44 protein-coding genes, 1 tRNA gene and 1 pseudogene (2 of these 46 cut by a window edge) are annotated in these 57,671 nt (G+C 66.7%); 31 read left to right on the top strand and 15 right to left on the bottom strand.

Going from position 1 to position 57,671, the window contains the following annotated elements; translation table 11 throughout:
• The 15 genes from C8D93_RS11120 to C8D93_RS11045 all read left to right on the top strand — a co-directional run.
• Window positions 1–254, top strand: partial view of a putative glycoside hydrolase gene (locus C8D93_RS11120; protein ID WP_110265269.1) — the final stretch only. The gene continues 1,432 nt to the left of window position 1, outside the view; 254 of the gene's 1,686 nt are visible here — the last part of the coding sequence; its start codon lies off the left edge, out of view; the stop codon is at window positions 252–254.
• Window positions 251–1,174 (top strand): sulfotransferase domain-containing protein, encoded by a 924-nt coding sequence (locus C8D93_RS11115; RefSeq protein WP_110265268.1) that lies wholly within the window; start codon window positions 251–253, stop codon window positions 1,172–1,174. The genes C8D93_RS11120 and C8D93_RS11115 overlap by 4 nt, the downstream gene beginning before the upstream one ends.
• Window positions 1,171–1,905: a hypothetical protein gene (locus tag C8D93_RS11110; RefSeq protein ID WP_146216573.1), complete on the top strand. Its 735-nt coding sequence runs from the start codon at window positions 1,171–1,173 to the stop codon at window positions 1,903–1,905. The genes C8D93_RS11115 and C8D93_RS11110 overlap by 4 nt, the downstream gene beginning before the upstream one ends.
• A 127-nt stretch (window positions 1,906–2,032) precedes the next feature.
• Window positions 2,033–3,439, top strand: a complete 1,407-nt coding sequence (locus C8D93_RS11105) for an O-antigen ligase family protein (RefSeq protein ID WP_170123997.1) — start codon at window positions 2,033–2,035, stop codon at window positions 3,437–3,439.
• Between the two features lie 145 nt (window positions 3,440–3,584).
• Window positions 3,585–4,538, top strand: coding sequence for an NAD-dependent epimerase/dehydratase family protein (locus C8D93_RS11100; RefSeq protein WP_110265265.1), 954 nt, complete (start codon window positions 3,585–3,587; stop codon window positions 4,536–4,538).
• Window positions 4,538–5,764: a glycosyltransferase gene (locus C8D93_RS11095; RefSeq protein WP_211307306.1), complete on the top strand. Its 1,227-nt coding sequence runs from the start codon at window positions 4,538–4,540 to the stop codon at window positions 5,762–5,764. The genes C8D93_RS11100 and C8D93_RS11095 overlap by 1 nt, the downstream gene beginning before the upstream one ends.
• 88 nt (window positions 5,765–5,852) lie before the next feature.
• Complete coding sequence (locus tag C8D93_RS11090) at window positions 5,853–6,509, top strand: FkbM family methyltransferase (protein ID WP_211307305.1); 657 nt, start codon at window positions 5,853–5,855, stop codon at window positions 6,507–6,509.
• 108 nt (window positions 6,510–6,617) lie between these two features.
• Complete coding sequence (locus tag C8D93_RS11085) at window positions 6,618–7,901, top strand: WcaI family glycosyltransferase (RefSeq protein ID WP_110265263.1); 1,284 nt, start codon at window positions 6,618–6,620, stop codon at window positions 7,899–7,901.
• 65 nt (window positions 7,902–7,966) lie between these two features.
• Window positions 7,967–9,079: a GDP-mannose 4,6-dehydratase gene (gene gmd / locus C8D93_RS11080; RefSeq protein ID WP_110265262.1), complete on the top strand. Its 1,113-nt coding sequence runs from the start codon at window positions 7,967–7,969 to the stop codon at window positions 9,077–9,079.
• A gap of 6 nt (window positions 9,080–9,085) precedes the next feature.
• Window positions 9,086–10,030 carry a GDP-L-fucose synthase gene (fcl, locus tag C8D93_RS11075; protein ID WP_110265261.1) on the top strand — a complete coding sequence of 315 codons (945 nt, stop codon included), beginning with the start codon at window positions 9,086–9,088 and terminating at the stop codon, window positions 10,028–10,030.
• Window positions 10,031–10,255: 225 nt separating this feature from the next.
• Window positions 10,256–11,437 (top strand): polysaccharide biosynthesis/export family protein, encoded by a 1,182-nt coding sequence (locus tag C8D93_RS11070; protein WP_110265260.1) that lies wholly within the window; start codon window positions 10,256–10,258, stop codon window positions 11,435–11,437.
• 72 nt (window positions 11,438–11,509) lie between these two features.
• The gene (locus tag C8D93_RS11065) at window positions 11,510–13,762 is read left to right on the top strand and encodes a polysaccharide biosynthesis tyrosine autokinase (protein ID WP_110265259.1); all 2,253 of its coding nucleotides are present in this window, start codon (window positions 11,510–11,512) and stop codon (window positions 13,760–13,762) included.
• 1,473 nt (window positions 13,763–15,235) lie between these two features.
• Complete coding sequence (locus tag C8D93_RS11055) at window positions 15,236–16,039, top strand: SLBB domain-containing protein (protein WP_110265257.1); 804 nt, start codon at window positions 15,236–15,238, stop codon at window positions 16,037–16,039.
• A 7-nt stretch (window positions 16,040–16,046) separates the two neighbouring features.
• Window positions 16,047–18,161, top strand: a complete 2,115-nt coding sequence (locus C8D93_RS11050) for a YjbH domain-containing protein (protein WP_110265256.1) — start codon at window positions 16,047–16,049, stop codon at window positions 18,159–18,161.
• On the top strand, window positions 18,151–18,882 hold the full coding sequence (locus C8D93_RS11045; protein WP_170123996.1) for a YjbF family lipoprotein: 732 nt from the start codon (window positions 18,151–18,153) through the stop codon (window positions 18,880–18,882). The genes C8D93_RS11050 and C8D93_RS11045 overlap by 11 nt, the downstream gene beginning before the upstream one ends.
• A 43-nt stretch (window positions 18,883–18,925) precedes the next feature.
• Here C8D93_RS11045 and C8D93_RS11040 read toward each other — a convergent pair whose 3' ends face one another.
• The 3 genes from C8D93_RS11040 to mltF all read right to left on the bottom strand — a co-directional run bounded on the left by C8D93_RS11040 (window position 18,926) and on the right by mltF (window position 23,141).
• Entirely contained in the window at window positions 18,926–19,378 is a 453-nt protein-coding gene (locus tag C8D93_RS11040; protein WP_110265254.1) for a hypothetical protein, read from the bottom strand.
• A gap of 92 nt (window positions 19,379–19,470) precedes the next feature.
• A complete protein-coding gene (locus C8D93_RS11035; RefSeq protein ID WP_170123995.1) occupies window positions 19,471–21,522 on the bottom strand; it encodes an NADPH-dependent 2,4-dienoyl-CoA reductase in 2,052 nt (683 codons plus the stop codon).
• Between the two features lie 125 nt (window positions 21,523–21,647).
• The gene (gene mltF / locus C8D93_RS11030) at window positions 21,648–23,141 is read right to left on the bottom strand and encodes a membrane-bound lytic murein transglycosylase MltF (protein ID WP_110265253.1); all 1,494 of its coding nucleotides are present in this window, start codon (window positions 23,139–23,141) and stop codon (window positions 21,648–21,650) included.
• A gap of 160 nt (window positions 23,142–23,301) precedes the next feature.
• On the opposite strand from mltF, the gene C8D93_RS11025 reads away from it, so the two are divergent.
• Window positions 23,302–23,391, top strand: a tRNA-Ser gene (locus tag C8D93_RS11025).
• Window positions 23,392–23,681: 290 nt separating this feature from the next.
• Here the strand turns inward: C8D93_RS11025 and C8D93_RS11020 are convergent.
• Together C8D93_RS11020 and C8D93_RS11015 are read right to left on the bottom strand one after the other, a co-directional pair.
• Window positions 23,682–24,122, bottom strand: coding sequence for a DUF2214 family protein (locus C8D93_RS11020; protein WP_110265252.1), 441 nt, complete (start codon window positions 24,120–24,122; stop codon window positions 23,682–23,684).
• A 95-nt stretch (window positions 24,123–24,217) separates the two neighbouring features.
• A complete protein-coding gene (locus C8D93_RS11015; protein WP_110265251.1) occupies window positions 24,218–27,145 on the bottom strand; it encodes a ribonucleoside-diphosphate reductase subunit alpha in 2,928 nt (975 codons plus the stop codon).
• Window positions 27,146–27,555: 410 nt separating this feature from the next.
• On the opposite strand from C8D93_RS11015, the gene C8D93_RS11010 reads away from it, so the two are divergent.
• Window positions 27,556–29,652 carry a site-specific recombinase gene (locus C8D93_RS11010; RefSeq protein WP_245903885.1) on the top strand — a complete coding sequence of 699 codons (2,097 nt, stop codon included), beginning with the start codon at window positions 27,556–27,558 and terminating at the stop codon, window positions 29,650–29,652.
• Between the two features lie 3 nt (window positions 29,653–29,655).
• Here the strand turns inward: C8D93_RS11010 and C8D93_RS11005 are convergent, their stop codons facing one another.
• From C8D93_RS11005 to C8D93_RS10985, 5 genes and pseudogenes are all read right to left on the bottom strand, one after another.
• Complete coding sequence (locus C8D93_RS11005) at window positions 29,656–30,603, bottom strand: 2-oxoadipate dioxygenase/decarboxylase family protein (RefSeq protein WP_110265249.1); 948 nt, start codon at window positions 30,601–30,603, stop codon at window positions 29,656–29,658.
• 12 nt (window positions 30,604–30,615) lie between these two features.
• On the bottom strand, window positions 30,616–31,806 hold the full coding sequence (locus C8D93_RS11000; RefSeq protein ID WP_110265248.1) for an ABC transporter permease: 1,191 nt from the start codon (window positions 31,804–31,806) through the stop codon (window positions 30,616–30,618).
• A gap of 10 nt (window positions 31,807–31,816) precedes the next feature.
• A complete protein-coding gene (locus tag C8D93_RS10995; protein WP_110265247.1) occupies window positions 31,817–32,977 on the bottom strand; it encodes an ABC transporter permease in 1,161 nt (386 codons plus the stop codon).
• A gap of 110 nt (window positions 32,978–33,087) precedes the next feature.
• A pseudogene (locus tag C8D93_RS10990) lies at window positions 33,088–33,765 on the bottom strand (ABC transporter ATP-binding protein); the annotation flags it as partial.
• A 91-nt stretch (window positions 33,766–33,856) separates the two neighbouring features.
• Window positions 33,857–35,086, bottom strand: a complete 1,230-nt coding sequence (locus tag C8D93_RS10985; protein ID WP_110265245.1) for an efflux RND transporter periplasmic adaptor subunit — start codon at window positions 35,084–35,086, stop codon at window positions 33,857–33,859.
• Window positions 35,087–35,291: 205 nt separating this feature from the next.
• Here C8D93_RS10985 and C8D93_RS10980 point away from each other — a divergent pair, with 205 nt between their 5' ends.
• The 5 genes from C8D93_RS10980 to C8D93_RS10960 all read left to right on the top strand — a co-directional run bounded on the left by C8D93_RS10980 (window position 35,292) and on the right by C8D93_RS10960 (window position 43,895).
• On the top strand, window positions 35,292–35,978 hold the full coding sequence (locus tag C8D93_RS10980) for an SDR family NAD(P)-dependent oxidoreductase (protein WP_110265244.1): 687 nt from the start codon (window positions 35,292–35,294) through the stop codon (window positions 35,976–35,978).
• An 85-nt stretch (window positions 35,979–36,063) separates the two neighbouring features.
• Window positions 36,064–37,605 carry a glycerol-3-phosphate dehydrogenase/oxidase gene (locus tag C8D93_RS10975; protein ID WP_110265243.1) on the top strand — a complete coding sequence of 514 codons (1,542 nt, stop codon included), beginning with the start codon at window positions 36,064–36,066 and terminating at the stop codon, window positions 37,603–37,605.
• Between the two features lie 190 nt (window positions 37,606–37,795).
• Entirely contained in the window at window positions 37,796–40,060 is a 2,265-nt protein-coding gene (locus C8D93_RS10970) for an alpha/beta hydrolase (protein ID WP_110265242.1), read from the top strand.
• A 17-nt stretch (window positions 40,061–40,077) separates the two neighbouring features.
• Complete coding sequence (locus C8D93_RS10965; protein ID WP_110265241.1) at window positions 40,078–41,904, top strand: DUF1302 domain-containing protein; 1,827 nt, start codon at window positions 40,078–40,080, stop codon at window positions 41,902–41,904.
• Window positions 41,905–42,032: 128 nt separating this feature from the next.
• The gene (locus C8D93_RS10960; protein WP_110265240.1) at window positions 42,033–43,895 is read left to right on the top strand and encodes a DUF885 domain-containing protein; all 1,863 of its coding nucleotides are present in this window, start codon (window positions 42,033–42,035) and stop codon (window positions 43,893–43,895) included.
• A gap of 15 nt (window positions 43,896–43,910) precedes the next feature.
• Here the strand turns inward: C8D93_RS10960 and C8D93_RS10955 are convergent, their stop codons facing one another.
• The gene (locus tag C8D93_RS10955) at window positions 43,911–45,038 is read right to left on the bottom strand and encodes a PQQ-dependent sugar dehydrogenase (protein ID WP_110265239.1); all 1,128 of its coding nucleotides are present in this window, start codon (window positions 45,036–45,038) and stop codon (window positions 43,911–43,913) included.
• A 75-nt stretch (window positions 45,039–45,113) separates the two neighbouring features.
• Here C8D93_RS10955 and C8D93_RS10950 point away from each other — a divergent pair, with 75 nt between their 5' ends.
• The 5 genes from C8D93_RS10950 to C8D93_RS10930 all read left to right on the top strand — a co-directional run bounded on the left by C8D93_RS10950 (window position 45,114) and on the right by C8D93_RS10930 (window position 49,182).
• Window positions 45,114–45,566, top strand: a complete 453-nt coding sequence (locus C8D93_RS10950; protein ID WP_110265238.1) for a hypothetical protein — start codon at window positions 45,114–45,116, stop codon at window positions 45,564–45,566.
• An 81-nt stretch (window positions 45,567–45,647) separates the two neighbouring features.
• A complete protein-coding gene (locus C8D93_RS20950) occupies window positions 45,648–47,117 on the top strand; it encodes an alkaline phosphatase PhoX (protein ID WP_211307303.1) in 1,470 nt (489 codons plus the stop codon).
• Between the two features lie 26 nt (window positions 47,118–47,143).
• Complete coding sequence (locus C8D93_RS10940; RefSeq protein ID WP_110265237.1) at window positions 47,144–47,518, top strand: hypothetical protein; 375 nt, start codon at window positions 47,144–47,146, stop codon at window positions 47,516–47,518.
• A gap of 85 nt (window positions 47,519–47,603) precedes the next feature.
• Entirely contained in the window at window positions 47,604–48,590 is a 987-nt protein-coding gene (locus C8D93_RS10935) for a glycerophosphodiester phosphodiesterase (protein WP_170123993.1), read from the top strand.
• Window positions 48,591–48,693: 103 nt separating this feature from the next.
• Window positions 48,694–49,182 (top strand): carboxypeptidase regulatory-like domain-containing protein, encoded by a 489-nt coding sequence (locus tag C8D93_RS10930; protein WP_146216571.1) that lies wholly within the window; start codon window positions 48,694–48,696, stop codon window positions 49,180–49,182.
• Between the two features lie 81 nt (window positions 49,183–49,263).
• Here the strand turns inward: C8D93_RS10930 and C8D93_RS10925 are convergent, their stop codons facing one another.
• The 3 genes from C8D93_RS10925 to C8D93_RS10915 are packed head-to-tail and all read right to left on the bottom strand — an operon-like array spanning window position 49,264 to window position 51,445.
• Complete coding sequence (locus C8D93_RS10925) at window positions 49,264–49,554, bottom strand: hypothetical protein (RefSeq protein WP_110265234.1); 291 nt, start codon at window positions 49,552–49,554, stop codon at window positions 49,264–49,266.
• Window positions 49,551–51,155: a PepSY-associated TM helix domain-containing protein gene (locus tag C8D93_RS10920; RefSeq protein WP_110265233.1), complete on the bottom strand. Its 1,605-nt coding sequence runs from the start codon at window positions 51,153–51,155 to the stop codon at window positions 49,551–49,553. Before C8D93_RS10920 ends, C8D93_RS10925 begins: the two co-directional genes overlap by 4 nt.
• On the bottom strand, window positions 51,152–51,445 hold the full coding sequence (locus tag C8D93_RS10915) for a hypothetical protein (protein WP_110265232.1): 294 nt from the start codon (window positions 51,443–51,445) through the stop codon (window positions 51,152–51,154). The genes C8D93_RS10920 and C8D93_RS10915 overlap by 4 nt, the downstream gene beginning before the upstream one ends.
• A gap of 176 nt (window positions 51,446–51,621) precedes the next feature.
• Here C8D93_RS10915 and C8D93_RS10910 point away from each other — a divergent pair, with 176 nt between their 5' ends.
• Both C8D93_RS10910 and C8D93_RS10905 read left to right on the top strand, forming a co-directional pair.
• Window positions 51,622–52,560 (top strand): diacylglycerol/lipid kinase family protein, encoded by a 939-nt coding sequence (locus tag C8D93_RS10910; RefSeq protein ID WP_110265231.1) that lies wholly within the window; start codon window positions 51,622–51,624, stop codon window positions 52,558–52,560.
• On the top strand, window positions 52,557–53,366 hold the full coding sequence (locus C8D93_RS10905) for a metallophosphoesterase family protein (RefSeq protein ID WP_110265230.1): 810 nt from the start codon (window positions 52,557–52,559) through the stop codon (window positions 53,364–53,366). Before C8D93_RS10910 ends, C8D93_RS10905 begins: the two co-directional genes overlap by 4 nt.
• Before the next feature lie 3 nt (window positions 53,367–53,369).
• Here the strand turns inward: C8D93_RS10905 and C8D93_RS10900 are convergent, their stop codons facing one another.
• A complete protein-coding gene (locus C8D93_RS10900; protein WP_110265229.1) occupies window positions 53,370–54,362 on the bottom strand; it encodes an Lnb N-terminal periplasmic domain-containing protein in 993 nt (330 codons plus the stop codon).
• Window positions 54,363–54,670: 308 nt separating this feature from the next.
• On the opposite strand from C8D93_RS10900, the gene C8D93_RS10895 reads away from it, so the two are divergent.
• Both C8D93_RS10895 and C8D93_RS10890 read left to right on the top strand, forming a co-directional pair.
• Complete coding sequence (locus C8D93_RS10895) at window positions 54,671–56,986, top strand: catecholate siderophore receptor Fiu (RefSeq protein ID WP_110265228.1); 2,316 nt, start codon at window positions 54,671–54,673, stop codon at window positions 56,984–56,986.
• A 78-nt stretch (window positions 56,987–57,064) separates the two neighbouring features.
• Window positions 57,065–57,671, top strand: partial view of a Fe2+-dependent dioxygenase gene (locus tag C8D93_RS10890; protein WP_110265227.1) — the 5' portion only. It continues 80 nt past the right edge of the window; only the first 607 of its 687 coding nucleotides appear in the window; it begins with the start codon at window positions 57,065–57,067; its stop codon lies off the right edge, out of view.

The following is a 57,671-nucleotide window of genomic DNA, read 5'->3' as shown; positions in this document are numbered from 1 at the left end:
TTGCCTGGGTCAAGGTGACAGAAGGCGGCGCGAGCATCATCGCTGCGCCGGCGCAGCCACGTTGGCCCGCACCGAGTTCGCAGAAAGTACAGCGGCAGGTGGGGGCTTCAGAGGTGGCGCTGGCTCCGGAGTGGGCGAGTCTGTCAGTTGATGGCCGGAGCGTCTTCTCTGATAGCAGCCTGTCGTTCAGAAGGTGGCACGGCATTCAGTTCGCAGGTCCGGTCGGTCTTCGCGAGATCAGGCTTGAGTCATGAGCGGGCGCCCCACAGTCAAAAACACGAGGCTTCCTGATTTTCTGATCATCGGGGCGCAGAAATCGGCATCGACTTTCGTTCAGACGGTACTCAGAGAGCACCCCGATGTGTACATGCCGAAAGACGAGACGCGGTTCTTCGAGGACCCTGAGTTCGGAGAAGGCGACAGCGATGCGTTGCGTGCGCTCTTTCGCGGATGTCACGAAAGGCGCCTCGGGATCAAGCGGCCGGATTACCTGGGGCGCCCCGAAGTGCCAGCGAGGATTCGCCGGATCATCCCCGACGCGCAGCTCGTCGTGGTGCTGCGCAATCCTATCGATCGCCTCCTTTCCGCCTACTACTTCTACGTCAAGCTGGGCTTTCTGCCGGTAGCGGACATCAACGTCGCCCTCGCGCGCCTGCTCGACGGCGAGGCATACGGCGGTCCCAAGGCGCGCGAGCTGCTGGAGTACGGAAACTATGCGACGCACCTGGAGCGGTACCGGGCCCTGTTTCCCGCCCATCAGATGCTGGTCCTGCTTCAGGAGGAAATCCAGGCTACCCCGAATGATGCGGTGCGCCGGCTGTGCAGCTTCCTGAGGCTGGAGCACTCATCCCTCGGCCCGCTTCCGGAGCTCGCCAATGCAGGCGTCTACTCGCTTTCGCGCCTGCGGCTTCTCACGCTCAGGAATCGATTCCTGTACGCCTACGATGCTGGCTCAGGCAAGCTCATCGAGAAGCGCCGGTATCCGCACCGTTGGCTGCCGGCTGCAGCGATCACGGCTCTGGACCGCTACGTCCTCAGGGGTCTTCTCGGAAACGACAAGCCAGAGCTCAGGGGCGACATCCGTGCACGTCTGGAGAGCTACTACGAGCAGGAGATTCAGCGTACCAGCGAGTTGATCGGCGTTGACCTTGGCAAGTGGCAGGTGTCCAGATGAACCTGCGTACGGCAGTGGTGCGCACCCGCTACTGGGTACGTACTTCGATCTCGCATATTCCCGCGCTGTACCTTCCGTTGATGCGCGCGAAGCAGCGTGACCCGGACGGCGCGACGATTGTCGGGCCACATACCGACCTGGTCATCGAAGCGTTTCCTAGAAGCGGCAATACGTTTGCCGTTGCAGCCCTCCGTCAGGTCGAGCCAAGGCGCTACGACATCGCCCACCACTGCCATGCGCCGGCACAGCTGATCCAGGCCGCTCGCTTGGGAAAGCCCATCGTTCTCATCGTTCGACGGCCACGCGACTCGGTGTTGTCGTTCATGATCCGGCACCCGGAAGTGGCGGTGCGGCAGGCACTGCAGTCATGGATTCATTTTCATGAGAAAGTCCTGCCACTGACAGGGCGATTCGTGATCGCCAGCTTCGAGCAGGTGACCGCGGACTTCGGTAGCGTGCTCGATCGAGTGAACGGACGTTTTGGCACGGACTTTCCCCGGTTCGAGCATACTTCCGGTAACGTGGACGCTTGCTTTGCCGCCATCGAGCGGCGCAATGCGCTGCGATTCGGTGATGGCGTGGTTCAGCAGACCAGTGTTGCGCGACCGTCAGCGGAGCGTCACCGGCGCAAGCTCGAGATCGAGCGTCACTGGGCGGGGCTGGAGGGGAGTCGTCTGGAGCGGCGGGCCGTTCACGTATACGAGCGGCTCATGCGCGAGGCCGAAAGATGATCGGACTCGTACGGATGTTGAGTGGTATCCGGGCGGCGCGGGCTGCAGTGTCGCTTGCTTCTGGAGGCACTTCTGCCGATGAGGTCCCGGCGAGGGGGCGCCGATGATACGCCGACAGAAGATTGCAGTGGTCGCCGTACTGGCCTTTGTATCGGCGCAGCCGTTGATCTGGTTCAGTCTGGTCCGGGGCGAGGGCTTCTCGGTCAAGCCAGTGCATCTGGCGTTCGCCGCAGTCCTCGGCGGCGCCCTGCTTGCATGGGGGCGGCAGGTTGTACGGTGGCCCAAGCGCGGACTGTCAGCAGCGTTCTTCGTACTCTTCGCCGCCTATCTCGTCTGGTGCTGGTCGACGCTGATCTGGAGTCCGTCGGTCGCTGGATTCGTTGCCATAGGCAAGGACACTGTCTACTTCGCCATGTTTCTCATCCTGTATGGCTCCTGGCGAAACATGCAGATGCAGGACAAGAACGTTGTTGGAGTCTGGGGCGCCGCTGCCGGTTGCCTGATGTTCCTGGCTGTGGCTGAACTCACATTCGCGCAACAGGGGCGCCACTTTCTCATCGAGTATGTTCAGGCGGCGGTGAGCCGCGACCTGGTCGCGCTGCAGTTCGGGTTCTATCCGAAGCTTTTCAATGCGGCTGCCGGTGGCGAGACGCTGACGCGCGACGACGCGAACTTCATCAGCACCTCGCTGCGGAACACACTGGTCGGTGCGTTCGTCCTCTACTTTTTCCTGACCAACGCGTATCGCCAGAATCGCCGCCGACGTGGCTCTCTCCGCTTGGCCGCTTCCTGGATATTCGGCGGCCTGTCGCTGATTCTCGTGGTGCTCAGCGTGAGCCGATCGAACTGGCTTGCTCTGGCATTGGGCATCGCTGCCGTTTCCATGTCGGCGTACTTCAAGAATCGGCGTCGAGGGGCCTCATCAGCGAGGCGCGGCATTCGTCTGTCGACGCTGCTGATCCTGATGTCGGCGATTGCTGCCTGTCTGCTACTGGCTGTGGTATCCGCAGAGGCGCTGGTGTCGGTCCTCGACGTAGTTGCGGCACGCGTTTCACAGATCGGCGACGACCCGCGACTGGCCATGATCCGGGAGTCGATGAAGGCCATCGGGGATCGTCCACTGACGGGTTACGGTATTGGAGCGACTCTGAGCGGGTCCATTGGCGTCGTTGCAGATGACATGCAGATTCACAACCTTTTTCTCGCTGCCTGGTATGAAGCGGGATATCCGGGATTCGTCATCGCAGTCGGCTTCTATGTCGTGCTCCTCGTGGTCTGGGCGAGGCACGTGATCTCGGGCGGAAGAGGCGACGAAGCGGTAGTGCGAGCGCAGATATGGGTCAGCGGCCTGCCGGCACTGCCGCTCGTGAGGATGATGGTAGGTGGTGGCGGAGGAGGGCTGTCCTTGATCGACATGACTTGTCTGGCCATATTCTTGGCGGAGTACGTCCGGGCAACTTCTGCTCCCGCGCCGGAGAGCTCTCCGACACGGGTGTCCACGATGCATATGCCGCTTGCGCGGGCTCGGGCCTAGGCGTGGGGTCATTGCCCGTAGGTCCCTTGGGAGTGCCGAGTGACAGGCAAGATCAGGGTCGCAGACCAACCCTCCATGCGCGTGCCAAGCGGCGTTGAGGATTTCGGTGTGCTGACGAACGGATGTCGAACGAAGAGGTAGGACGATGGGTACAACCTTGATAACGGGTGGACGAGGCTTCGTAGGTACGAATCTCGTCAAGCAGATGTCAGGAGAGCACCGCCTGCGCGTCTTCGATTCCCTCGAGCGATCGTCGCCAACCGGTTGGGAGCCGGATGCGGCCGAGATGGTTGTGGGCAATATTCTCGACGCCAAGGCGCTCGGAGACGCGATGGGCAGTATGGAGTCGGTCGTGCATCTGGCTGCCTACGGCTCAGTTGTCGAATCAGTGAGTGATCCCCTGACGAACTTCACCGCAAACGTTCAAGGAACGTTCAATGTGTTGAAAGCTGCGCTTGATGCGCAAGTCGGCCGAGTGATCTTTGCGTCGACGGGCGGCGCTCTCATAGGAGATGCCACGCCGCCAGTAAGCGAGGAATCGCTACCGAAGCCGATATCGCCGTACGGGGCCAGCAAGCTCTGTGGCGAAGCCTACGCGCACGCCTTCGCGAAGGCATCTGGACTGCACACCACTTGCCTGAGGTTCGGTAACGTCTACGGACCGCACAGCGCGCACAAGAAGGGGGCGGTGACGCTTTTCATCAAGGCCTTGATGCGCGATCAGCCGATCGTCATCTATGGAGATGGGTCTGCATCGAGGGACTACATCCACGTCGAGGACCTGTGCGCGGGCATCTCTGCAGCTCTTGGTGCAGAGTCTCCAGCAGGAGAGGTGTACCACCTGGCATCGCGCCGGGAGACAACCGTGCTTGAGCTCGCGCGCACGCTGAGGGACATTGCCGGAAAGCCGGCCCATCCCATCGAGTTCCGACCGGCCAGGGCCGGTGAGGTCGCACGCAACTTCGCGAGGTGCGACAAGGCGGAGTCCGCTTTCGGATTCCGCTCCCGCTGGACCTTGCAGGACGGCTTGGCGGCGACATGGGAGTGGTTTTCCGCTCTGGGCGACCAAGCGCTGCAGATCGAGACCTCGGACTCCTGATGCGCGTCCTCAGCATCATTCACTATCCGGTCTTTGGCGGCCCCCACAACCGCAATACGCGGCTGTCTCCCGTCATGGCGCGGCGCGGCGTTCAAACGACAGTGTTGCTTCCGGACGAGCCGGGGAACGCCGCCGACCGGATGCGCAGTGCCGGGGTAGATGTCGTTCAGCTTCCATTGCGCCGCCTTCGCGCATCGCGGAATCCGTTGACGCACTTCCGGTTCATGCGCGACTTTCGCTCCGACCTGAACGGAATAGAGGCGCTGATCCGACAGCGTGGCATTGATGTGGTCCAGATCAATGGCCTGGTCAACCCACACGGGGCGATCGCCGCGGACCGCGCCTGTGTTCCTGTGGTATGGCAGATCCTGGATACTTTCACGCCAGTTCCCCTGCGGCGGGTGCTGGCTCCCGTGGTGCGGCACTACGCGGATGCGGTCATGTGCACTGGTCGCGTGGTGGCGAAAGGACATCCGGGATGCGTACGCGCCGGCGGCGCGCTGATCAACTTTTTCCCCCCTGTAGACCTGCGTTTGTTTGCCCAGAGTGCAGCGGTTCGCCGTGAGGTTCGCCTCGAACTCGGGATCGACGATGCGTCACTGGTGGTCGGGACTGTCGGAAACGTCAATCCGCAGAAGGGCCACGACAGCTTCATTCGGGCAGCGGCAGAGTTGAGGCGGCGCGCGCCGGATTGTCGTTTCCTGATTTTGGGGGCGAGCTACGACGTTCATCGCGCGTATCGCGAGGGACTGCTCCGCCTGGCCACCGAGCTGGGCCTGGAAGTGGGCCGTGATCTTCTTCTTCTCGATCCCAAGGGGCAGGTTCATCGCTATGCGCAGGCCATGGATATCTTCTGGATGACGCCGCGCCCGCAGTCGGAAGGTATTCCAACCTCGATGGAGGAAGCGATGGCGTTGGGGCTGCCAGTCGTCAGTTTCGATGTCGGCTCCATCGGGGAGTTGATCCAGGAAGGTCGGTCCGGGTTCGTCATCGCAGAACAAGATCCGGTCGCTGTCGCCGACGTTACGGTCGCTCGACTCCTGGATGCAGGGGCGCGCACTGCAATGGGGCTCGCCGGCCGTGATTTCGTCGAGAGTCATGCTTCCTTGGAGCAATGTGCCGACCGCCACGTGGAAGCCTACGAGGCAGCGATCAGGGGACACTCGCGTCGAACCGGCAGCCCGTCACCGGATGCGTCCGCAGGGAGCGTGCGAGAACATGGCTAGAAGTGTCAGGCGGCTGGTTTCGCAGCTCTCCGTTCGGGCACGTAAGCTCGCCCGCATTGCCTCGAGCGGATCTATGAGGGCGGTGCTCATGAAGCACGGCGTGGCGGCCGGCGTGGAGCATGCACCGGTGCTCGGGAGCCTCGGGCATATGGCTACGGTGGTCGACATTGGAGCCAATCGTGGTCAGTTCGCCTTGGCGGCGAAGCACGCCTGGCCGGATGCATGCCTGATCGCATTCGAGCCACTGCGTGAACCAGCGGGCGTCTTTCGGACGATTTTCTCCGGCGCCGCAGATGTTCATCTGCACGAAGCTGCTGTCGGGCCGGCTCGCAGTCGGTCCGCCATGCACCTTTCCGCGCGTGATGACTCGTCATCCTTGTTGCCGATCACTGACAGGCAGAGCGAACTGTTCGATGGCACCGCGGAGACCGGCACGCTCGTGATCGAGGTAGGTCCGTTGGACACGTATGTCGACGCCACGCAGATCGCGGAGCCTGCGCTCCTCAAGATCGATGTCCAGGGATACGAACTGCAGGCGCTCGAGGGATGTGGTTCGCTGATCGGGTGTTTCAGTTGGGCATATGTCGAATGTTCCTTTGTGGAGCTGTATGCGGGGCAGGCCTTCGCGGACGAAGTGATCGCATGGTTGCGCGAACGTGGATTTTCGCTGCGGGGCGTCTACAACATGTCCTATGACGAACGAGGTGTAGCGATCCAGGCGGACTTCCTGTTCGGACGCGGCTGAGATGCATGCTCACGCTGCGTGAACTGTCCGTCAGTCGGTGCAGTAGATGCTTGCGTACAATGGATTCCTGCAGATTTCTGCATGGATAACGAGAAGGTTTGAGTCTTTGTGCGGCTACTGATCGTCAGCCTGAATTTCTCGCCAGAGCTCACCGCGACCGGGAAGTACACCGGGGAGATGGCGGGGTGGTTCGCAGCGCGAGGCCATGAAGTGGATGCCATCGCGGGCATGCCGCACTATCCGGAGTGGGTGATTGCGCGGGGGTATCGAGGTCGTGCCTGGCACGAGGAGCGGCTCGGCGGTGTGCGAGTTCTGCGTGCACCGCATTTCGTGCCCCGCCCCGGTCGGGTATCGGCGTTCGGTCGCATTCTGATGGAATGCAGCTTCACGCTGGCGTCCTTGCGCTGGTGGTTGCCCATCCTGCTGCAGCGTCGCCGCTACGATGCCGTGATCGCCGTGTGCCCGCCGATGCAGGATGCGCTGCTGCCGTGGTTCTACGGCCTGCTGCGCCGCGTGCCTTGGGTCTACCACATTCAGGACTTTCAGGTTGATGCGGCGGTGCGCCTGGGGATGTTGCGCATCGGCCGACTCGGGCGCCTGCTGTTTGCCCTGGAGAACTTCTTTGTGGCGAAAGCATCCCGAACGAGCACGATCACCCCTCCGATGCGAGACCGCGTCCTGAAAAAGGGTGGAGCGGCACATCGAAGCTGGCTCGTGCCCAACTGGGCGGATATCGCATCGGTGCGCCCGACAGTGCGCGACAACGCGTTCCGTCGCGAACGCGGCTGGACCGACGATCAGGTCATCGTGATGTATGCCGGCGCCATGGGGGCGAAGCAGGGGCTGGAGATCGTGGTCGATCTCGCGGTCCGGGTGCGGGAGCGCGACGACATCCGCTTCGTCATGGTCGGAGCTGGAGCCGAGCGGCTTCGCCTTGAGGGGGCTGCGCGCGACCTGCAGCTGAGGAATATGGCCTTCCTGCCGGTCCAGCCGCTGGAGCGGCTCAGCGAGATGCTGGGCGCGGCGGACATCCATCTGATCGTGCAGCGCGCAGAAGCGGCGGATTTGGTCATGCCGTCCAAGTTGACCAACATTCTTGCGGCTGGGCGTCCTTGCGTAGCAACGGCAGAGCCCGGGACGGGGCTTCACGAGGTCCTGTCCGCCCATAGGTGCGGTCTGGCAGTGACACCCGAAAGCGTTGACGCCCTCGTGGCAGCGGTCGTCAGCTTGAGCGACGATGCTGCTTCGCGGCAGCGCATGGGCATAAGAGCCAGACGGTATGCCGAAGAGAACCTGGATCGCGATGCGATCCTCGAGCGAATGGAGCGTGATCTCGAAGAGCTCTGTCCCCCGAAATCCCGGGAGTCAGCAGATGCGAGCGCGTCGAGCTAGTTCGCGCATCCCCCATGCAGCCCGCGGCAGCATCGAAACATTGACTGGGAGTGACGGCTTTTTTCATGAAACGTGCACTGATTACCGGCGTCACCGGACAGGATGGCGCCTATCTTGCGGAGTTTCTTCTCAGGAAGGGCTACGAGGTCCACGGGATCAAGCGGCGTGCTTCGCTGTTCAATACCGATCGCATCGATCACCTGTACCAGGACCCCCATATCGAGAACCGGAACTTCATCCTGCACTACGGTGACCTTACGGATGCGACCAACCTGATCCGGGTCGTGCAGCAGGTGCAGCCGGACGAGATCTACAACCTCGGTGCCCAGTCCCACGTCGCGGTGTCCTTCGAGAGTCCGGAGTACACGGCCAACAGCGACGCAGTAGGGACCTTGCGCCTGCTGGAGGCCATCCGCATCCTCGGTCTCGAGCAGAAGACCCGCTTCTACCAGGCGTCGACGTCGGAGCTGTTCGGCAAGGTGCAGGAGATTCCGCAGCGGGAATCCACGCCGTTCTATCCCCGCTCGCCCTACGCGGTGGCCAAGCTGTACGCGTACTGGATCACGGTGAACTACCGTGAGTCGTACGGCATGTATGCCTGCAACGGCATTCTTTTCAATCACGAGAGTCCGATCCGCGGCGAGACCTTCGTCACCCGCAAGATCACGCGCGCCATGGCGCGGATTGCGCTGGGTCTCCAGGATTGCCTGTACCTCGGCAACATGAACTCGCTGCGCGACTGGGGTCACGCGCGGGATTACGTGGAGATGCAGTGGCTGATGCTGCAGCAGGGCCAGCCGGAAGATTTCGTCATCGCGACCGGGGTGCAGTACTCCGTGCGCCAGTTCGTCGAGCGCGCTGCGGCAGAGCTCGGCATCGGCATCGAGTGGTCGGGGCAGGGGGTCGACGAGGTTGGCGTGGTCGGCTCCGTCGGCAATGCCGAGCTGCAGCTGCGTCTCGGGCAGAAGATCGTGGCGGTCGACCCGCGCTACTTCCGCCCGGCCGAGGTCGAGACCCTGCTCGGTGATCCGAGCAAGGCGCGCGAAAAGCTCGGCTGGACGCCGACCACGTCATTCGAGTCGCTCGTGCGGGAAATGGTCCTTGAGGACCTCAATGCCGCCAAGCGCGACAGCATGGTCAAGGAGGCCGGCTACAAGGCCTTCGACTACCACGAGTAATCAGGGATGTCGCCACAGTCCAAAATCTATGTCGCAGGCCACGGCGGTCTTGCCGGTGGTGCGATCGTTCGAGCACTGCGGAAGGCGGGCTTCGAGAACCTGTTGTTACGCACACACAGGGATCTGGATCTGAGCTGCCAAGCGGATGTCGAGGACTTCTTCTCGGTCGAGCGCCCGGATTATGTGTTCCTGGCTGCTGCCAGGGTCGGAGGCATTCACGCGAACAGTGCCTACCCCGCCGAATTCATCCGGGACAACCTCGCCATACAGACGAACGTCATTCATTCCGCCTGGCGGCACGGCGCAAAGAAATTGCTGTTCCTGGGGTCTTCCTGCATCTATCCAAAGCTGGCACCGCAGCCGATGCCGGAAGAGTGCCTGTTGACCGGGGCACTCGAACCCACGAACGAGTGGTATGCCGTTGCAAAGATCGCGGGTATCAAGATGTGCCAGGCGTATCGGCGGCAGTACGGATTTGACGCGATCAGCCTGATGCCGACGAATCTGTACGGACCAGGCGACAACTTCGACCTGCAGAACGCACACGTTCTGCCGGCCCTGATACGGCGGTTCCACGCAGCCAAGGTCGACGGCGCTTCCGAAGTGGTGATGTGGGGGACGGGCACGCCGCGCAGGGAGTTCCTGCATGTGGACGATCTGGGCGACGCCGCTGTGTTCCTGATGCGCCACTACTCCGGCGACGACATCGTCAACGTCGGTGTAGGTGAGGACGTGACCATTCGCGACCTCGCAGAAATCATCCGCTCCGTCGTGGGCTATGCGGGCCACATCACCCAGGACCTGACCAAGCCAGATGGCACGCCGCGCAAGTTGATGGACGTGACGCGGTTGCTGGCGATGGGCTGGCGGGCGCAGATCGGCTTGCGCGAGGGTATCGCGCAGACCTATGCGTGGTTCCTGGACAATGAAGGTCGTATTCGTGGGGCCTAGGGGACCCTCCGGGCTCAAGGCCTCCTTTGATGGGGAATTCAGCATGAGCGTCTCGTGCGGTATGGATCCGGGTTTTGATCGGAGACTGGGGATGCTTTACGCTGCTGCCGCGCACGCGGGCTGGCCTGCTCGAACACGGATGCCGCATCGGGCCAGCGGCTGGAAGCGATCGGTTGGCACGAGAATCGATATGGGTACACGACCGGAATCAGGGGCGCGCGCCACATGAATAAGAAGGGGACCACAATGAACTTGGCTCGGAGCGTGTGGACCGCGCTAGCTGCGGGACTGCTGTCGGCCTGCTCCATTCTTCCCGGCATGCACGTCACCGGCGTGGGCGGCATCGATGGCCGCAACAAGTCCAAGGTCGAGGATGGAGGGGTTACCGAATATCGCGCACAGCTCGATAACGGCGAGCTGATCGGCTATCGAGTCGTCCAGGTCTCAGGACAGTCGCTGTCCCAGATCCGGCAGGAAACAGACACGATATGGCCGCCACTCCCGCCGGACTTCCAGCAGATCACGCCTGATCAAGTCCCTCCGGAGTACCGTATCGGTCCTGGCGACATCATCCTGGTGGTCGTGTGGGACCACCCTGAGCTTTCGACCCCTCTGGGCGATCGCTCGGATGTAGCGAACGCCGGCCGGCTGGTCTCGGCGGAAGGGACCATGTTCTATCCCTACATCGGCGAATTCAAAGTCGCGGGGATGACAGTCGTGGAGCTGCGAGAATTCATCGCGCAGCGCATCTCGCGCGTCATTACGAGTCCACAGGTCGATGCGCGCGTGGTCGCCTTCCGTTCGCAGCGAGTGCAGGTCACCGGCGACGTCGAGTCTCCGGGCACCGTGACACTGGACGACACGCCGAAAGGGGTCCTCGAGGCGATCAATGAGCGGGGGGGGCTGGCGTCGGGCGCGAGCCGCCGTCGGGTACTTCTCACCCGGGGTGGCGTCAGCTATCCGCTCGATCTGGCCGGCATGCTTTCGGGAGACCGGCCGGTGTCCAATCCGCGCCTCATCGCCGGCGATATCGTTCATGTGCCCGACAGCTCGAACGACCTGGTCTTCGTGCTGGGCGAAACGACGCAGCAGCAACAGATCGTGTTGCAGCAGGGCAAGACCACTCTGACCGAGGCCCTCGCGCAGGCGGGCGGACTCGACAAGCTTCGCTCCAATGACTCGGGCGTACTGGTTTTTCGCCGTCCCTTTGCCCTAGGGCGCCTGCCGACGATCTACACGCTCGACCTCGACAACCCCCTGGGGCTGATGCTGGCGGGAGAGCTCGTGTTGCACCCGCGAGACGTGGTCTATGTGAAGGCGACGGGCTTTGCCAAGTACAACTCGGTCATCGGGCAGCTGCTGCCCACGATTTCGGCTGTCTTCCAGATCGACAGGCTCACCGAGTAAGGGGCTGGTCACGACACCAGCTGTGAGTTCCCCCGGCCAGTGGGCCTTGAGGCGCCGATAGATCTCATCACTATGAATGCAGTTTCGCCAAGGACAGGGCAGCAGGATGTGCCTGCAGTCGCGTTCGCACCGGCCGAGGATGAAATCGACCTGCAGGAGCTTCTCGGCGCGATCTCCGGAGGACGCTGGATTCTGCTGGCGGTCACCGCCGTGTTTCTTCTGTTTGGCGCCTTCTATGCATGGACCGCCACTCGCGTGTACGACGCGGACGCCTTGGTCCAGGTCGAGAAGGAGGAGTCCGGTTTCACCGCAGCTCTTGGAGAGATGGCGGAGTTCATGGGCAAGCCCTCGGCCGTAACGGCCGAGGTAGAGCTGCTCATGAGCCGCATGATCGTCGGCTCGGTGGTCGACTCGCTGCAGCTGGCGATCATCGCCCGTCCCAACTATTTCCCGCTGGTTGGGAGGGCGATGTCACGAGGCCATCGTGCCGAATCGGACAACCAGGAGGTTGCCCCGGCGTTCCTCGGCCTGCGCAGCTATGCCTGGGGTGGGGAGTTCGTTCGGGTGTCGACGTTCGACGTTCCGAATGCCTTGATCGGCAAGCCATTCGAGCTGGAGGTTACCGAGCAAGGTTTCGTGCTGCGCTTCGACGGGCGGGACGTGCTTGCCGGAGCCGTTGGCGCACGCGTCGAGGGACAGGTGCTCTCGGGCAGGAAGGTGGTGGTCTTCGTGCAGGACCTTGTGGCCGCGCCGGGAACCACATTCACATTGATGCGAGAGAACCGGACCGCCGCGATCGAGAGGATTCAGGCGGATCTCCGGGTATCGGAGCGCGGCAAGGACAGCGGGATTCTGCAGGTGGCCTACTCGTCATCCGATCCGGTACTCGCTCGAGAGATCGTTAACCGCCTGATGATCGCGTACCAACGTCAGAATATCGAGCGCAGGTCAGCCGAAGCGGCGCAGACCCTGTCATTTCTCGAGGCACAGCTGCCGGAAATTCGCGAGAAGCTCGAAGGCGCTGAGGCTACGTTCAACAGCTACCGCCTGCGTGAGGGGTCGGCCGATCTGACGAAGGAAACCGAGCTGATCCTTCAGCAGAGCGTGGAGCTTGAAACCGTTCGATTGCAACTTGAGCAGAAGCGCGCTGAAGCTCTCCAGCGGTTCACGCCCAGTCATCCCACGATGGTTGCGATCGACCGCCAGTTGCAGTCCGTGCGCAGCGAGCAGCAGACGATCGCCGAAAGAGTGAAGGGACTTCCGGAGACGCAGCAGGAAATCCTGCGGTTGGCGCGCGACGTGGAAGTCAACACAACGCTCTATACCAACCTGCTTAACAGCTATCAGGAGCTGCAGGTGGTCAAGGCGGGCACGATCGGCAACGTACGCATTGTCGACTACGCCGTGGATCCGCGCGAACCATCGAAGCCCAAGGTGCCGCTGATTCTCGCGCTGTCCGTGCTGCTGGGCCTGTTTGCCGGCATTGTGGCTATCTTCGTGCGGCGGGCGCTTCGTCCCGCCGTCGGCGATCCATCCGAGGTCGAGCGCACACTGGGCATACCGACCTACGCGACGGTGCCCTTTACTCCAGTACAGAGGCGCTTGCTCCGGCGTGGCCGTGACGGCGAAGGGCAGCTGCTGGCATTCGTCGAACCCCAGAACATCGCGGTGGAGGCATTGCGGAGTCTGCGCACCTCGCTGCATTTCGCGATGCTGGATTCGGCGAACAATGTCCTGATGTTGACGGGCCCCGGCCCGGGGCTCGGAAAGTCTTTCGTTTCAGTCAATCTCGGTGCTGTGCTGGCGCTGTCCGGCAAGCGCGTAGTCGTCGTCGACGGCGACCTGCGTCGCGGACATCTGAACGAGTATGTCAACTGCCAGCGCAGCCCAGGCCTATCCGACTACTGTGCAGGGCAGGCCGACATCAAGGACGTCCTGCGGCGGACGGTTGTCGACGGACTCTGGATCGTACCGACTGGCTTGATTCCTCCGAATCCCGCAGAACTGCTGCTCACGGACAACTTCTCCGAGCTGGTCAAGGCCCTTTCTCAGAACTTCGACTACGTCGTCATCGACACGCCGCCGATTCTCGCTGTGACAGATGCAGCGATCGTTGGTAAGGTGGCCGGAAGCACGTTGCTCGTGCTCAAGGCTGGGGAACATTCCATGCCGATGATTCAGGAAACCGCGGCGAGATTGCAGAACGCTGGCGTGAAAGTCAGTGGAACCATCTTCAACCAAGTGGGGCGTCCGGGAACGGGCTACGCAGGATACAGGTATGGATATTCCTATCAGTACAAGAGTTATCCGTCGAGCGCAGCCTGATCGCTTGTCACGGAAGATAGTGGCGAGCGGGCTCTTTCTTGCGTCTCAGTCAATTCTGGCACAGGAATTGCCGCAACAAATGATGCCGCCGGTGCGGGATCCGGCATTTGGACACTCTGCGGAGTACTACGGTATTTCACATCCGGCGCAGCAGGAGGCCAGCATCCGTTCTGTGCTGTCAAGCGTACAACTGGATCGGGCTTATCTGCCGAGTAGCCTGGCAGCCGAAACGGCATACTTCGTCGTGAGGTTGTTCGTCGGCGGTCAAGGGGCTCCGACGGATATCGCTGATCCGCGATCAGGGGCGGTGTTGTCAGAGCGTGAGTAAGGTCACGGTCATGTCAAGCGGTTATGTTAGAGTTTGCAGGATAGTGTGAAGGTTAGGCCGCTGGTTCACCGATCCGTGGCGTGGATGCCTTTTCAAACGACGGCTTTCAGAGCGGGGAAGGAAAAAATGGATAAGAAGTTGCTGATTGCAGCCACTGCGGCCATGCTTGTTGGCGGGCAGATCGCCGCAACGATGTACGCAGGGGAGGCTTCGGCCCAAGCTGTTGTGCGCGCCGAGCGCGAACTGACGCCGCCGGAAGCGGGGCAGGTGGCTCAGCGCATGAACCTCACCGTCGACGAAGCAGTCCGGCAGGGGCTCATGGAGCAGCTTGAGAACGGCAACTTTCTGGTAACGGAATCCGGGGCCGCACTACTCGCCGCAAATGGCGTGTCGCTGGGTGCATTCGCGGGGGCGACTCCGCTTCAGATCACCGGAATGGTCGCACTTGCTTTGGGACTGACGGTTATCGGCGAGAGTCTGGTCGACGATGATGTTCCGCTGACGGCCACGCCTACCCCGACGGCCACCGCAACGCCGACGGCGACCCCGACGGCCACCGCAACGCCTACCCCGACGGCCACTGCAACGCCGACGGCGACCCCGACGGCCACTGCAACGCCGACGGCGACCCCGACGGCCACTGCAACGCCGACGGCGACCCCGACGGCCACCGCAACGCCGACGGCTACAGCTACTCCGACCGCTACGGCAACGCCGACTCCCGTTGTGTGTCCTGATGGGCTTAGCCCAAAGCTAGACGGCGCATGCCCGACCCCGACTCCGACGGCAACCGCTAGTCCGACAGCGACACCTACGCCCACGGTGACGCCAGTTCCGACACCTACGCCCACGGCTACACCGGTGGTCCCTACGCCGACGGCCACGCCGCCGCCGACCCCCACGCCGCCGCCGCCAACGCCAACACCGACGGGGGGGACGACCGGAACTGGCACGGGAGGGACCGGAGGCACCGGCTCGGGCGGCACCGGCGGTACCGGAGGGCCCTGAGCGCGAGCGTCGCAGAACGGGCTGGCGAGGGTCGCCAGCCCGTTTGCGTTCTGCGCGGCGTCTCGCAGTTGATCGCTGGCGGACTTTTGTTTTCACCGGCTTCCGCCTTCGCCGCGACTCATCGCTACAATGCACGCATGTTCACCGAGCTGGCATCGGGACCCGGTACCGCAATGATTCCCCGACGACGCCGACCCCGGCTATTCCGGTTCTTGGCGCTGCTTGTCGCAGTGCTTGTGCCTCTGGGCAGTTCGGCCAATGTCTTCGTCCCCCAGCCACCAAGCCGAGGCATTGTCGAGATTCACGGCTCCGTATCGACGCCGGGAACGATCCTGTTGCGCCAAGCGCAGCTTGATCTGCCGGATGCGATCCGTCAGGCAGGTGGGCTGACAGACGACGCGTACTTGTTCGGGGCGGTCCTGCTGCGGAAGGCACGTAGCGCGATCGGCTATGCGGGGCCGCAGAATCGATTCTGTCTCGCGGGGGCCGAACAGCAGGCTTTGCAAGCAGTCCGTACGGCAGTCTCTTCGGCAAAGGCGGGCGAACTGGCCGAGGCAATCTACAGCCGTGAACTCGTGCGCGTACCTGTAAGACTATCGGCGCCGGATCTGCAGACCGGGGCCGGTCAAGCCGCGAAACTCATGGATGGCGACGTCCTGATCATTCCTCCAAGGCCCGCCTACACCTACGTAGGTGGACGCGTGTCGAGGGAGGGACCCGTGCTGTACGAGGCGGGTATGCAGGGAGACGACTATTACGAAGCGGCCGGTGGTAGCGGGCGCGGTTGGTTCAGTCGCGACCTGCTCGTTCTGCCGGACGGCGAGACGCAGATACTCAAGTTACGGTTCTGGAACTATCAGCCAACGGCGATTCCCCCTGGCTCGTTGCTGCTGTTCGGCGTCGCTGATCCGGCATGCCTGCCGGTGACCGTACGCCGGTAGTTTTCCGATGTTGCGTCCCGTCGTGCGGATCGTGCTGGCCGCTGGCCTGCTCGGATCGTTGCCTCCGATTGCCAGTGCGGGCGACGACTGGCTGAGCCAGGCGGGCTTCCCCGGCGCGCTGCAGACTCCCTCCGCTTTCATGGCGCCCGAAGGCTCCCTGGGCTTCGGTATCTCGTCCTTCGATCCGTACGACACGCTCTATCTGAATCTGCAGCCCTTCGACTGGCTCAATTTCAACGCGCGTTACACGGAGATCACGGATGTACCTGCAACTCCGGGGACGGGCTTCAGGGACAAGGCCTTTGACGTTGCAGTGCGCCTTTTCGACGGCCGAGGGCCACTGCCGGCGCTTAGCGTAGGGCTGGTTGACCTGGGCGGGACGGGGCGGCTGTCCGGTGAATACGTCGTGCTGTCCGAGCGTGTATTCGATTTCTACGCGTCGGTGGGCCTTGGCTGGGGGCGCCTCGGAAGGGCGGGAGACTTCGAGAACCCGCTGACGGCCGTCAGCGACCGCTTTCGCAACCGGCCCGGCTTTGGCGGCGGGTTCGAGAACACCGGTAGCTTGAGCTACGACTCGTGGTTCAGGGGCGAAGACGTGGCGGTGTTCGGCAGCCTGGTCTGGAGGCCGAGATTCGTTCAAGGCCTGTCGATCCTGGCGGAAGTGGAAGGTAACGACTACAGCGATGAACCGGCAGGTAATGCGATTGAGCCGAGAACGCGCCTGAACTTCGGTATCGGCTACACGCTGTCGGACTACGCATCCCTGGGTGCTTCATACTTGCGTGGCGATACGTTCGCTTTCAAAGTGGGCATTCACCCGCTGATCGGCGTCAATAGGAAACCTCGCGGCAAGGCGTATCTGCCCGTACTCGATGAAACGGCACACCCCAATTATCGGCGCCGCCTGCCTGCGGATGAGGAGCAGCGGCTGGAGCAGTTGTACGACACGCTGCGCTACAGCGGGTTCTTCGTGCATGCGATGGACCTCACGCCCGATGGCGAGACGTTCACGATCTGGCAGAGCAACGCGATCACCGACGACCCGCTCTATGTCCTGCAGTTCGTGGGGCGCCATGCCGCCAACTTTCTGCCTGCGCGTGTGCGTACGATCACCATCGTCAGCATGGCCGGCGGCGCCGAGGCAGCACGGATTCGGGCGTCGCGCTGGCTGATCGAGGCCGAGGGCAGCGGCCTTGCGACGCCGGATGAGCTGGTGGCTCGCAGCGAGTTCACCGCGGGTCAAGGCTGGGCGCTGGACCGTGCACGTTATTCCGGACTGCTGAACTATCCGACCTTCGCTTACGGCGTGTCACCGGCCATCCGCTCGAACATCGGCGGCCCGGCGGAGTTCTTCGTCGGACAACTGTTGCTCAAGCCCTACGTGACCGTGCAGCTCACTCGAAGCTTCAGCCTCACGTCCACGGTGGGCGTCAGTCTGCTCAATGATCTGGACAACGTGACGATCCCCGGACGTACCGGCAGCTTGCCGCCCGTACGTAGCGACCTGGAACTCTACCAGTCCGGCAGTGGCGACATGTACCTGGAGGAGCTTGAGGCCAACTGGCTGTTCCCGCTGGGATCGCAGTGGTACGGCCGCATCTCGGCCGGCATCTTCGAGGAGATGTTCGGCGGAGTGGGCTCGGAAGTCCTGTATCGCCCCTACAACGGACGCTGGGCGCTGTCACTCAACGCCAACTACGTCAAGCAACGCGACTACGACCAGGGATTCGAGTTCCGCGACTACGAGGTCGCGACCGGACATCTGACGTTCTACTACCGCGCACCGATCGAGGGCATCGTCGTGCAGGCCAGCGTCGGGCGTTATCTGGCGCGCGATGTGGGCGTTACCCTGGATGTCGCGCGAGAGTTCCGGAACGGCGCGCGCTTCGGCGTCTTTGCCAGCAAGACGGATGCCTCGTCGGCGGAGTTCGGCGAAGGGTCGTTCGACAAGGGATTCTATGTGTACTTTCCTCTGTCTCAGATCAACAAGGGGCTGAAGGGCAACGGGCTGTCGCTCAACTATCGCTTCCTGTCACGCGACGGCGGGCAGAAGGTCGATGACGGTCGCTCGCTGTACTCGGTCTATGGGCATCACAGCGCCGGGGCGATCCATGAACGCTGAGCGATCGGTGGGCGTCCAGAGCCACGGGTCGCGGGCCTGGCTGCTCGCGGTAACGCTGGTGGGCATCTTGCTCTCGGGTTGCAACGCCCTGGTTGGCACGTCGGGGCTTGTCGATGCGGCGCGCGACGTGTTCTCGGATGACATCTCGCCCGAGATCCGCGAGCAGTTGCGGGGTCTGCGAGACATCCCGTACGCGCAGCTCTATGTGCGCTTCGCCGGTACCGAGGAAGCGGTGTTCCTGCTTGCCGAGCAGAAGCTGCCGGGAGGGCAGGACCTGTGGATCGGCAGCGGCGGCGTCAAGCTGGCGATGCAGGGGCCGCACGTACGGTTCACCGACGGCATGGTCATCGACATCATCGAGTCGGAATCCGTTCGTGACGGCGCGGTGTGGGCGTTTCTCCAGGGCGAAACCGACGAGATTCAGCCGTACGATCCATCGGTTGTCTGGATCAAGACCTCCGAATCGCGCGAGTGGATCGAGCAGCGCGCGGTGGCCGAACAGGTCCAGGAAGTCATCTACCAGGGCTTCGCGTACACCGGTCCGGCGATCAAGATCAGCGAGCGCGTGCAGGTGACCGGCCAGCGCGGCGAGTTCCGGCGCCTGTACTGGATCGAGCCACGGACGCGCTCCCTGCTGCGCATGAGCACGCAGATCGGTACCGACAGCCGGCCGATCGTCCTTGAGTGGGTGCGGACGCCGGACCGTCGCGACAGTCGCTAGTCCTCACGTCAGCCGCAGACCGCCGGGGCCTGCCGAGGTGGTGTCAGATCAGGCGCTCGTCCTCGAGCCGATGCCCGGGACGGTCCGGACGCAACGCAAGGCTGAGCCATCCGAGAACCACTACCGGCGCCCAGATGCCCAGCAATTCGACGACGACATGGCGCGTCGGGTTGCCGAAGCTGAGGTACTCGTAGGCATGGTTGCCCGCGTGCAGCAGCGAGAACAGCAGCGCCATCGTCACCAGCGGGAAGGCGTCCTGCCGCCGCAGCGCCGCCCAGAGCAACGCCGTGCCGACGGTCAGGTAGGCCGCGCCGACATCGACGACGAAGTGCGGATTGAACAGGCTGGCGCGCTCGGGGGTGATCAGGCAGAGATACCACTGCTCGCTGAACAGGATCATCAGCACGCCGTTGCCCAGCGACATGGCCGCCATGAACAGCAGCAGCGACCAGTGAAGCGGCCGATGGTCCTGCGCCCGATCGTCTCTGTCCGGCATGACCTGCTCCTCGCTGCGCCGGCGCTCAGCCTACTGCGATCCTTGCGGTTGCGATACGACCTGAGAGGTCATTGACGCACCGGCCAGACGCCTCAGAGCGTCGCCGCGAGTCGCGAGGCCTGATTGATGGCGCGTTTGGCATCGAGTTCGGCGGCGACGTCGGCGCCGCCGATCAGATGGACTTTGACGCCGGCTGCCTCCAGCGGCCCCTGCAGCTCGCGCAGCGGCTCCTGGCCGGTGCACAGGACGATGGTATCGGCCTCGATCAGCGTCGGTTTCTCGCGCTTCTCGCCAAAGGTGACGAACAGGCCACGCTCGTCGATCGACTCGTAGTTGACGCCGCCGATCATCTCGACCTGCTTCATCTTCAGCTGCGCGCGATGAATCCAGCCGGTGGTCTTGCCCAGGCGCTTGCCGAGGCTTTCCGCCTTGCGCTGGAGCAGCGTGACCTTGCGCGCCGGCGGTGCGACCTCCGGTCGGGTCAGGCCGCCGCGCGAGCGCTGCGGATCGTCGACGCCCCACTCGCGGTTCCAGGCATCGAGATCCAGCGTCGGCGAATGGTCCTCGTGGACGAGGTACTCGGCGATGTCGAAGCCGATGCCGCCGGCGCCGATCACCGCCACGCGTTGCCCGACCGGCTTCTTGTGCAGGAGTACGTCGATGTAGCTGAGCACGCGCCCGGCCTTCTGCTGCGCGTTCTGGCCCGGGATCTTCGGATCGCGCGGGATCGCGCCGGTGGCCAGCAGTACCTCGTCGTAGCCTCCTGCCTTCAGGCGCGTCGCATCGACGTAGGTGTTCAGGTGCAGACCCACGCCGGTGAGTTCGAGCTTTCGGCGGAAGTAGCGCAGGGTTTCGTGGAACTCTTCCTTGCCCGGGATGCGCTTGGCCATGTTGAACTGACCGCCGATGTCGGCTGCCGCGTCGAACAGGTCGACGGCATGGCCGCGTTCGGCAAGCACCGTCGCTGCCGCCAGACCCGCCGGGCCGGCACCGACGACGGCGATGCGCTTGGCCTTCGCGGTCGGCGTGTAGTTCAGCTCGGTCTCGTGGCAGGCGCGCGGGTTGACCAGGCAGCTCGCGGTCTTGGCCTTGAAGGTGTGGTCGAGGCAGGCCTGATTGCAGGCGATGCAGGTGTTGATCTCGTCGGCACGCTGCTCGCGCGCCTTCTTCACGAAGTCGGCGTCGGCCAGCAGCGGTCGCGCCATCGACACCATGTCGGCCTGGCCGCTGGCGAGAATCTGTTCGGCCACCGCCGGATCGTTGATGCGGTTGGTCGTGCACACCGGAACGCGCACGTGATCCTTGAGCTTGTGCGTGACCCAGGCGAAGGCGGCGCGCGGCACCGAGGTGGCGATCGTCGGGATGCGCGCCTCGTGCCAGCCGATGCCGCTGTTGATGATCGTCGCGCCGGCCTTCTCGATCGCGATGGCGAGCTGCACCGTTTCGTCCCAGGTCTGGCCGTTGGGAATCAGGTCGAGAATCGACAGGCGGTAGACGATGATGAAGTCCGGTCCGACCGCTTCGCGCACGCGCGAGACGATCTCCACCGGCAGGCGCATGCGCTTTTCGAAGCTGCCGCCCCAGGCATCCGTGCGCTTGTTGACGTGCTCGACGAGGAACTGGTTGATGAAGTAGCCCTCGGAGCCCATCACCTCGACACCGTCGTAGCCGGCCTCGCGGGCGAGTGCTGCGCAACGTGCGAACGCGCGGATCTGGCGCTCGACGCCGCGGCTGGACAGTTCGCGCGGCGCGAACGGCGTGATCGGTGACTTCGTGCGCGAGGCCGAGACGGAAATGGGCGTGTAGCCGTAGCGCCCGGCATGCAGGATCTGCAGGGCGATCTTGCCGCCTTCGGCATGCACGGCATCGGTGATCTGCCGGTGTGCGCGCGCCTCGCCGTGCGTCGTCAGCTTCGATGCGAACGGGAACAGCCAGCCCTCGATGTTGGGGGCGAAGCCGCCGGTGACCATCAGGCCGACCTCGCCGCGTGCACGCTCGGCGAAATAGGCCGCGAGCCGGGGAAAGTTCTTCTGGCGATCCTCGAGACCGGTATGCATCGAGCCCATCAGCACGCGGTTGCGCAGCGTGGTGAAGCCGAGGTCGAGCGGTTGCAGCAGCTGCGAGTAGGGATGACGGCTGGTCAAGGGAGGCCCCTTTTCTGGACTGGCATCGGAAAGCGACGATGGTAACGCCCACGGCGGCGCGGGCCTTGGCAGTAACGCGGATTTTCGCCGGCTGCAGGGTCAGCCGTTGGCGTCGGGTGGCGTGCTCACAGAATCGGCGAGTCGATATCGAGCGGGTCCTTGTTGCGTCGCTCGGGCGCCGGTGTCGGCGCCGGCTCGGCCGCCGGCTCCGGCGGCACGGCGGGCACGCCCGTCATCCAGACGAGCATGTCGTAGTAGGTGCGCACGTTGCCGACGTAGGTCCGCGCCTCGTGGCCACGCGCGTAGCCGTACTTGGTCTTGCTGTGCCACTTGCTCTGCGTCAGCAGCAGCAGGCGTTCGCGTACGTCGAGCCAGCGCTTCGGATCGCCGCCCTGCTGCGCGGTGAGATCCTGGACGTCGAGCAGGTGGCCGTAGCCGATGTTGTAGGCGACCAGGGCCAGCCAGGTCCGGTCCGGTTCGGTGATGTCCGGCGGCAGCTTGTCCAGCAGCAGGCGGATGTAGCGGGAGCCGCCCATGATGCTCTGCGCCGGATCCTCACGGTTGGCAACTTCCATGCGCTTCGCCGTGGCGGTGGTCAGCTGCATGATGCCGCGCACACCCGTCGGACTGACGGCGGCGGGGTCCCAGTGCGACTCCTGGTAGCCGATCGCGGCGAGCAGGCGCCAGTCCAGCCCGGTGACCTCCGCAGCCTGCTCGAACAGCTTCCGGTACTTGGGCAGCCGGGTCTCGACGTGGGTAGCCAGGGTCAGCGCCCCGTAGGTGTCGACCTGTTCGACGTGCCCGAAGTAGCGGTCGCGCAGGCGCGAGAGCTCGGTTTCGCCGAGCTCCTCGAAGTAGTCCTCGGCGGCGCGCAGCAGGCTGCGGTCCCGCTGCGCCGAGAACGCCCAGGCCAGTGCCTGCGAGTCCGCGATCGGGAACGCCGTACGCAGGTCGGGGTAGTAGCGGCGGTTGATCGCGATCAGGTCGGAGTTGGCGATGGTGTAGTCGAGTTCCCCGTTGGCCACGGCCAGCAGCAGTTCCTCGGCTTCCACATCGGGAGCTTCCTCCCAGCGCAGCTCCGGGTACTGCTCGACACGCAGTGCCCGCAGGTGCTCGGCATGGACGCCGCCGGCGACGACCCGCAGCGTGCCGTCGAGCGCATCCAGGCTCTCCGGTTCGCGCGCGCCCTTGCGGTACACCAGCATCGGCACGACCGTCTGCAGGGGGCGCGCGAAGCGCAGCGCGCGCGCGCGCATCCGGGTCACGCCGATGCCGGCAGCAGCCAGGTGGACCCGGCCATCGCGGGTCATCTGCGCAGCCTCGGGGGGGTTCGAGGCCAGGGTCACCTCGAGCCTGACGCCAAGCGTCTGCGCGAAGCCGAGGGCGAGGTCGTACTCGAATCCCGCCGGTTCGCCGTTCGCATCGATGTAGTAGGTCGTCGGACTGTTGACGGTGGCCATCCTGAGCACGCCCAGCGACCGGACCTCTTCGAGCAGGCTCTGGCGCGGCGAGCAGGTCACCGCGAGCCCGACGAGGGCCAGCGCGCACAGCATCACCGCGAGCCGCCAGAGGCCGCCCGTGGAGAATCGCCGGGTGATAGGTTTTGTGTTCAGGTTCATTTAGAATACGCGGCCTGCTCGACGCGGCCGGACCGTGCAGCCCTTCCAAGGGTGCCCGCTCAGACCGCACGCTAGCACACCGGGTTTCCCGGACCCGCAAGCGAAAACAGGACCGGCGGTAGACTAGACCGCCCGCCAGGTCCGATGAGCACCCCGTCACGGAGAGGTGGCAGAGTGGTCGAATGTACCTGACTCGAAATCAGGCGTACGTGCAAGCGTACCGTGGGTTCGAATCCCACCCTCTCCGCCACACAAATACAAAAGCCCCTTGAATGGGGCTTTTGTATTTGTGTGAAGTGGAAGGCGAGGGTGGGATTGCGCGGCCCATCCTTGGGCCGCGCCTGCGGCTTCGCTGCGCTCACGTCAAGGCGTTCCCGACGCCTTGACCGAAGGGCAGGGCATGGATGGCCTGCTCCGGCGAGCGCGTCGAGGCCAGGATGGCCGAGCCGACGCGAGGTTCCCACCCTCGGCGAGACGTCGCGAGAAATCCCCTTGAACGGGGCTTTTCGTTTGCCCTCCATTCCACGTGCCGCACGCTGCCTACTGAAAACTCCCCACTGCTCGCGCCATCATCGGCATCGTCGCCGCCAACAGGACCATGATCAGCAGCCCGGCGTGCACGGACATCCGGGTTTTCCGCCAGTCCGCCTCGGCGGGAACACCGCGCCAGCGATTCAGGCGCACGGCCTGAGCGACCGAGATCGCAAACCCGACGGCGAACAATGTCAGCGCTGCGTGGAAAGCGCCGTTCTTCAAGTAGAACGCCAGCCCCTTGCCGCCATGCGCGAGCGGAACGCGCAGCAGACCGGTCGCCAGTACGGCGATGGCGGACGCACCGAAGATGCGATCGACACGCACCAGCAGGCGCACGGTGTCGGCGTCCGGCCGCAGCTTGAGCAGATACAGTTCGCTCATCAGGGTGCCGGCCATCATGATCACGGCGACGTAGTGCAGCCAGGGGAGCAGGACAGCAGTGAGCATGGCGCGACTCGATTCGGGGATTACCGCACTCTAAGCGAAGTCGCGCAACAAAAAGCCCCCGCACTCGGCGGGGGCCTGGGTACGACACTCGTCGACTACTGACAGGCCTCGCAGTCCGGATCGAGGATCGAGCACACCTTGGCGCTGCCGACGTCGGTCGCGGCCGCCGGCGCGGCGACGGCCGGGGCGGGCTTGGCAGTCACACTGCCGTTGCTGCCGCCGACCGCGTTCAGGCGGTTGTCGCTGATCGTCGTCTTCTCGGCGTGCGTCGCGCCCATCGTGCGCAGGTAGTACGTGGTCTTCAGTCCCGAGACCCAGGCGTGCTTGTACAACTCGTCGAGCTTCTTGCCGCTGGGCTCGCGCATGTACAGGTTCAGCGACTGCGCCTGGTCGATCCACTTCTGGCGGCGGCTGGCGGCATCGACCAGGCGCTTGGCGTCGATCTCGAAGGCGCACTTGTAGATGTCCTTGAGTTCGGGCGGGATGCGGTCGATGTTCTGCACGCTGCCGTCGAAGTACTTGAGGTCGTGTGCCATGACCTCGTCCCAGAGACCGAGCTTCTTGAGGTCGTTGACCAGGTACTCGTTGACCACCGTGAACTCGCCCGAGAGGTTCGATTTCACGTAGAGGTTCTGGTAGGTCGGCTCGATTGACTGCGACACGCCGGTGATGTTGGCGATGGTCGCGGTCGGGGCGATGGCCATGCAGTTGGAGTTGCGCATGCCCACGGTCTGGACGCGCTCGCGCAGCGTGTCCCAGTCGAAGTTGCCGGAGACGCTGGTGTCCTGCTGGATGTAGCCGCCGCGCTGCTCGGCGAGGATGCGGATCGAGTCGACCGGCAGGATGCCCTGGCTCCACAGCGAGCCCTCGAAGCTCGAGTAGCGCCCACGCTCGGCCGCCAGATCCGTGCTGGCCTTGATCGCGTAGTAGCTGATCGCTTCCATCGACACGTCGGCGAACCTGATCGCCTTGTCCGACTCGTAGGGCAGGCGCAGCTTGTACAGCGCGTCGTTGAAGCCCATCACGCCGAGGCCGACCGGCCGGTGGCGCAGGTTGGAATTGCGCGCCGTGGCCACCGAGTAGTAGTTGTACTCGATGACGTTGTCGAGCATACGCATCGCCGTGCTGATGGTCTTCTCGAGCTTGACCGTATCGAGCTTGCCATCCTCGGTCACGTGCGCCGGCAGGTTCACCGAGCCGAGATTGCAGACCGCGATCTCCTGGTTGGCCTTGGTGTTGAGCGTGATCTCGGTGCACAGGTTGGAGCTGTGCACGACGCCGACGTGCTGCTGCGGCGAGCGCAGGTTGCACGGGTCCTTGAACGTGACCCAGGGATGCCCGGTCTCGAACAGCATCGAGAGCATCTTGCGCCAGAGGTTGAGCGCCGGCATCCGCTTGAAGTTCTTGATCCGGCCTTCATCCGCGAGCTTCTCGTAGGCGACGTAGCGCTGCTCGAAGGCCTCGCCGACCAGATCGTGCAGGTCCGGGGTTTCCTCGGGCGAGAACAGCGTCCACTGGCCTTCTTCCATCACGCGCTTCATGAACAGGTCCGGCACCCAGTTGGCCGTGTTCATGTCGTGCGTGCGGCGGCGGTCGTCGCCGGTGTTCTTGCGCAGCTCGAGGAATTCCTCGATGTCGCGATGCCAGGTCTCCAGGTAGCCGCAGACCGCGCCCTTGCGCTTGCCGCCCTGGTTGACCGCCACCGCGGTATCGTTGGCCACCTTCATGAACGGCACGACGCCATTGGACTTGCCGTTGGTGCCCTTGATGTAGCCACCCATGCCGCGCACCGGCGTCCAGTCGTTGCCGAGGCCGCCGGCAAACTTCGACAGCATCGCGTTGTCGTGGATCGCACCGAAGATGCCGTGCAGGTCGTCCGGCACCTGGGTGAGATAGCAGCTCGACAGCTGCGGACGCAGCGTGCCGGAGTTGAACAGCGTCGGCGTGCTCGACATGAAGTCGAAGCTCGACAGCAGCTGGTAGAACTCGATCGCCTTGGCCTCGCGGTCGATCTCGTTGATCGCCAGACCCATCGCCACGCGCATGAAGAACGCCTGCGGCAGTTCGAAGCGCGTCTTGTTGCTGTGGATGAAATAGCGGTCGTACAACGTCTGCAGGCCGAGGTAGTCGAACTTGCCGTCGCGTTCTGCCAGCAGCGCCTTGCCGAGGCTGTCCAGATCGTAGAGCGCGAGCTTGGGGTCGAGCAGCTCCAGCGACACGGCCTTGTGGATGTACTCGCGGAAGTAGTCGGCGTACAGGCCCTTCATCTCCTCGAACGTCGGGCGCGTTTCGCTCATGCCGAGGAACTTCAGCGCCTCGTGGCGCAGCGCGTCGAGCAGCAGGCGCGCGGAGACGTAGGTGTAGTTCGGCTCCTTCTCGATGCGCGCGCGCGCGGCCAGCGTCAGCGCCTGCGCCAGCTCGGCTTCGGGCATGCCGTCGTACAGATCGCGCAGCGCGGCGCTGACGACCTCGTCGACGTTGACGCCCGCCAGCCCGTCGCAGGCCTCGGTGACGACGCGGCGCATGCGCGCCTCGTCGAGCGGCACGACCGACCCGTCGTCGCGGGTGATCGACAGCGACGGCCGCTCGGCGGCCGGCTGGGCGGCGGCCTCCGCCGCACGCTTGCGCTGCTGCTCGTCGCGGTAGAGCACATAGGCGCGCGCGACCTTGTGCTCGCCGGCGCGCATCAGCGCCAGCTCGACCTGGTCCTGGATGTCCTCGATGTGCAGGGTGCCGCCGCCGCTGATGTGGCGCGTGAGGCCTTGGACCACCTGCTGGGTCAGGGCTTCGACCTTCTGGCGCATCGCCGCCGACACGGCCGCGGCCGCGCCCTCGACGGCCAGAAAGGCCTTGGTCATCGCAATCTGGATCTTGGACGCGTCGAACGCCGTCACCTTGCCGTTGCGACGGATCACCTTCACCGCGCCGGGCGCGGTGGCGGCCAGCTCGGCAGTGCCGGCGGCAGGGATCGTCGGGGTCGGCCGGCGGGATTCGGACGGAGCAACCGTGGTATCGGTCTGCATGGAATTGAGCTCCCCGTGATAAAGCAAAAACGCTGGCAGAAAATCGTGGAGCCACGACGCCCGAATCGGGCCCCGCAGCTCGTTGAGTAACCATATCTTGTGGTTCGCGAGCCCGTCAACCGCAAACTGTTGTGTCCAAAACGGTGCGATTGCGGTGCGCATCCTGTGGATAAATGGCGCCCCGGAGCGCGGTATCCCGTCAATCCAAGGACTTGGGCGCGCCGATGCGGGACGACGCCGGCGGCGGGGGGAGCGGATGCGGTCGATGCCGCTTGCGCGGGCAACCGCGATCCCGACAATGGAGGCCCCCTCGCGCTGCTGCCGCTGATGCCCTCGATCCACCCGGTCCGTTCCCTTGCGTCGCCCGGCGCGTGCGCGCTGCGCTTGCTTCGTGCCTGCCGGAGCCGCCGGTGCTGAAGCGATGGTTCGGTGCCGAGCGGCAGGCGGCGCGCACGCGCAAGCAGCTCGATGCCGCGATCGAGCGGCTGCAGTCCGCCGACGCCGCGCAGCGGCTGCCGGCGCTGGCGGCACTGGTGCGCTGGCTGCGTCCGCGGCGTCTGCGTGACACGGCTGTCGCCCGCGAGCGCCTGCAGGTGCTGGTCGAATGCGTGCGCAGCGACGCCGCGGCCCGCGCCGCGATCCGCAATGCCCTGCTGTGGCTGGTCACCGACACCCAGCCGCTGCGCCTGCTCAGCGACTCCGGCATCCTCAGCGGGCAGGGTTTCGTCGGAGGCCTGTGGCGGCGCTTCGTCCATGGCCTGCTGCCCGACGAACTCGACCCCGCGCAGCTGCGCGACGCCGTGAACCTGCTGTTCGCGCGTCGCGATGACTACGTCTGGGTCGAGGCGATCGCCGACGCCGACTGGGTCGGCTTTCTCGACGCGCTGGATCTCGGCGCTGCCGGGCGCGAGCATGGCCGCCGCCTGCCGTTCCAGATTCTCGAGGCGCTGCAGGTGGTCTCCTACCGCATCGCCGCGCTCGGCCTCGAGCCCGAGCTGGTGCGCAACCATCCCGCCATCGAGCGTTACGAGTCGCCGTTCCTGACCCAGAACGTCGAGATGCGCCAGTTCATCGACGAGCACCAGACGGCCATCGCCGACAAACGCGATCCGGCCCTCGACGACAAGCACCTGCTGGTGCTGCTCGGTCAATGCGAGCAGATCATCGGCAAGGTGCGCAAGCAGGCGGCGCAGACCGGAGCCAGCGTCAGCCTCACCGTGCTGCTGGCGCGCCTCAACCAGAACATCGGCCGGCTGAAGCTGCTGCTGCAACTGCTGGAACGACGCCCGGTGCACGAACTCAACGAGCTGCGCGTGCGCTTCTTCAAGCAGGTCGTGCGCGCCGAGAACACGCGGCACAGCGTCAGCGAGCTGTGGCAGCAGAATGTCGAGCTGCTGGCGACCCGCATCACCGACAACGCCAGCAAGACCGGCGAGCACTACGTGACGACGACGCGCGCCGAGTACTGGGGCATGCTGCGCTCGGCCGCAGGGGCGGGCTGCATCGTGCCGGCGATGGCGATGATCAAGGTGGCGCTCTCGGCCGAGTCGCACTCGCCATTGGCCGGTGCCGTGCTGTACAGCCTCAACTACGGCCTGGGCTTCGTCCTGATCTACCTGCTGCACTTCACCATCGCCACCAAGCAGCCGGCGATGACCGCGTCATATCTCGCCTCGACGCTGTCGGCCGCACAGAACCGCAAGGAACGTATCGCCATCGGCGCCGATCTGGTCGTGCGCACCTTGCGCAGCCAGTTCATCGCCATCATCGGCAACGTGCTGCCGGCCTTCCTGCTGCCGGTGGCGATCGCCTACGCGATCCTGCTCAACACGGGGCGGCACTATCTCGAGCCGGAGACGGCGCGTTACCTGCTGGTCGAGCAGCACCCGCTGCAAAGCCTGGCGTGGCTGCATGCCGGCGTGGCGGGCGTGTGCCTGTTCCTCGCCGGCCTGATCTCGGGCTATTTCGACAACAAGGCGGTCTACAACCGCATCCCGCAGCGCATGCTGCAGCTGCGCTGGCTGCGGCGCCTGCTCGGCCAAGCGCGCGCCGAGCGTTTCGCGGTCTACGTCGAGAACAATCTCGGCGCGCTGGCCGGCAATTTCTTCTTCGGCTGCATGCTCGGCAGCGCCGGGACGATCGGCTTCATCCTCGGCCTGCCGCTGGATATCCGCCACATCACCTTCTCGACCTCGTACTTCGGTTACGCGATGGTGGCGCTGGACTGGCAGCTCGCACGGTCGATGGTCGCGATGGTGGCGATCGGAGTGGCCGGCATCGGCGTGATCAACCTGCTGGTCAGCTTCAGCCTCGCCCTGTTCGTGGCGCTGCGCGCGCAGCGCGTACCGGTCAGCGACCGCCGCGAGCTGATGCTGGAAGTCGCCCGGCGGGCGCTGCGGCGTCCGCAGGACCTGATGTGGCCGCCGCGTGACCCGGCGCCCGAGGAAGAGGAGAAGAGCGAATCGGCGGACGAGGCTGCCGGGGGAAAGACGCCGGCCGCGGGATGACGGTCAGTCGCGGACGCGCGTGGACGCCGCGTCGAAGATCTTCTCGGCGTTGGCGGCGAGAAAGTTGCGGAAGATCAGCGGCCGGCCGTCCTGTGTCCACAGCGGATGGCCGTCGACATCTACCGCCTGGTTGCGCTCGATGATCTCGACGAACTGCTTTTCGGTGGGCGCGCTGCCGGTCGAGCCGTCGGCTTCCAGCACCGGGGTCTGCATCGTTGCGGCCATAGTCGCAGTCTGGCGCAGCCTGGTTCCGGCGGCGCCCTGGATCTGCGGTAGCATGCGGAAGCCGGCGGCGCGCATCGCCGACGCCATCGCCTCGATGTCCTCGAAGCCGGCGGCACGGACGTCGATGGTGACGTGATTGAAGTCGGGGCCGAGCGCCAGCGCGCTCGCAGCCTCGCCGGACACCTGTGCCACGGCGGCGAGGGTGCTGCGCCGCAGCGGCGCGCCGCTGCGCGCCATCAGCCGTTCGACGAAGTGTTCGACGAAGGCTTCGGCGTCACCTGAGTCCAGGCTGCCGGCCTGCTCGAAGCGCTCGATCAGGCGCACGAAGGGGCCGTGATCCGCCGCGCGTGACTGTTCCGCACAGTCGTCGCGTATCAGTGCGGCGACTTCCTCGGGAAATGCGGGCAGGTCCACCTGCGAGACGAAGATCTTGAACTGCGTCGCGTCCTCGCCGATGACCTGCAGGTCGCAGGACACCAGCTTCTTGGCCGGGAAGCGGTAGTCCAGTTCGCGGCGCAGGCCGAGCACCTGGGCGGCGCGCAGGAACAGCGCGGTCACCGCCGGGTCGGCGGTGCGGATCGCGCCATGGTCGTTGCGAAAGCGGCCGCCGTTGTCGGCGACCAGCTTCTGCAGCGCAACGAAGTCCGGCACATTGCGCGCGAACTTCGCCGTCGCACGTTCGACGAACAGCGCGCGCAGGGTTCCGGCAGTCAGCGGGCTGGCCATCGCGACGACCGCTCAGCCTGCCCGCAGGGCGTCGACCACCGGCAGCCGCGCGGCGCGCACCGCCGGAAACAGGCCGCCGATCAGCCCCATGACCAGCGCCCAGACGATGCCCTGGCGGATCAGTTCGGGTGTCACCTGGAACGCGAAGGCGACCTGGCTGAAGGTCTGGAAGTTCAGCGTGTTGACGGTAAAGCCGTTGAAGAACAGATAGGCACCCAGGGCGCCGACGAGGCCGCCGGCCAGCGCCAGCAGCAGCGATTCGATCATCACGGAGATCACCACCGGCAGGCCGCCGAAGCCCAGCGCGCGCAGGGTCGCGATCTCCACGGTGCGGGTGGCGACGGCCGCGTACATGACGTTGAGCGCGCCGAAGACTGCGCCGATGCCCATGATCACGGCCACCGTATAACCGAGGATGCGGATCAGCATGTGCAGCTGCTCGGAGCGCGAGGCGTAGTAGTCAGTCTGGCGCTGCGGGTTGACGACCAGGCGCGGGTCGGTGGTCAGCGCATCCTTGAAGGTCTGGAAGGCGTCGGCGCTTTCGAGCTGCAGCGTCACCGAGTTGAAGGCGCTGCGGCGCGAGGCGGTTTCGAGTGCGCCGGCGTCGACCCACAGTTCGGATTCGTGCACGTCGCCGCCGGTTTCGAAGATGCCGACGATGTTCCACGCGCCGTCGCGCACGTCGACCGTGCCGCCGAGCTGCAGCGTCTCGAACTGTCGCGCGACGCCGGTGCCGATGATCACCTCGCGCACGCCGGACTCGAACATGCGGCCTTCGACGATGCCGAATTCGGGTCGCACGCGGGCGACATCGGATTGCGTGCCGCGGACGACGACGTTGTTCGGCGAGGTCGAGTCCGGCTTGGCCACGTCGGTCAGCAGGTAGAACTCGGCGACCATCACCGGCTTGCCGTCGGCATCGCGGGCGACACCCGGTGCGTCGCCGATGATCTGCGACTGTTCGCGCGTGATCACGCTCGACAGCTCGTCCACCGAGCCGCCACGCAGGACGATGGTGCGTTCCTCGGTGCCGGTGCCGCCGAGGGTTGCCGCGAAGCCGGCGCCCATCGACAGCAGGGCGACGAGCACGCCGACGACGCCGGCGATGCCGATCACGATCACCAGGGAAGTGCCGAGTCGCGACGGGATCGAGCGCACGTTGAGCGCAGTCACCGCGCCGATCTGGTTCAGGGTATTGGCCATCACCGTCTCCTCAGTGTGCCGCCAGCGCGTCGACGATCTTCAGGCGCATCGCCCGCAGGGCCGGCGGCAGGCCGACGATCAGCGCCAGCAGGACGGCGATGCCGAGTGCACCGGCGAAGGCTTCCGGCTTGAGGGCCAGCCCGGAGAATCCGGGCAGCTTCGCGGCAATCCCCGGCAGGAGCAGCCCGGCGAGGCCGATGCCGACCAGTGCCGCCAGCACGCACAGGGCCAGCGACTCGGCCAGCACGAGGCCGAGCACGCCGACGTCCGAGTAGCCGAGTGTCTTGAGCACGGCGAGTTCGGGAATGCGTTCGCGCACCGACTGCATCATCGTGTTGCCGGTCAGGAACAGCAGGGTGAAGAACACCGCGCCGATGATCGACGACATGATCAGGCCGATGTCGCCCATCTGCTTGACGAAGGACTGGTTGAACGCGCGCTCGGTCTCCGTACGGGTCTCGTTCGGCGAGTTGGCGAACAGGTCGTCCACCGCCTCGACGATCTCCTCGTTGCGATCCGGATCTTCTGTCTTGATCACGATCCAGCCGATCGTGCCCTTGCCGAACTGGCGGGCCTCGTCGAAGTACTCGTGGTGGAACAGCAGCATCTCGTACATCGAGCGCTCTTTCGGGTTCTTCGTGTCGAAGATGCCGACCAAGTCGAACTCCCAGTTGTTCGAGCCGTCCGCCAGCGGCCAGATGCCGGCGATGATCGGGATGCGGTCGCCGACCTTGAAGCCGTAGCGGTCGGCCAGCGTCTTGGCGACGATCGCGCCCGTCCGCGTGTTGAGCATCGCCTGCTTCTGCTCCTCCGGCAGCACGATCTCCGGATACATCTCGAGATAGGGCTCGATCTGCGTCGGGAACTGCGGGAAGAAGTTGCTCTCCTTCTGATAGTAGCCGCCGAACCACGACTGCCCGGCAACGCTGGCGACGCCGGGCACGCTGCGGACCTGCTGCAGGTGACCGAAGGGCAGCACCTGCGTCAGCGAGTAGCGTCCGGTCGTGATCAGGCGGTCGGCGCCGGCGATCTCGACGCCGGCGTTGAACGCGGCGTTGACGGCCGACAGCAGGGCGTACAGCAGGAAGGCGACGACGATCGACAGCATCGTGAAGATCGTCCGCGGCTTGCGCCGCCAGAGGGCGGCCCAGATCAGAGGGAGGTACTTCATCACGGCGCTCCCGTGGAGCCATCCCTGGCGCTGCGTCCTGCCCGGACATCCATGTCCGGGCGTTCGCTGGGATGAACGTCCACTGGACGTTCATCTTGTTCCAGCTCACCCGCTTCCACCAGGCGGCCCTTGTCGAGATGCAGCGTATGCGTCGCGAACTCGGCGGCCTTGGGATCGTGCGTGACCATGATGATGGTCTTGCCGTGTTCGCGGTTGAGGATCTGCAGCAGCCCGAGAATCTCGTCCGCGGTCTTGCGGTCGAGGTCGCCGGTGGGCTCGTCGCAGACCAGCAGTGTCGGGTCGGCGACGATGGCGCGGGCGATCGCGACGCGCTGTGCCTGTCCGCCGGACAGCTCGCCGGGCTTGTGCTTGGCCCGTTCGGCAAGGCCGACGACCCCGAGTGCGATGCGCACGCGCTTCATCCGCTCCGCGGCCGACAGCGAGGTCAGCAGCAGCGGCAGCTCGACGTTGCGTTCGGCCGAGAGCACCGGCAGCAGGTTGTAGAACTGGAACACGAAGCCGACGTGGTTGGCTCGCCACTTCGTCAACTGCGAGGACGACATCTGGTCCAGACGTGCGTCGCCGACGCGCAGTTCGCCGCCGCTGGGCGTATCGAGCCCGCCGATCAGGTTCAGCAGTGTCGTCTTGCCGGAGCCGGACGGTCCCATCAGGGCAAGGAAATCGCCGCTGGCGATATCGAGGTCCAGGCTCTGCAGGACCTCGACGCTCTGCTTGCCGCGGGTATAGCTCTTGGTGACGCCCTTGAGGCTGACGATGGCTTCAGTCATCTGGACACTCGCTTGCCCGCTGTGGCGGGCGGTTGTGAAGGCGGTTTTCGCACAGGGTGGGGACGGGCATGGCAGGCGCTCGCTGGTGGCCTCACGGCTCGATGGACACCGCCATGCCGTCGCTGAAGCCGGCCTGATCGCCGACGGCGAGTACGTCGCCGGCAGCGAGGCCGCTGGCCACGCGCACGCCGCTGGCCGTCTTGCCGGCCACGCGCACGGCGCGGCGTTCGAGCGTGTCGTCGCGCACGACGAAGACCACGCCCGTGTCGCCATTGACCTGGATCGCGTCGGCATCGACCAGTACGCCGGCGGGGCGCTGCTCGGCGGCCTGCGCCGGCTCGGACTCGCGGAACGCCACGCGCACGCCCATCTCGGGCAGGATGCGCGGGTCCTTCTGCAGGAAGCCGACGCGCACAGTGACGGTCGCCTTCGAGCGATCGGCCGTCGGGATCACGGCAACGACCTCGGCCGGAATCTCCCAGTCGGGATACGCATTGAGCCGTGCCGCGACCGGCTGGCCCGGCTGCACGCGGTTGATGAAGTTCTCGTTGACGTCGACCTCGATCTCCAGCGACTCCATGTCGACCAGCGTGCCGATGCCGGTACGCGTGCCGTCGCCGCCGGCCGACAGCGGCGAGATCATTTCGCCCGGCTGCGCGTTCTTCACGGTGATGACGCCCGCGAACGGCGCGCGCACGACGGTGTCCTCGAGGTTGCGTTGCTGGACCAGTACGCCGCGCTCGGCGACGACCACCTGCGACTCGGTGCTTGCCAGCCGCGCTTCGAGCGCGTCGACCTCGGCCTGGGCGGTATCGAGCGCGGCCTCGCTGACCAGTTTCCGCTCGGCGAGACTCCGACTGCGCTGCAGCTGGCGCCTCGCTTCGGCGAGCTGCACGCGCACTTCGGCGAGCTGCGCTCGTGCCGCGGCGAGCTGCGACTCGGCCAGTGCGAGCTGGGCGCGCGCGTTGATGTCGTCGATGCGGGCGAGGACCTGTCCGTCCTCGACGCGCATGCCTTCCTCGACCAGCACTTCGACGACCTTGCCGGTGAGCTTGGACGATACCGTGGCCTGTCGGCGCGCAACCACGTAGCCGGACGCGTCGAGTACCGACGCGGCCGCCGCCGCACCGGTCGGGGCGCTGCGCACGGTGGTGGTCCGGATGGTCGGTGCGCCATCGCGCAGGAACAGCAACCAGACGATTGCCGCGATCAGCAGCAGGCCGAGGCCCGCGAGCAGCCAGCGAGCGCCGCCCGGGCGTGCGGACTGGCGCGCCGTCTTGTCGATCTTCAACTGCCCCAACAGATTCGACGTGTCGTTCATGTGACGCGAGGCGCCTCCCCGGCCTCAAGGCGGGCGCAGTGTGCCGGCTTTTCCGGGACGCTGCCACAGAGGGATTTCCCGGGGCAGTGTCGGAAAGATCGCAGAGCGCGGCGCCGGCTGTGCGAACATGCGCATCGCCTGCCGACAGTTGCCTATCATCGGCACGCTTCCCGCCCATTCGTCCAACACGGAATAGCAGACACGCATGAGCCGCACACAGACGCCGCCGTCCGCACTCGGGTCCTGCCTGATCGTCGGCGCCGGTCCCGGGATCGGCCAGTCGGTGGCCGAAGCCTTCGCCCAGGAGGGCTACGACCTGGCACTGCTCGCGCGCCAGCCGCAGCGGCTGGCCGGGCTCTGCGGCGAGCTGAGCAAGAAGAGCGGACGCCGCATCTTCAGCTACGCCGCCGACGCCGCGGCGCAGGAATCGCTGTTGCAGGGTGTGGCCGCCGCGCGCGCCGATCTCGGCGATCCCGAGGTGCTCGTCTACAACGTCGCCCAGCACGCGCCGGGACGACCGATGAACGTGCCGCTCGACGAGCTGATCGCGAATTTCCGCACCAACGTCGTCGGTGCGCTGATCGCCGCGCGCGCCGTCGCTCCGGCGATGATCGCGCGCGGCCGCGGCAGCATCCTGTTCACCGGCGGCGGCTTCGCGACCGCGCCGGCAGCCGACTACTCGTCGCTGTCGATGGACAAGGCGGCGCTACGCTCGCTGACCTTCACGCTCGCCCAGGAGCTCGGCGCGCACGGCGTGCACGTGGCGACGGTGACCGTGCACGGCTTCGTGCAGACCGGTACGCAGTACGATCCGCAGCGCATCGCCCGCGCGTTCGTGCAGCTCCACCACCAGCCCAAGGGACATTTCGAGACGGAGGTGGTCTGCAAGTAGTTTCCAGTCGATCGTTTCCAGTTTCCAGAGATGAAGACGCCGCTGTGACTGGAAACCGGAAACCGGAAACCGGAAACTGCGCGGCGTGACTGCCTTCCCGCTCAAGCGCAACGTCGCCGCCCTTCGCGCCGGGCGCTTCGACGTCCTCGTCATCGGCGGCGGCATCTACGGCGCCTGGACCGCCTACGATGCGGCCAGCCGCGGCCTGTCGGTGGCGCTGGTCGAGAAGCGCGACTGGGGCGCAGGGACGTCCTCGGCATCGAGCAAGCTGATCCACGGCGGGCTGCGCTATCTGGAGCACTACGAGTTCGGCCTCGTACGCCATGCGCTCAAGGAACGGCGCACCCTGTATCGCATCGCGCCGCATCTGGTGCGCCCGCTGAATTTCGTGCTGCCGATGTGGAAGGGGCCGCGGGCAAGTCCGCTGATGGTGTCTGCCGGCCTGCACCTCTATGACCTGCTGGCGATCGGCGATCAGCCGGTGCCGCGACACAAGTTCCACCGTCCGCGCGATCTGCTGGCGCGCTATCCCTTCGTCGATCCGGAGCGGCTGCTCGGCGGATTCCGCTACGGCGACTGCCAGGAGGACGATGCGCGCATGACCCTGGTGGTGACGGCCGCGGCGCAGTCGTTCGGTGCGGTCTGCGCCAACCGCGTTCGTGCCGAGAACCTGATCGAGGAGCAGGGCAGGGTCTGCGGTGCGCACCTGGTCGACGAGCGCAGCGGCGAACGCTTCGCGCTGCGGGCCGGCGTCGTCGTCAACGCCGCGGGCCCGTGGGCGCGCGATCTGCTCGGCGCGGATGCGCCGGCCATCAAGCTGGTCAAGGGCACGCACCTGATCCTGCCGGCGATCCCCGGCTGCAACGAGGCCTTCCTGCTGACCGCCGCCGACGGTCGCGTGTTCTTCGTGATTCCGTGGTACGCCCGCACCCTGGTCGGCACCACCGAGTCCACCGTGCAGCACCCGTCCGAGGCGGTGCCGACGATCGAGGAGACCCGCTACCTGCTCGACGGCGTGCGCCGCGGCCTGCCGGGAATCGGCTGGACCGAAGCGGACGTCATCGGTGCGTTCTCCGGTGTGCGCATGCTCCAGGCCCAGGACAGCGCGTCGCTGGCCGCGGTCTCGCGCGAATTCGAGGTGCGCAGCCCGCGCCCCGGACTGGTGATGCACGTCGGCGGCAAGTACACGACCTCGCGCAGCGACAGCATCGAGATCGTCGATGCGGTGTTCCGGGCGCTCGACCGCAAGCCGCCGCCGGCGGTCACCCATCGCCATCCCTTGCCCGGTGCGCCCGAGGGGCCGTTCGAACACTGGCAGGCACAGGCGATCGCGCGTCTCGCGGCGGCCGGCGTCGACCTCGATGCCGCACGCTGGCTCACCCTGCGTCACGGTACGGGGATCGACGCGATGCTCGACCTGATCGCCGAACGCTCCGCGCTCGCCGGGCGCATCGACGAGCAGGCGCCGTTCATCCTCGCCGAAGCCGTACACGCCATCCGCAACGAGATGGCGTTCGAGGTCGACGACCTCGCGCGACGACGCACGCCACTGTCGCTGCTGGTGCATGACGACGCCTGGCAGCCGCGCCTGCAGGCACTGATCGAAAGCGAAACTGCCGCGGGCTGAACGCCGGCAGCGTGTTGCGCTGCCGCATTCCGACGAGCGGTGCAATCTGGCGGAAATATCCGACTCCCGACACGTCTCGGCCCAGACATACTGGGCGGGTCCATCGCGCTGACCGTGGCCGCGTGCCGCGGACAGACAGAACCAATAAAGGAAGGCGCCCGCTTTCCCGTGCGAGATGAGGAGAGACGCAATGAGGCTTCTCAAATGGCTGCCCGTGTGCCTGCTGGCGCTCGGGCTCGCGGCCTGCAGTTCCGACGACGAGGGTGACGGCGGACTGGCCGACAACCCGCGCAAGCTGATCTCCCTGTTCGATCCCGTCGCTGCCAGCGCGGTGATTCCGTTTCCGAACGACGGGCTGTTCGGCACGCCTGCCGACGGCACCCTGAACATCCCCAACGGCACGAACGCGCCGTTCGTCGCTGCCGCGAACCGCCTCGACGGTTTCTCGACGGTGGCCTCGGCCTTCACCGACCTGATCGGTGAAGTCGATCTGGCCAGCGCCAATGCGCCCGGCAGCATCGTCATCATCAACACCCGCACGCTGCAGCCGCTGGTGCCGGGCACGGACTACCGCGTGCAGTTCTCGACCGCGATCGACCCGGTGACCGGGCGTCCGCTCGACGCGCTGCGTTCGCGCCTGCTGATCGAACCGTTGCGACCGCTGGCGCCGTCGACGACCTATCTGGTCGTGGTCACGCGCGCCCTGCAGTCGGTCGAAGGCGTGCCGGCCGAACCGGCGGACCTGTTCCGCGTGCTGCTGTCGTCGCAGACGGTCGACGAGCAGCTCGTCGCCGGCAACGAGCCGGCGCTCACCCTGCTCAGCGAGGCCCAGCGCGCCAGCCTCGAAGGCATCCGCCAGCTCTACCAGATGCGCATCCTGCCGCCGCTGGCTTCGGCCGGGCTGCCGGCCGAAAGCCTCGTGATCGCCTGGCCGTTCACCACCCAGTCGATCGGCGCGACCCTGTCGCGGCTGCAGGCCGGCGTGCAGCCGCAGGCGCTGACGCTGGTGGCCACCGGTCTGACGACGCAGGACGTGATCGCGCAGCTGCCGCCCGTGGCCGACCTGTATGTCGGCAGCATCTCCCTGCCGTACTACCTCGCCGATGCGACCGCGACGGCCGACGATGCCGACGAGTCCTTCTTCGTCGGCGGCGCACCGGACAATCCGCTCAACAGTTTCTGGCGCGCCGATGCGGCGGTCCGCGGCGACGGCAATGCGCCGGTCGGCGTGCCCTGTGCAGTGCTGCAGCCCAGTGAAAGCACCACGGCCTGCTTCCCGCAGCCGCGCGCCCGCGCATCCCAACGGGTGCCGGTGCTGGCGACGATTCCGAACGCCAACAGCGGGCGCACCGCGCCCGAGAACGGCTGGCCGGTCGTGATCTTCCAGCACGGCATTACCGGCAACCGTTCGCAGATGCTGGCACTGGCCCCGGCGCTCGCCGCGGCGGGATTCGCTGTCGTCGCCATCGACCTGCCGTTGCACGGTCTGCCCCCCGGCGACGCCCTGCGGGCAGCGACCGAGCAGTTCCCGGAACCGCTGAGGCCGCGTGAGCGGACCTTCGATCTCGACCTCGTGACCAACGCCACCGGTGCACCGCCGGCCGACGGCACGCCCGATCCGTCGGGCACCCACTTCATCAACCTGTCGAGCCTGCTCACCAGTCGCGACAACCTGCGCCAGGCCGAGGCCGACCTGATCACCCTGTCGGCCTCGGTCGGCGGCAGCGTGATTCTCGGCGGCAACCTGCAGCCGGCGGGCATCGCCTTCGACGGCGACAGCGTGCGCTACGCCGGTCACTCGCTCGGTGGCATCGTCATGGGCACCTTCCTCGGCGTCGAGCCGGGCAATGCACCGGCGGTGCTGGCGATGCCCGGCGGCGGTATCGCCAAGCTGCTCGACGGCTCGGCGGCCTTCGGTCCCACGGTTGCGGCCGGCCTCGAGGCTGCCAGCGGCGGCAGCATCGTCGAGGGCAACGACACCTACGAGACCTTCCTGCGCTTCGCCCAGCAGGTGATCGACGATGGCGATCCGCTCAACTACGCCGCCGCGGCCACGGACAATCGTCCGCTGCTGATGTTCGTCGTGCGCGGCGATGCCGTGGTGCCGAACTGCACCGTGGCCGGCGACGAGGGCTGCCCCGCCACGGACACGATTCCGATCTCGTCCTTCCTCGGCGGCAGCGATCCGCTGGCGCGTGCCCTGGGCCTGTCCTTCGTGCCCGGGCCGGCGCAAGGGGATGGCTTCGACGTGCCGATCGCACCGAATCTCTACTTCAGCGGTCCGCCCGAGATCGGCCTGCGCACGGTCGTGCGCTTCAACCAGGGCGATCACGGTTCGATCCTGAGCCCTGCCGCGAATGCGCAGGTGACCTGCGAGATGCAGACCCAGGCGGCAACCTTTCTCGCATCCGCAGGGCGGCAGCTGCCGGTGGGCAACTGCACCGGCGGACAGTGAACGAGGAGGACACGACAATGAAAAGAACCCTGATCGCGCTCGCCGCCACCGCACTCGTCTCGGCCGGCGGTACCGCCAGCGCCCTGAGCACCGAGCTCGCCGGTGTCGACGTGCGACTCGACAACAAGCTCTCGCTCGGTGCGGCATGGCGCGTCGAGTCCCGCAGCGACACCCTGGTCGGTCGTGGCAACGGCGGCCAGGCCTTCTCGACCAACGGCGACGACGGCAATCTCGCGTTCGACTCCGGCGACGTCGTCGCCGCCGCCGCGAAGATCACCTCGGACCTGACCCTGAGCAAGGGCAACTTCGGCGTGTTCCTGCGCGGCACCTACCTGTTCGACCAGCGGCTGAACGACTACGACTTCTTCAACCCGGACAACTACTACACGCCGACACCGGGCGCGCCGGACGTCGGCGTCGGTCTGACGCCGACCGGCCGGCCGTCGGAAGTGCCGATCTCGGTGTTCAACCAGCGCACCGATGCCTCGCGCGACTATCTGGGCAACAACGCCGACCTGCTCGACGCCTATGTCTTCGGCAGTCTCGAGCTGGGCTCGCGGTACATGGCCTTCAAGATCGGCCGCCAGGTGCTGAACTGGGGCGAGTCGACCTTCGTGCTGCACGGCATCAACAGCCTGCTGACCTTCGACCAGAACAAGCAGCGCGTGCCGGGCTTCGAGATCGAGGAACTGCTGCTGCCGACGGCGCTGGCCTGGGCATCGATCAGCGTCACCAGCGGCGTCTCCGTCGAGGCCTTCTACCAGCTCGACTGGGATCACACCGAGATCGACGCCGCCGGCTCCTTCTGGTCGACGAACGACTTCGCCGGCGTCGGCGGGCAGCGCGCGAACCTGACCTTCGGCCTGCCGCCGGAGAACTTCCCGAACACGACGATTCCGCGCGCGCCGGATCGCGAGCCCGGCAACAGCGGGCAGTTCGGCGGACGGCTGAGCATGCTGCTGCCGTACTTCAACGACATCGACCTGTCGCTGTACGCGATGAACTACCACAGCCGCCTGCCGCTGATCAGCGGCACCTCCAAGGCGAGCTTTGCGGCGCCGGCGTCCACCGGCAGCTACTTCGTCGAGTATCCCGAGGACATCCAGCTCTACGGCATCTCGTTCAATACCGTGGTCGGCGGCTGGTCGCTGCAGGGCGAGTACAGCTACAAGGTCGACCAGCCGCTGCAGCTCGAGGATGTCGAGGTGCTGCTGGCCGGTGTCGGCCTGCCGAGCCAGCTGACCGGCGACCCGGACTTCGGCGCCGCGCTCGGCGGGCAGTACCTGCGCGGCTATCGTCGCCACGACGTCAGTCAGGCCGACATCGGCGTGACCTACGCCTTCGGGCCGTCCGAGATGATGGGCTGGGACCAGGTGCTGTTCATCGGCGAGGTCGGCGGCGTCTACGTGCATGACCTGCCGCCCAAGGACGAGCTGCGTTACGAGGGGCCCGGCACCTACACACCCGGTGATGCCTATGTCGCCGCGCTGGTCTCGGCGTCGACGCTGCCGGCGCTCGGCTCGGCAGTACCGCAGCAGACCGAGGGCTGGGCGGACGCGATCTCCTGGGGCTACAAGATGGTCGCCCGTGCGCAGTACAACAACGTGCTCGGCCGCTTCCGCGTCGAGCCGACCCTGCGCTTCGACCACGACGTGCGTGGCGTGACGCCGACGCCGATCACGAACTTTGTCGAGGACCGCCGGCTGATCTCGGCGAGCGTGGCCGGGTTCTACCTGCAGTCTTGGTCGCTGGAGGCGGGCTACACCCGCTACTTCGGCGCGGGCCGCTTCAATCTGCTGCAGGACCGGGACTTCATGAGCCTGGTGGCGAAGTACGCGTTCTGAGGCCGAGCCTGGCAGCGGCGCTCGCCGCTGCCAGGCTCGGCGCTGCGGTCCAGTCCGGAGATTCCCCCATTTGGGCGGCGCCCGATTGCGCTAGGCTCCGGCCTTTACCGAATCCCCGGAGTCCGATCATGCGTTCCGTTCTCGTCGTCGGCAGTGCCGCGCTCATCGTCGCCGGTTGCGCGCTGGCACCATCGTCCTCCACGCCGGCGGCGCCGACCGCCGCACAGATCGAAGCCGAGACGCAGCGCATCGACGCCTGGTTCGAGGCGCGCTACGAGGAGCAGCTGCAGTTCAGCCCGATCCAGATGACCTTCCTCGGCCGCAAGGATCTGTACGACCAGCTCGACGACCTGTCGATCGCGGCCGAGGACGAACAGCTCGCCTGGCAGAAGGCCAGCGTCGAGCAGATGGAGGCGCAGTTCGACTACGCACTGCTGTCCGAGGAGGCGAAGCGCTCCTACGACATCTGGAAGCAGCAGTACGAGCGCGCCGCCGCCGGGGTGCCGTTCCGCGCCAACCGCTACGCCTTCCAGCAGATGAGCGGCACGCAGTCGTTCCTGCCGACCTTTCTGATCAACTTCCACCGTGTCGACGATGCCGCCGACATGCGCGCCTACATCGCCCGCATCGGCGAGGCCCAGCGCGCGATCGACCAGCTGCTGGTGCGGGCACAGGGTGCTGCGCGTCTGGGCATCCGCCCGCCGCGCTTTGCCTACGAGGGCGTGCTCGACCAGTCGCGCAAGGTGATTGGCGGCGCACCCTTCGAAGAAGGTAGCGACTCGGCGATCTGGGCCGACATGCAGGCCGAGATCGCTGCGCTCGAGGAGAAGGGTGCGATCGACGCCGATACCGCCGACGCCCTCGAGGCGGAGTCGCGCGCGGCGCTGCTCGAGCATTTCGGCCCGGCCTATCGCAAGCTGATCGCCTGGGTCGAGTCGGAGCTGCCGCAGACCGCAGTCAACCCGACGGGCGTCAGCACGCATCCGAACGGCGAGGCCTACTACGCCTACCGCCTCAAGCTCATGACCACCACCGATCTCACGGCCGAGCAGATCCACGAGATCGGCCTTGCCGAGGTGGCGCGCATCCGCGACGAGATGATCGCGCTCAAGCAGCGCGTGGGTTTCGACGGTGACCTGCAGGCCTTCTTCACCTTTATCGCCACCGATCCGCGCTTCAAGTTCCCGAACACCGACGAGGGGCGCCAGGCCTACATCAGTGCGGCGACGGCGGCGATCGACAACATCAAGAAGGAGCTGCCGAACTGGTTCGGTCTGCTGCCCAAGGCGGATCTGGTCGTCAAGCGTGTCGAGGCCTTCCGCGAGCAGGACGGCGCGGCGCAGCACTACTATCCGGGCACGCCGGACGGCTCGCGGCCCGGCGTGTACTACGCGCACCTGTCGGACATGAACGCGATGCCGATCCCGGAACTGGAAGTCATCGCCTATCACGAGGGGCTGCCCGGGCATCACATGCAGATTTCCATCGCGCAGGAGCTCGAAGGCGTGCCGCAGTTCCGCACCCAGGCCGACTTCACCGCATACACTGAGGGCTGGGGCCTGTACGCCGAGTGGCTCGCCAAGCAGATGCCCAACACCTACCAGGACCCGTACTCCGACTACGGCCGTCTGACCTCCGAGATGTGGCGCGCCGTGCGTCTGGTGGTCGACACGGGCCTGCATGCCAAGGGCTGGACCGAACAGCAGGCGATCGAGTACTTCGACGCCAACACCTCGATTCCGGCGGCGGCGGTGCAGTCCGAGGTACGGCGCTATCTCGTCATTCCGGGACAGGCGACGGCGTACAAGATCGGCATGATCAAGATCCAGGAGCTGCGTGCGCTGGCCGAGGCGCGGCTCGGCGAGGACTTCGACATCCGCGGCTTCCACGACGCGGTGCTCGGCGGCGGCGCCCTGCCGCTGGACATCCTCGAGCGGCGCGTCACGCAGTGGATCGAGACGCGCGAGCGAACCGCCGCGGGCACCTCCTGATCGCGGACCTCGCCGCTATGGCGTGACCCGCAGCAGGCGCCCCTCGGCGTTGTCGGTCAGCAGGTAGAGCGCGCCGTCGGGGCCTGCGCGCACGTCGCGGATGCGCTCGCCGAGTTCCCGGAACAGGATGTCCTGCTGCCCGGGCCGGCCGTTGCGCATCGGTACGCGGCGCACGCTCTTCTCGGCCAGCGCGGCGACGAACAGGCTGCCGCGCCATTGCGGGAACAGCGTGCCGTCGTACCAGCACATGCCCGAGGGCGCGATCGACGGCGTCCAGTGCGTCAGCGGCGGCGTCACGCCCGGCCATTCGCGGTAGGGGGTGATGCGCGCGCCGGTGTAGTCGACCCCGTGGGTCGTGATCGGCCAGCCGTAGTTGGCACCGGCTTCGATGCGGTTGAGTTCGTCGCCGCCGCGCGAACCGTGCTCGTGCGCGTACAGCGTGCGGTCGCGGCTCACGTAGACCAGACCTTGCGGATTGCGATGGCCGTAGCTGTAGATCTCCGGGCGTGCGCCCTCGCGGCCGACGAAGGGGTTGTCGTCGGGAACGCGGCCGTCGCGGTGGACGCGCAGCAGCTTGCCCAGGTGGGTATGCAGGCGCAGCGCATCGGTGCGTTCGAGATTGCCGTCGCCCATGCCGACGACCAGCGTGCCGTCGGCGAGCAGGGCCATGCGGCCACCCAGATGCTGCGTGTGCGACTTGGCCGGTAGCGTCGTCAGGATCGGCGTGACCTCGTGCAGCGCAGTCCCGTCGAAGCGCGCGCGCACGACGCGCAGATGATTGGCCTCGACGCTGCCATGCGCGAACGACAGATAGAGCAGGCCGTTGTCGGCGAAGTCCGGGTCGAGCATCACGTCGAACAGCCCGGCCTGACCGCTCGCGAGCACCGGCGGCAGCCCGGAGACTGGTTCCGCACGCAAGGTCGGTCGGCCATCGGCGCCGGGCTCGATCACGCGCAGGCGACCCGGACGCTCGGTCACGAGCATGCGGTCCCCCGGCAGGAAACCCAGCGCCCAGGGAAACTCGAGTCCATCGATGACCGTGTCGACGCGATAGTCCGCGGCCTGGGCCTGGGCCTGGGCCGTCAGCAGCAGTGCGAACGCCAGCGCACGCAGCGCGGTGATGGGGCGGGTGAAGCTCGGCATGGTCAAGAGGGTGGGCTCCCGTCGATGCCGCGGATGCGGCAATATCCACGACATCATGACGCAGGACACGACCCGATGACGACGCCCGCTTCCACGTGGACCCGACGTCTGATCGCCTTCGTTGCCGCGCTGCTGCTGGCTGGCGCCTGGGGATCGGTGGTGCAGACCCAGTTCAACCTGCAGGCACTGACGCCGTTCGTGGACGTGCCGCCGAGCGTGCGCCTGATGACGACACTGCAGGATCTGGCCGGCTTCGGATCGCTGTACGCCCTGATGCTGCTGGTCGCCTGGTTGCCGGCGTTCCTGGTGGCCATGCTGCTCGCGCGACGCTGGCCTGCCGCACGCACCGCCCTGTTCGCGCTGGCCGCCGGTGTCGCGGTGATCGTCGCGATCCGCGCGACGGATGCGGCCGTGCCGCCGCCGGTGCTGATCGACGCGACGCGCAGCCTTGCCGGGCTGCTGACGATGGCGCTCGGTTGTGTCGTCGCCGGCGCGCTGTTCGCGCACTGGACGCGGCGTCCGGCGTGATCGCGACCGGGGCGCCGCCGGGCCGTCATCGGGGTTTCATCGCCGCACGCTAGCCTGCCGCGCTTTGCTTTCGGGGCGGCGATGAAGCGACGACACTTCCTGCAGGCCGGCCTCGCGGTCGCCGGCACCTTCGGTCTGGGACCCGCCTTCTGGCAGCGCGCCTACGCCGCGCCGGCGCAGGCCGGGCCGAGTCCCTACGGCGAACTCATCGGGCCGGATGACAACGGTCTGTGGCTGCCGCCGGGCTTTCGTTCGCGGCGGATCGCCGAGGCGTATTCGCCGGTGCCGCTCGCCGCCGGCGGCGCCTCGCAGTACGTCTGGCATCGGGCGCCGGACGGCGGCGCCGTCTTTCCGCAGGATGACGGCGGCTGGATCTACGTCTCGAACTCCGAGGTGCCGATCATCGCCGACGAATGCCTCGATGCGCCGCTGTCGCGTTTTTGCCGGGACCAGGGCGGCGTCGGCGCGATCCGCTTCGACGCGGCGGGCAACGTCGTCGATGCCTATCCCGTGCTGCAGGGCACGAACAACAACTGTGCCGGCGGACCGACACCCTGGGGCACCTGGCTGTCCTGCGAGGAGAATTTCCTCGGCTTCGTCTACGAGTGCGATCCGACGCGTCTGAATCCGGCGCGCCGTCTGCTGGCGATGGGGCAGTTCAGCCACGAGGCCGCCGCCGTCGATCCGGTCGGCCGGCGTGTCTACATGACCGAGGACACCGGCGACGGCGCGTTCTACCGCTACACGCCGGACCACTATCCCGATCTGTCCAGCGGCACGCTCGAAGTGCTGGTGCTCGACGAGGGCGCGCCGGTCAAGCGCCGCAACTACCAGCCGGAGCTCGATGCCTGGCGCGCCGCGCATCCGCTGGCGGACCCGCACGACGTGCCGTGGAAGGCGCTGATGCCGGGTGTGCGGGAGACCGCGACCGGTCGCGTGCGCTGGGAGGTCGTGCGCAACCCGCTCGGGCTGCCGCTGCCCACGCGCTATCAGGTCGAGAATGCCGCGGTGTTCGACGGCGGCGAGGGCTGCTGGTACGACAGCGGCAAGGTCTACTTCACCACCAAGGGCAGCAACCGCGTCTGGGTCTACGACACCGAGGCCGAGTCCATCAACATCCTCTACGACGCGGCCGATGCCGGCGACGCCGCGGTGCTGACCGGCGTCGACAACCTCGTCGTGCACCCGTACAGCCGCGACCTGTTCGTCGCCGAGGATGGCGGCAACATGGAGCTGGTGATGATCACGCACGACTCGCGCACGGTCGCGCCGTTCCTGCGCTATCCCGTGCCGCACTCGGAACTCGCCGGCCCGGCGTTCTCGCCCGACGGCACGCGCCTGTACCTTGCCAGCCAGGGCAAGCGCCACACCGTCGACGAGTCCACCGGCCAAGAGATCCGCGGCGAGATCTTCGAGATCACGGGGCCGTTCCGGCAGCAGGGGGGTGGCGGGCCTGATCCCCTCGGCGGTGGCGGCGGCCTCGGTCTCGGCGCGCTCGCACTGGTCGGCGGCGCGGCGCTGGCTGCGCTGTTGCGAGGCGAGGCAGACTGAGCGTCCACAACCGGGAGGGTCATGTGATGAAGATGCGTGCGATGTTGATGGCCACCGCGGCCTTGCTGCTGGCTGCGTGCAGCGGAGACGGCAGCGATTGCGCCAGCGCGGAAGAGGAGCGGGCCACGGCGTTCCAGCAATGGACGGCCGCCGTCGAGGACGCGCGGGCGTGCGAAACCAATGACGACTGCGTGAGCTATGGCGGCCAGCCTCAGTGCTTCCTGGGCTGCGGCTACGCCGTCAATGCCGCGGAGGTCGCGCAGTTGCAAAGCCTAGCATCCGCCCTGCAGGGACGCATCGACCAATGCAATGCCGGACCCTGTCCGGTGCCGACCTGCGCGCCGCGCCCGTCGGGGGTGGCCTGCATCGAGCAGCGCTGCACCTTCGCCGACACGCGCTAGACGCTGCATGCGACTGCGCCCGCACGGGCGGGCCTCGCGGCCTGCCCGTGCGATCCTCACCCGCCTCCCAGCACCCGTCCTGTCCATGAGCGTCTTGCATCTGATCCGAGCGCAGCGTCTGTCCGTGCTTCTGCCTGCATTGCTGCTGAGCGGCTGTGGAAGCTCGGAAGCGCCGGGCGGCACCGCGCCGCCCCCGGCCTCCTTCGTCGCCGTGCCTTTCGTGTCCGCGCATCGCGGCGGTGCCGCCTACGCACCGGAGAACACGATGCTCGCCTACGAGAACGCCGCGCGCCTGGGCGTCGACGATTTCGAGGCGGACATGCTGGTGACGGCCGACGAGGTACTCGTGCTCATGCACGACGACACGCTCGACCGCACCACGGACTGCAGCGGCCGCGTCGCCGACCACAGCTACGCCGAGATTCTCGAATGCGATGCAGCCTACTGGTTCTCGCCCGGGCAGCCGACGACGAGTCCCGACGAGGCGCGGGCGCATCCGCTGCGCGGCACCGGCGTGCGCGTGCCGACGGCGGAGGAGCTGTTCGCGTTCGCCGCACAGTTCGAGGGCGACTACGCGCCGACGGTGACGATCGAGATCAAGATCAGTTTCGACGGCGTCGAGGGCCTGACCACGGCCGGGCTCCGCGCCGCGCAGCTGCTGGTCGGGCAGATCCAGGCCAGCGGCATCCAGGACCGCATCATCGTGCAGTCCTTCAATCCGCTGGCGATCGACGCGGTCAAGCTGCTCGACCCGACGATCAGGACGCTTTACCTGACACCGAGCGGTGCGCTGCTGAGCCTGAGCTACGCCACCCTGCGTGGGCACGAGTACGTCGCGCCGCAGTTCGCCTCGCCGGACCTGAACGCCGCGCTGGTCGACAGCGCCCATGCGCTCGGCAAGCAGGTCGTACCGTGGACCGCCGACAGTGAAGCCGACATCCGGCAACTGATCGACATGGGCGTCGACGGCATCATCACCAACTTCCCGGCATGCCTGCTGGCGATCCAGGGGCGTCTGCACACCGATCGTCTGACGCCGGCGGGCGGCGGCGACGCGCCGTCCTGCCGTTGAAGCGGCGCGTTTCAGCCTGACTTCAGGTGCGGTGCGGAAACTGGGCGTCGCGCGCCGGGTGTTCCATGCGCCCGGCGCCACCCATCCGCAACAGGAGGACGCCATGAACAGGATTCACCGCACACGCGCCGCGCACACTGCGCTGTCTGCAGCGCTCGCCGGCGTTTTCTCGTTCGCAGCGGCCGGTGCACTGGCCGCGACCGACGCGCCACCGGAGCAGCGCGCCGGCAGCATCGAATACCGCGTCGGCGGCATCGGCGCCGCCGAGGCCGAGACCATGCGCCGCCTCAGCAGCGAGTATCCGCTGACGCTGACCTTCGTCGAACGGGCGCCGGATGGTCGCAACATGTACACGGCTGGGGTCGGCGTGACGATCACCGACAGCAGCGGCAATGCCCAGCTGGAAACGAAGGCGCAGGGGCCGCTGCTGATGGCCGAGCTGCCGGACGGCCGCTATACGGTGTCGGCGACGCTGGGCGGCGATACCAAGACCCGCGAGGTCAAGGTGAGCAACGGTGAGCCGGAGCGTGTGGTCTTCGTCTGGCCGCAGCAGTCGCCCGATCCGCGACAGCTGAGCCGGCTCGACCCGTAAGCCTGGCGGCAACGACCGAATGACCCGACAGGGCCGGCGCGCAAGCTCCGGCCCTGTCGCGTGCGTCGCCGGATGACCGAATCAGGGTTCCGCGACGACGCGGCCCGACTCGCGCGAGAGCCACAGCACCAGCAGCCAGCCGGCGGCACTGACGCTGCCGAGCCAGATCAGGAATGCCGGCCACTGGCCGAGCGTCGCGAGTACGAGGCCCGGCACCAGCGCGAGCACTGCCAGCACGCGGCGTTCGCTGGCGGCAGCAGTCCGCTGCGCGCTGCGGCGGCTGCGCAGGCGCTTGGGATCGCGCAGCGCGAGCGTCAGCACGGGCAGCAGGCTGACGGCGATCGCGATCGCCGAATACAGGTCGGTGCTCATGTGCGCGCGGCTTCGTCCAGTTCGTCGTCGGCGGCGAGCGGCGCCGTCGCCGGCTGTGGTACGCGACGCAGCGTCCACAGGCAGAACAGGCCGCCGAGCACCACGACGATGTCGAAGGCGACCAGGGTCTGCAGCCCGGTGCCGAAGGCATCGGCCCAGCCGGGACCGCCGCTCGTCATCCGCAGGACCGGCAGGGCGATCAGCGCCAGCCCCGTGGCACCGAGCAGACCGCGCCGGGCAGTGGCCAGGGCTTCGACGCGCCACGCGACGGCGCAGGACGCCGCCAGCGTCATCAGAAACGTGCTCATCATCGCCGTGTTGACGTCGAAACCGAGCGCACGGCCGCCGAAGTAGGCCCAGGCAGCGAGCACCAGGCCCAGCGGCAGGCCGTAGCCGACGGCGTGGGTGGCCGCGGCGAGATGTCGCCAACCCCGCTGTGCCTGGCGGCGCGTGGTCCACAGCAGCAGCCCGGTGATGGAGACGTAGGCGCCGGCGAAGCCGAGCGCGAACCACACCGCCTTGGAGAACACGCCGGCGAAATTGCCGAAGTGCAGCGGCGACATCAGCGAGAACAGGGCGCTGCCGGTGGAATCGGTCAGCCCCAGCGACGGCTTGGTGTAGCGGAAACCGCCGTTGGCGCCACCGTAGACGTAGTTCGGGCCGAGCAGCTTGCCTTCGCGGTAGTCCATGAACATCGTCACCAGCGCGTCGGCACGGCCCCAGTGCTGTACCTGGACGAAACCGACCTGGGCGCCGGAGCGCTCGCGCGCGTCGGCGATCATCGCGTCGAGGTCGCCCATGACGGCAGGCGTCTCGTCGGTGGCCGGCGGATTGCCGATGACGGTCTCGATCATCCGCTCCTGGTCGCCGCCGAAGGCGACCATCGCCATCGCCGGAATGCCGAAGGCGCTGCCGAAGCTGAAGTAGCTGCCGGTGAAGGCGAGAACGAAGGCGAACGGCAGGTTCCAGGTGCCGGCGATGACGTGCGTATCGCGCGCCGTCAGCAGCCGGTCGCCGCGGCGACGCAGCGTGAACAGTTCGCGGATCAGGTGACGGTGCACGACGAAGCCGGTCACCGCGGCGACGAGCATGGCCAGTCCGAGCACGCCGGTCAGCAGCAGGCCCCAGGGGTGCGGCAGATGCAGGCGCACGTGCAGGTCGACCATGAAGTGGGCGAGCGCGTTGGCATCGTCCTGCGCCTCGATGTCGTCGCCGGTGCCCTCGACGCGCTTGATCATCGCGCCGCTGGACGGGTCGAACTCGGCGGCCACGCCGCGTTCGCGCGGCGTGCCGTCCTCGCCGGTCTCGTGCGCATGAAAGAAGGCGTACAGACGATTGCCGGCGCGCGGGAAGAAGAACAGCTCTTCGTGGAACGCCGGGTCGACCGTTTCGGCGAGTCCGCGGATCATGCCGTCGGTCCCCGGCGGGAAGGGGTCTTCGACCCGTGCCGGCAGCGGGCTCGACCAGTCGCCGATCTCGGTGGCGAACACCGATGCGACGCCGGTGAGGATCACCGCGTACAGCAGCAGGCCCAGGAACACGGCCGACCATCCGTGGATCGCGAGCAGGGTCTTGGCGCGTTCCTGGCTCAGGCGGATCATGCGAAGGCTCCCGGTTGCAGCAGGTGGGCGGCGATCAGCGCGGCGTGGGCAAGCGCGAGCGCGGAGACGACACCCCAGGCGCGGCCGAGCCGACGATCGAGACAGGCGTAGAAGAACAGCCCCGCCCAGATCGCCGGGAACAGCACGATCGGCAGGACCACGTTGTCGATCTGTGCGGGCCCCTTCGGCAGCCACAGCGCGCCGCCGCACATCACCAGCGCGGCACAGACGAAGACGACGGGCCCGGCGAGGGCGACGCGCGACCACAGGCGGCGGCGTTCGCTGCTCATGGGCGACTGGCGCTTCGACGCGACGGCGGACGGGGGAGGGGGCAGGACAGGAGCATCGCGGGATCGACGAGAGAGGCGGACGGCCGTCGGTCAGGAATGATAATGATTCCCAAGTGCTGCGGCAATCGCGGGGCAGCATTCACGCGGCAGTCGGCGGCAGCCGTTATCGTCTTCCCATGACCGACCGTGCGCCGCTGTTCGTCGTTATCAATACCCGCTCGGGTCGCACCGCCGGCGACGAGCGTTGCCGCCTGCTCGCGTCCGTGTTCCGCGAGGGCGGACGCGAGGTCGAGTTCCTGCCGGTGCGCACGCCGGCGAAGCTCGATGCCGTCGCCGCGCAGGCGGTGACGCGCGCCGCGGCCTGCCGCGGCGTGGTCGTCGCGGCCGGCGGCGACGGTACGCTCAGCGCGGTCGCCCACGCGACGCTGGGCAGCGACTGCGCGTTCGGCATCCTGCCGCAGGGCACCTTCAACTACTTCGGCCGCGAGCATGGCGTGGCGCAGGACATCGAGGGCGCCGCACGCAGTCTGCTGCGGGCGAAGCCGCAGCCGGTGCGCGTCGGCCTGGTCAACGGCCGGGCCTTCCTGGTCAATGCCAGTCTCGGCCTGTACCCGCGACTGCTCGAGGATCGCGAGGCCTACAAGCGGCAGCTCGGCCGGTATCGCTGGGTCGCCATCGTCTCCGGCCTGGCGACGCTGATGCGCGATCACCGGCAGCTGGACCTGGAGATCGAGAACGGCGGCCACAACCGGCACCTGCGCACGCCGACCCTGTTCATCGGCAACAACCGCCTGCAGTTCGAGCAGAGTGGCCTGTCGACGGCGGCCGACGCACTCGACGCCGGCCAGCTGGCGGCGATCGCGGTCGAGCCGACGCGCAGCCGGGCGCTGTTCGCGCTGGCCCTGCGGGGCGCGATCGGCCAGCTCGGCAGCACCGGCCGCGTCATCGAGTTTCCGTTCCGCCGCCTCACGGTGCACGTGCGCGGACAACGGCGCGTCAAGGTCGCCGCCGACGGCGAGATCCATCGCATGCGCAGCCCGCTGGTGTTCAGCGTCTCGCCGCAACCCTTGCGGCTGATGGTGCCGGCCGAAGACGACCGCCAGGAGCGCGCATGAGCGTCCTGCTGCAGATTTCCGATCCGCACTTCGGCACCGAGCAGGCGCCGGTGGTCGATGCGCTGCTGACGCTCGCGCATGCGCAGCGGCCGGATCTGGTGGTGCTCTCCGGTGACATCACGCAGCGCGCACGCCGGGCGCAGTTCGCCGCGGCGCGCCGGTTCGTGGAGCGCCTGGCACCGTCCGCGCTGCTGGCGATCCCCGGCAACCACGACATCCCGCTGTTCAATCCGGTCGCGCGCCTGCTGTGGCCCTATGCCGGCTACCGGCGCGCTTTCGGCGACGACCACGCGCCCGTCCATGAGGATGCGTCGATGCTGGTGCTCGGCGTCGACACCACGCGCCGATGGCGCCATGTCGACGGGGAGGTGTCGGCGGCGCAGGTCGAGGCCGTTGCCGCACGCCTGCGTCGCGCCGCGCCCGACCAGCTGCGCGTGGTCGTGACCCACCAGCCGCTGCACGTGCCGAGCGCCGGCGACGCGCACAACCTGCTGCACGGGCACGAGCGCGCGCTGCGCCGGTGGGCCGAGAGCGGCGCCGACATCGTCATGGGCGGACATATCCATCTGCCCTACGTGCGCACGCTCAACGCGTACGGCGGGGTGCAGGGACGCACGCTGTGGTGCGTGCAGGCGGGCACGGCGGTCTCGTCGCGGACGCGGCGCGAGGCGCCGAACTCGGTCAACCTGCTGCGCTACGACCCCCGGGGACGGTCCTGCCACGTCGAACGCTGGGACTACGCGGCGGGCAGCGGCTTCGGCCGTGTCGATACCGTCGCGATCGCGCCCGACCGTCGCGGCGCCTGAGCCTCAGCGCGGGTCGATGCCCGGCACGCCGCGGCGGATGCGTTGCGGGAAATCCGCGACGTGTCCGGCTTCGATGGCCCGCCGGGTGATGCGGCCGCGTTCGCGCAGTTCCTCGGGATCATGCGCCGGCGTCAGGCCGCCGAGACGGTGGATGTAGGTCGGCAGCAGGCCGGACAACAGCAGACGGACGTCGAGCGGCAATCCGCGCAGGATGCGGCTGAGCATGCGGTAGACGACGGTCGTGCAGTTGTTCGTCAGCGAGTTGTAGAAGCGCGGCCGTTCGGCCAGCCGGTTCGCTTCTTCCACGTAGGCGAGCAGCAGTGCGCGGCGCGCGTCCTCGCCGAGATGGATGCGGTACAGGTAGCAGTCCTCGCCGCGGACATTGGTGCGCAGGTAGACGATGTCGCGCTCGTCGGCGGCGATGATGCTGGCCTCGAACTGGCGGAAGAACCCGCCGATCTCGGAGTAGGCCTCTCCGCGCTGCTTGCGGATCTCGACCGAGAACACGAGTTGCCCGCCATCGGCGAAGCCGAACGACACCAGCGTGTGTGCGATGCCCGGTCGCCCCCAGTACGACAGGATCAGGTCGACCGACTGCAGATGGTTCAGGTCGTAGGACCGCTGTTCCCAGCGCACGTCGTAGTCGGTGGTCGTGCGCCAGGTGAAGTTGCGGACGTGATCGACGATCACGCGGTCGCCCTCGACGCGGCCGGTGGCGAGCCGCGCGACCTCGTCGGCCCAGTCGCGGTCGCGCGCCGGACGGATGCCGCGCCACCACGCCAGCAACAGCACCGCCGCGACGAGGTAGAGCGCCGCCGCGGCCAGGGGATACGCGCGCAAGGCGACGACGACCGCGAACGCGAACAGCAGCCAGACGGCGATCAGCAACTGTCGCCGGACGCGGTTCCGCGGGCCCTGGAAGTGCAGGGCGAGGGCGCCCCAGGCCGCGAACAAGCCGCAGGCCAGTCCGGATGCGATCCAGGCGGCGATGGTCATCGGCGGATGTCGGAGATCGCTTGGCAGCGGTGGCGGCGTGGGTCCTGCCCCGGAGTGTAGTGCGGGGGCGGAATACGGCGCCGGTGGATCTTCGCGCATCCCGCTCGCCGGCCTCGCATCTCAATGCGACTTGTAATGAGAAACACTCGCATTTAGGATAGTGCCGCTTCCAGGCAGTACCGGTCTCCGGTTCCCCCAAAGCGCCCATTGACCCTGCCGCATTCCGTCCGGGCCGGACGGTGCGCAAGGGTTGCGTCGTGTGCCCTTTCACCCGGGACGGGGTCCCGGATACTGCCCAGGGAGTTCTCATGAAGTTTCATCTGAGTCCGATCGCCGCGGCGGCGGTCGCGTTGTGCGCGCAGCCGGCAACCGCCGAACATCAGCAGGTGGTCGCAGCCTCACCGCTGACGCAGGTCACGGCACTGCCCGATGTGACCGTCGACGGCAGCACGGTGAGCCCGTACAAGGCCGATGCAGTGCAGTCGCCGAAGTTCACCCAGCCGCTGCGTGAAACGCCGCAGACGATCCAGATCATCACCAGTGAGGTGTTCACCCAGCAGGGCGCGACGACGCTGACCGAGGCGCTGCGCAACAGCCCGGGCGTCGGCACCTTCTATGCCGGCGAGAACGGCAACACGACCACCGGCGATGCGATCTACATGCGCGGCTTCGACACGTCGAACAGCATCTTCGTCGACGGCATCCGCGATCTGGGGTCGATCTCGCGCGATGTCTTCAACATCGAGCAGATCGAAGTGATCAAGGGGCCAGCGGGCACCGACTACGGACGCACCGCGCCGACCGGTTCGGTCAACCTCGCGACCAAGCAGGCCCACCTCGGCAACGCGGTGTCCGGCCTCGTCTCCGTGGGCAGCGATGGCCAGCGGCGCGCCCAGGCCGACCTGAACCAGACGCTCGGCAGCGTGCCGGGCGCGGCGCTGCGCCTGAACACGCTGTGGCAGGACAGCGACCTGCCGCACCGCGATCACGTGAACAACTCGCGCGTCGGTATCGCGCCCTCGCTCGGACTCGGGCTCGACGGCGCCACGCGCGCCTATGTGAATCTGCTCTACGTCCGCCAAGACAACGTGCCCGACGGCTTCGTGCCGACGATCGGTCTGCCGGGCTGGACGCCGCAGCCGGGGCTCGAAGCGCTGGCCGGCAACCCGGTCGATCCGCACAACTTCTACGGCACGCGCCATGACCACGACGACAGCGTCGCCAGGATGGCCACGGCACGGATCGAGCACGATCTTTCGGACACGCTGCGGCTGACCAACACGACGCGCTGGGGACAGACCGAACAGGATTACCTGCTGACCGCCTTCATGAGCACCGGCGGCGTCGACGACAACGGCGAGCCTTCCGGCAACATCGGCTGGACCGATCCCGACGATCTGTCGACCTACACGCTCAACCGCAGCCTCCCGACGATCAAGGACCAGGTCAACGAGATCCTGACCAACCAGCTCAACCTGCGCGCCGACCTCGGCAGCGGAGCGATCCGCCACACGCTGAGCACCGGGCTCGAGGTCATTCGCGAGGAACAGACCGCCTATGGCAACACCGCGACCGGCACCGTGCCGCCGGCCAGCCTGTACGCCCCGGACTGGAACGCGCCCGGCACGCTGTCGATCTCACGCAACGGTGGCGCCGGCGTCGGTCGCACCGACACGGTTGCGGTCTATGTCTTCGATACCGTCAGGTTCGGCGAGCGGTTCATCGTCACCGGCGGGCTGCGCGCGGACCGCTACCAGACCGAGTACCGCAACACCACGCCCTGCGGCGGCACCGGCCGCGGTGCGGTCGACTGCGGCGATCTGCCGCAGGGAACGCTGGTCGAGACGATCAACGCCGAGGACGACGACACGCTGTTCAACTGGAAGCTCGGCGCACTGTACAAGCCGGTCGAAACGGCGAGCGTCTACATCAACTACGCGATCTCGCAACAGCCGCCGGGCGGTTCGAACTTCCAGTTCAGCACCTCGACGAACAGCCTCGACCGGCCGAACCTCGATCCGCAGAAGGCGGCGACCTACGAGCTGGGCACCAAGTGGGACGTGCTCGACGAGATGCTGTCGTTGAACCTGGCGCTGTTCCGCACCGAGGTGACCAACGAGATCAACGCGGACGACACCGACGAGAACGGCGTGCCGCGGCAGACCGGCGAGAAGCGTGTCGAGGGCATCGAGATCTTTGCGGTCGGCAATCTCACCCGCAACTGGTCGGTGTCGGCCGGCTACTCGCACCTGAGCACCAGTGTCGAGGCCGGGCGCACGGTGACCGCCGATGGCTCCGAGAACCTGACCTACACCCCGGACGCCAGCCTCACCGGCTGGACCGCGTACCGCTTCCCGTTCGGCCTGCTGGTCGGCGGCGGCGTGCGCCATACCGACGGCCTGCGCCGGGGCACGGACGGTGCGGTCGGCACGCCGACGTACACCGAGTCGTACACGGTGGTCGACGCGGTCGTCGCCTACGCCTTCAGCCCGCAACTGGCGCTGCGCGTCAACGGCTACAACCTCGCGGACGAGGACTATGTCGCGTCGATCAACAAGAGCGGCTACCGCTACATGCCGGGTGCGTCGCGCACGTTCCTGTTCAGTGCCGACTTCCGCTTCTGAGTCGGGCGCGACCGCGCGCAGGCCGGGCCCGGGTGCCCGGCCTGCGCTCCTGCGCGCGCCGCGCACGAGGGACGTCTGATGCTGCTGCGTATCGCCGAAGTACTGACGGCCGACGAACTGGCCCGCATCCGCTCCGGTCTGGCCGCGGCTGACTGGACCGACGGGCGCGAGACCGTCGGCGTACAGGGCGCGCAGGTCAAGCGCAACGAGCAGTTGCCGGATGCCTCGCCGGCGAAGGCCGAACTCGGGCGGATCGTCCTCGCCGCGCTCGAACGCAGCGCGCTGTTCTTCGCCGCGGCGCTGCCGCAGCGGACGGTGCCGCCGCGCTTCAACCGCTATCGCGGCGGCGGCAACTACGGGTATCACATCGACGGTTCGGTGATGCGTCTCGGCGGTGCGGACCAGCGCCTGCATGTCCGCTCCGACATCTCGTGCACGCTGTTCCTGTGCGATCCCGCCGACTACGACGGCGGCGAGCTGGTGATCAGCGACACCTACGGCGAGCATCGCGTGAAGCTGCCGGCGGGCGATCTGGTGATCTATCCGTCGAGCAGCCTGCACCAGGTCATGCCGGTCCCGCGCGGCGAACGGCTGGCCTCGTTCTTCTGGGTGCAGAGCATGGTCCGCGACGAGGGTGCGCGGCGCCTGCTGTTCGAGATGGACACCTCGATCGAATCGCTGCGCC

It is taken from the genome of Sinimarinibacterium flocculans, assembly GCF_003201205.1.
GTDB lineage: Bacteria > Pseudomonadota > Gammaproteobacteria > Nevskiales > Nevskiaceae > Solimonas > Solimonas flocculans.
The sequence above is the reverse complement of the archived record's forward strand: the minus strand, read 5'-3'. Positions and strand labels throughout refer to the sequence as shown.

What these genes read in the sequence shown, in the direction of transcription:
- C8D93_RS11005 (WP_110265249.1), bottom strand. Translation starts at nt 30,603, where the DNA reads ATGGCCAGCCCGCTGACTGCCGGAACCCTGCGCGCGCTGTTCGTCGAA.
- C8D93_RS11100 (WP_110265265.1), top strand. Translation starts at nt 3,585, where the DNA reads ATGGGTACAACCTTGATAACGGGTGGACGAGGCTTCGTAGGTACGAAT.
- gmd (WP_110265262.1), top strand. Translation starts at nt 7,967, where the DNA reads ATGAAACGTGCACTGATTACCGGCGTCACCGGACAGGATGGCGCCTAT.
- C8D93_RS10925 (WP_110265234.1), bottom strand. Translation starts at nt 49,554, where the DNA reads ATGAGCACCGACCTGTATTCGGCGATCGCGATCGCCGTCAGCCTGCTG.
- C8D93_RS10985 (WP_110265245.1), bottom strand. Translation starts at nt 35,086, where the DNA reads ATGAACGACACGTCGAATCTGTTGGGGCAGTTGAAGATCGACAAGACG.
- C8D93_RS11020 (WP_110265252.1), bottom strand. Translation starts at nt 24,122, where the DNA reads ATGCTCACTGCTGTCCTGCTCCCCTGGCTGCACTACGTCGCCGTGATC.
- C8D93_RS11000 (WP_110265248.1), bottom strand. Translation starts at nt 31,806, where the DNA reads ATGGCCAATACCCTGAACCAGATCGGCGCGGTGACTGCGCTCAACGTG.
- C8D93_RS11055 (WP_110265257.1), top strand. Translation starts at nt 15,236, where the DNA reads ATGTTCACCGAGCTGGCATCGGGACCCGGTACCGCAATGATTCCCCGA.
- C8D93_RS10970 (WP_110265242.1), top strand. Translation starts at nt 37,796, where the DNA reads ATGAGGCTTCTCAAATGGCTGCCCGTGTGCCTGCTGGCGCTCGGGCTC.
- C8D93_RS11040 (WP_110265254.1), bottom strand. Translation starts at nt 19,378, where the DNA reads ATGCCGGACAGAGACGATCGGGCGCAGGACCATCGGCCGCTTCACTGG.
- C8D93_RS10980 (WP_110265244.1), top strand. Translation starts at nt 35,292, where the DNA reads ATGAGCCGCACACAGACGCCGCCGTCCGCACTCGGGTCCTGCCTGATC.
- C8D93_RS10950 (WP_110265238.1), top strand. Translation starts at nt 45,114, where the DNA reads ATGACGACGCCCGCTTCCACGTGGACCCGACGTCTGATCGCCTTCGTT.
- C8D93_RS10955 (WP_110265239.1), bottom strand. Translation starts at nt 45,038, where the DNA reads ATGCCGAGCTTCACCCGCCCCATCACCGCGCTGCGTGCGCTGGCGTTC.
- C8D93_RS10915 (WP_110265232.1), bottom strand. Translation starts at nt 51,445, where the DNA reads ATGAGCAGCGAACGCCGCCGCCTGTGGTCGCGCGTCGCCCTCGCCGGG.
- C8D93_RS10895 (WP_110265228.1), top strand. Translation starts at nt 54,671, where the DNA reads ATGAAGTTTCATCTGAGTCCGATCGCCGCGGCGGCGGTCGCGTTGTGC.
- C8D93_RS10940 (WP_110265237.1), top strand. Translation starts at nt 47,144, where the DNA reads ATGAAGATGCGTGCGATGTTGATGGCCACCGCGGCCTTGCTGCTGGCT.
- C8D93_RS10965 (WP_110265241.1), top strand. Translation starts at nt 40,078, where the DNA reads ATGAAAAGAACCCTGATCGCGCTCGCCGCCACCGCACTCGTCTCGGCC.
- C8D93_RS11045 (WP_170123996.1), top strand. Translation starts at nt 18,151, where the DNA reads ATGAACGCTGAGCGATCGGTGGGCGTCCAGAGCCACGGGTCGCGGGCC.
- C8D93_RS10905 (WP_110265230.1), top strand. Translation starts at nt 52,557, where the DNA reads ATGAGCGTCCTGCTGCAGATTTCCGATCCGCACTTCGGCACCGAGCAG.
- C8D93_RS10935 (WP_170123993.1), top strand. Translation starts at nt 47,604, where the DNA reads ATGAGCGTCTTGCATCTGATCCGAGCGCAGCGTCTGTCCGTGCTTCTG.
- mltF (WP_110265253.1), bottom strand. Translation starts at nt 23,141, where the DNA reads ATGAACCTGAACACAAAACCTATCACCCGGCGATTCTCCACGGGCGGC.
- C8D93_RS10920 (WP_110265233.1), bottom strand. Translation starts at nt 51,155, where the DNA reads ATGATCCGCCTGAGCCAGGAACGCGCCAAGACCCTGCTCGCGATCCAC.
- fcl (WP_110265261.1), top strand. Translation starts at nt 9,086, where the DNA reads ATGTCGCCACAGTCCAAAATCTATGTCGCAGGCCACGGCGGTCTTGCC.
- C8D93_RS10900 (WP_110265229.1), bottom strand. Translation starts at nt 54,362, where the DNA reads ATGACCATCGCCGCCTGGATCGCATCCGGACTGGCCTGCGGCTTGTTC.
- C8D93_RS11065 (WP_110265259.1), top strand. Translation starts at nt 11,510, where the DNA reads ATGAATGCAGTTTCGCCAAGGACAGGGCAGCAGGATGTGCCTGCAGTC.
- C8D93_RS11110 (WP_146216573.1), top strand. Translation starts at nt 1,171, where the DNA reads ATGAACCTGCGTACGGCAGTGGTGCGCACCCGCTACTGGGTACGTACT.
- C8D93_RS20950 (WP_211307303.1), top strand. Translation starts at nt 45,648, where the DNA reads ATGAAGCGACGACACTTCCTGCAGGCCGGCCTCGCGGTCGCCGGCACC.
- C8D93_RS10995 (WP_110265247.1), bottom strand. Translation starts at nt 32,977, where the DNA reads ATGAAGTACCTCCCTCTGATCTGGGCCGCCCTCTGGCGGCGCAAGCCG.
- C8D93_RS10930 (WP_146216571.1), top strand. Translation starts at nt 48,694, where the DNA reads ATGAACAGGATTCACCGCACACGCGCCGCGCACACTGCGCTGTCTGCA.
- C8D93_RS11115 (WP_110265268.1), top strand. Translation starts at nt 251, where the DNA reads ATGAGCGGGCGCCCCACAGTCAAAAACACGAGGCTTCCTGATTTTCTG.
- C8D93_RS11095 (WP_211307306.1), top strand. Translation starts at nt 4,538, where the DNA reads ATGCGCGTCCTCAGCATCATTCACTATCCGGTCTTTGGCGGCCCCCAC.
- C8D93_RS11050 (WP_110265256.1), top strand. Translation starts at nt 16,047, where the DNA reads ATGTTGCGTCCCGTCGTGCGGATCGTGCTGGCCGCTGGCCTGCTCGGA.
- C8D93_RS10910 (WP_110265231.1), top strand. Translation starts at nt 51,622, where the DNA reads ATGACCGACCGTGCGCCGCTGTTCGTCGTTATCAATACCCGCTCGGGT.
- C8D93_RS10960 (WP_110265240.1), top strand. Translation starts at nt 42,033, where the DNA reads ATGCGTTCCGTTCTCGTCGTCGGCAGTGCCGCGCTCATCGTCGCCGGT.
- C8D93_RS11070 (WP_110265260.1), top strand. Translation starts at nt 10,256, where the DNA reads ATGAATAAGAAGGGGACCACAATGAACTTGGCTCGGAGCGTGTGGACC.
- C8D93_RS11090 (WP_211307305.1), top strand. Translation starts at nt 5,853, where the DNA reads ATGAAGCACGGCGTGGCGGCCGGCGTGGAGCATGCACCGGTGCTCGGG.
- C8D93_RS11015 (WP_110265251.1), bottom strand. Translation starts at nt 27,145, where the DNA reads ATGCAGACCGATACCACGGTTGCTCCGTCCGAATCCCGCCGGCCGACC.